Source organism: Streptomyces sp. M2CJ-2, from assembly GCF_016757295.1.
GTDB lineage: Bacteria > Actinomycetota > Actinomycetes > Streptomycetales > Streptomycetaceae > Streptomyces.
In genome coordinates this window covers 1-55160 of record NZ_JAESIF010000033.1, presented here as the reverse complement: position 1 = coordinate 55160, position 55160 = coordinate 1, and the positions used below count along the sequence as shown (strand labels likewise).

The 55160-nt window shown below is 72.3% G+C and carries 54 protein-coding genes and 4 pseudogenes (1 of these 58 running past the window's edge); 27 read left to right on the top strand and 31 right to left on the bottom strand.

Annotation, left to right across the window (positions count from 1 at the left end; all coding sequences use genetic code 11):
- Nucleotides 1-204, top strand: partial view of a hypothetical protein gene (locus JL475_RS23440; RefSeq protein WP_202279801.1) — the 3' portion only. The gene continues 45 nt to the left of window position 1, outside the view; only the last 204 of its 249 coding nucleotides appear in the window; the start codon falls outside the window, past its left edge; its stop codon occupies nucleotides 202-204.
- Between the two features lie 113 nt (nucleotides 205-317).
- Here JL475_RS23440 and JL475_RS23435 read toward each other — a convergent pair whose 3' ends face one another.
- The 7 genes from JL475_RS23435 to JL475_RS23405 form a co-directional block, all read right to left on the bottom strand.
- Nucleotides 318-2060, bottom strand: coding sequence for a VanW family protein (locus tag JL475_RS23435; protein ID WP_202279800.1), 1743 nt, complete (start codon nucleotides 2058-2060; stop codon nucleotides 318-320).
- Nucleotides 2061-2369: 309 nt separating this feature from the next.
- The gene (locus JL475_RS23430) at nucleotides 2370-2597 is read right to left on the bottom strand and encodes a hypothetical protein (protein WP_202279799.1); all 228 of its coding nucleotides are present in this window, start codon (nucleotides 2595-2597) and stop codon (nucleotides 2370-2372) included.
- Nucleotides 2598-2720: 123 nt separating this feature from the next.
- Complete coding sequence (locus JL475_RS23425; RefSeq protein ID WP_202279798.1) at nucleotides 2721-3509, bottom strand: alpha/beta fold hydrolase; 789 nt, start codon at nucleotides 3507-3509, stop codon at nucleotides 2721-2723.
- 108 nt (nucleotides 3510-3617) lie between these two features.
- Complete coding sequence (locus tag JL475_RS23420) at nucleotides 3618-5291, bottom strand: hypothetical protein (protein ID WP_202279797.1); 1674 nt, start codon at nucleotides 5289-5291, stop codon at nucleotides 3618-3620.
- A gap of 231 nt (nucleotides 5292-5522) precedes the next feature.
- On the bottom strand, nucleotides 5523-6080 hold the full coding sequence (locus tag JL475_RS23415) for a DUF305 domain-containing protein (RefSeq protein WP_237408065.1): 558 nt from the start codon (nucleotides 6078-6080) through the stop codon (nucleotides 5523-5525).
- Nucleotides 6081-6211: 131 nt separating this feature from the next.
- Nucleotides 6212-6868, bottom strand: a complete 657-nt coding sequence (locus JL475_RS23410) for a DUF3105 domain-containing protein (protein WP_202279795.1) — start codon at nucleotides 6866-6868, stop codon at nucleotides 6212-6214.
- A 106-nt stretch (nucleotides 6869-6974) separates the two neighbouring features.
- Nucleotides 6975-7418 carry a hypothetical protein gene (locus JL475_RS23405; RefSeq protein ID WP_237408045.1) on the bottom strand — a complete coding sequence of 148 codons (444 nt, stop codon included), beginning with the start codon at nucleotides 7416-7418 and terminating at the stop codon, nucleotides 6975-6977.
- Nucleotides 7419-7704: 286 nt separating this feature from the next.
- Here JL475_RS23405 and JL475_RS23400 point away from each other — a divergent pair, with 286 nt between their 5' ends.
- From JL475_RS23400 to JL475_RS23390, 3 genes are all read left to right on the top strand, one after another.
- A complete protein-coding gene (locus JL475_RS23400) occupies nucleotides 7705-9072 on the top strand; it encodes an MBL fold metallo-hydrolase (RefSeq protein ID WP_202279793.1) in 1368 nt (455 codons plus the stop codon).
- Between the two features lie 102 nt (nucleotides 9073-9174).
- Entirely contained in the window at nucleotides 9175-9339 is a 165-nt protein-coding gene (locus JL475_RS23395; RefSeq protein WP_202279792.1) for a hypothetical protein, read from the top strand.
- On the top strand, nucleotides 9336-10085 hold the full coding sequence (locus JL475_RS23390; RefSeq protein WP_202279791.1) for a sulfite exporter TauE/SafE family protein: 750 nt from the start codon (nucleotides 9336-9338) through the stop codon (nucleotides 10083-10085). Before JL475_RS23395 ends, JL475_RS23390 begins: the two co-directional genes overlap by 4 nt.
- A 31-nt stretch (nucleotides 10086-10116) precedes the next feature.
- On the opposite strand, the gene JL475_RS23385 is transcribed toward JL475_RS23390, so the two are convergent.
- Entirely contained in the window at nucleotides 10117-10404 is a 288-nt protein-coding gene (locus tag JL475_RS23385) for a metal-sensitive transcriptional regulator (protein ID WP_109378715.1), read from the bottom strand.
- 81 nt (nucleotides 10405-10485) lie between these two features.
- Here JL475_RS23385 and JL475_RS23380 point away from each other — a divergent pair, with 81 nt between their 5' ends.
- From JL475_RS23380 to JL475_RS23360, 5 genes are all read left to right on the top strand, one after another.
- Complete coding sequence (locus JL475_RS23380) at nucleotides 10486-11076, top strand: rhodanese-like domain-containing protein (RefSeq protein ID WP_202279790.1); 591 nt, start codon at nucleotides 10486-10488, stop codon at nucleotides 11074-11076.
- Between the two features lie 184 nt (nucleotides 11077-11260).
- Nucleotides 11261-12331, top strand: a complete 1071-nt coding sequence (locus tag JL475_RS23375) for a zinc-dependent alcohol dehydrogenase family protein (RefSeq protein WP_202279789.1) — start codon at nucleotides 11261-11263, stop codon at nucleotides 12329-12331.
- A gap of 122 nt (nucleotides 12332-12453) precedes the next feature.
- Nucleotides 12454-12951, top strand: coding sequence for a flavodoxin domain-containing protein (locus tag JL475_RS23370; protein WP_202279788.1), 498 nt, complete (start codon nucleotides 12454-12456; stop codon nucleotides 12949-12951).
- Nucleotides 12952-13222: 271 nt separating this feature from the next.
- On the top strand, nucleotides 13223-13672 hold the full coding sequence (locus JL475_RS23365; RefSeq protein ID WP_202279787.1) for a pyridoxamine 5'-phosphate oxidase family protein: 450 nt from the start codon (nucleotides 13223-13225) through the stop codon (nucleotides 13670-13672).
- 147 nt (nucleotides 13673-13819) lie between these two features.
- Entirely contained in the window at nucleotides 13820-14443 is a 624-nt protein-coding gene (locus JL475_RS23360; protein WP_202279786.1) for a DoxX family membrane protein, read from the top strand.
- Between the two features lie 124 nt (nucleotides 14444-14567).
- On the opposite strand, the gene JL475_RS23355 is transcribed toward JL475_RS23360, so the two are convergent.
- The 9 genes from JL475_RS23355 to JL475_RS23315 form a co-directional block, all read right to left on the bottom strand.
- Nucleotides 14568-16964 (bottom strand): glycoside hydrolase family 65 protein, encoded by a 2397-nt coding sequence (locus JL475_RS23355; protein WP_202279785.1) that lies wholly within the window; start codon nucleotides 16962-16964, stop codon nucleotides 14568-14570.
- A 61-nt stretch (nucleotides 16965-17025) separates the two neighbouring features.
- Nucleotides 17026-17901, bottom strand: a complete 876-nt coding sequence (locus JL475_RS23350; protein ID WP_202279784.1) for a universal stress protein — start codon at nucleotides 17899-17901, stop codon at nucleotides 17026-17028.
- Between the two features lie 117 nt (nucleotides 17902-18018).
- Nucleotides 18019-18942, bottom strand: coding sequence for a nitroreductase family protein (locus JL475_RS23345; protein WP_202279835.1), 924 nt, complete (start codon nucleotides 18940-18942; stop codon nucleotides 18019-18021).
- Between the two features lie 121 nt (nucleotides 18943-19063).
- Complete coding sequence (locus JL475_RS23340) at nucleotides 19064-19945, bottom strand: pyridoxamine 5'-phosphate oxidase family protein (protein ID WP_202279783.1); 882 nt, start codon at nucleotides 19943-19945, stop codon at nucleotides 19064-19066.
- A gap of 11 nt (nucleotides 19946-19956) precedes the next feature.
- Complete coding sequence (locus JL475_RS23335; RefSeq protein WP_202279782.1) at nucleotides 19957-20430, bottom strand: Hsp20/alpha crystallin family protein; 474 nt, start codon at nucleotides 20428-20430, stop codon at nucleotides 19957-19959.
- Nucleotides 20431-20560: 130 nt separating this feature from the next.
- Nucleotides 20561-20845, bottom strand: a complete 285-nt coding sequence (locus tag JL475_RS23330; RefSeq protein WP_202279781.1) for a DUF1876 domain-containing protein — start codon at nucleotides 20843-20845, stop codon at nucleotides 20561-20563.
- Nucleotides 20846-20855: 10 nt separating this feature from the next.
- Nucleotides 20856-22247, bottom strand: a complete 1392-nt coding sequence (locus JL475_RS23325; RefSeq protein WP_202279780.1) for a nicotinate phosphoribosyltransferase — start codon at nucleotides 22245-22247, stop codon at nucleotides 20856-20858.
- Nucleotides 22248-22743: 496 nt separating this feature from the next.
- Nucleotides 22744-23622, bottom strand: coding sequence for a universal stress protein (locus JL475_RS23320; RefSeq protein ID WP_202279779.1), 879 nt, complete (start codon nucleotides 23620-23622; stop codon nucleotides 22744-22746).
- 136 nt (nucleotides 23623-23758) lie between these two features.
- Nucleotides 23759-24646, bottom strand: coding sequence for a universal stress protein (locus JL475_RS23315; RefSeq protein WP_202279778.1), 888 nt, complete (start codon nucleotides 24644-24646; stop codon nucleotides 23759-23761).
- Nucleotides 24647-24885: 239 nt separating this feature from the next.
- Here JL475_RS23315 and JL475_RS23310 point away from each other — a divergent pair, with 239 nt between their 5' ends.
- Entirely contained in the window at nucleotides 24886-25347 is a 462-nt protein-coding gene (locus JL475_RS23310) for a Crp/Fnr family transcriptional regulator (RefSeq protein ID WP_202279777.1), read from the top strand.
- An 82-nt stretch (nucleotides 25348-25429) separates the two neighbouring features.
- Nucleotides 25430-26092 carry a CBS domain-containing protein gene (locus JL475_RS23305; RefSeq protein WP_202279776.1) on the top strand — a complete coding sequence of 221 codons (663 nt, stop codon included), beginning with the start codon at nucleotides 25430-25432 and terminating at the stop codon, nucleotides 26090-26092.
- 30 nt (nucleotides 26093-26122) lie between these two features.
- On the opposite strand, the gene JL475_RS23300 is transcribed toward JL475_RS23305, so the two are convergent.
- The 3 genes from JL475_RS23300 to ygiD form a co-directional block, all read right to left on the bottom strand.
- Entirely contained in the window at nucleotides 26123-27169 is a 1047-nt protein-coding gene (locus tag JL475_RS23300; RefSeq protein ID WP_202279775.1) for an alcohol dehydrogenase catalytic domain-containing protein, read from the bottom strand.
- Between the two features lie 198 nt (nucleotides 27170-27367).
- Nucleotides 27368-28243: a universal stress protein gene (locus tag JL475_RS23295; RefSeq protein WP_202279774.1), complete on the bottom strand. Its 876-nt coding sequence runs from the start codon at nucleotides 28241-28243 to the stop codon at nucleotides 27368-27370.
- 376 nt (nucleotides 28244-28619) lie between these two features.
- Nucleotides 28620-29477 carry a 4,5-DOPA dioxygenase extradiol gene (ygiD, locus tag JL475_RS23290; RefSeq protein ID WP_307825131.1) on the bottom strand — a complete coding sequence of 286 codons (858 nt, stop codon included), beginning with the start codon at nucleotides 29475-29477 and terminating at the stop codon, nucleotides 28620-28622.
- Nucleotides 29478-29632: 155 nt separating this feature from the next.
- On the opposite strand from ygiD, the gene JL475_RS23285 reads away from it, so the two are divergent.
- Complete coding sequence (locus JL475_RS23285) at nucleotides 29633-29923, top strand: hypothetical protein (RefSeq protein ID WP_202279773.1); 291 nt, start codon at nucleotides 29633-29635, stop codon at nucleotides 29921-29923.
- Nucleotides 29924-29995: 72 nt separating this feature from the next.
- Here the strand turns inward: JL475_RS23285 and JL475_RS23280 are convergent, their stop codons facing one another.
- The 3 genes from JL475_RS23280 to ppk2 all read right to left on the bottom strand — a co-directional run bounded on the left by JL475_RS23280 (nucleotide 29996) and on the right by ppk2 (nucleotide 32975).
- Nucleotides 29996-31144 (bottom strand): aromatic ring-hydroxylating dioxygenase subunit alpha, encoded by a 1149-nt coding sequence (locus tag JL475_RS23280; protein WP_202279772.1) that lies wholly within the window; start codon nucleotides 31142-31144, stop codon nucleotides 29996-29998.
- 156 nt (nucleotides 31145-31300) lie between these two features.
- On the bottom strand, nucleotides 31301-32068 hold the full coding sequence (locus tag JL475_RS23275; RefSeq protein WP_202279771.1) for a sulfite exporter TauE/SafE family protein: 768 nt from the start codon (nucleotides 32066-32068) through the stop codon (nucleotides 31301-31303).
- 103 nt (nucleotides 32069-32171) lie between these two features.
- A complete protein-coding gene (gene ppk2, locus JL475_RS23270) occupies nucleotides 32172-32975 on the bottom strand; it encodes a polyphosphate kinase 2 (RefSeq protein ID WP_202279770.1) in 804 nt (267 codons plus the stop codon).
- 199 nt (nucleotides 32976-33174) lie between these two features.
- On the opposite strand from ppk2, the pseudogene JL475_RS23265 reads away from it, so the two are divergent.
- From JL475_RS23265 to JL475_RS23240, 6 genes and pseudogenes are all read left to right on the top strand, one after another.
- Nucleotides 33175-33721: pseudogene (locus JL475_RS23265) on the top strand (RNA-guided endonuclease InsQ/TnpB family protein); the annotation flags it as partial.
- Between the two features lie 17 nt (nucleotides 33722-33738).
- Nucleotides 33739-33960: pseudogene (locus JL475_RS23260) on the top strand (nitrate reductase subunit alpha); the annotation flags it as partial.
- On the top strand, nucleotides 33896-34207 hold the full coding sequence (locus tag JL475_RS23255; RefSeq protein WP_307825133.1) for a hypothetical protein: 312 nt from the start codon (nucleotides 33896-33898) through the stop codon (nucleotides 34205-34207). The pseudogene JL475_RS23260 and the gene JL475_RS23255, both read left to right, overlap by 65 nt.
- The gene (gene narI, locus JL475_RS23250) at nucleotides 34204-34971 is read left to right on the top strand and encodes a respiratory nitrate reductase subunit gamma (RefSeq protein WP_202279831.1); all 768 of its coding nucleotides are present in this window, start codon (nucleotides 34204-34206) and stop codon (nucleotides 34969-34971) included. Before JL475_RS23255 ends, narI begins: the two co-directional genes overlap by 4 nt.
- A 95-nt stretch (nucleotides 34972-35066) precedes the next feature.
- A complete protein-coding gene (locus JL475_RS23245; RefSeq protein ID WP_202279769.1) occupies nucleotides 35067-35627 on the top strand; it encodes a DUF6629 family protein in 561 nt (186 codons plus the stop codon).
- A 67-nt stretch (nucleotides 35628-35694) separates the two neighbouring features.
- Nucleotides 35695-36672, top strand: a complete 978-nt coding sequence (locus tag JL475_RS23240) for a pyridoxal-phosphate dependent enzyme (RefSeq protein ID WP_202279768.1) — start codon at nucleotides 35695-35697, stop codon at nucleotides 36670-36672.
- Between the two features lie 31 nt (nucleotides 36673-36703).
- On the opposite strand, the gene JL475_RS23235 is transcribed toward JL475_RS23240, so the two are convergent.
- The 6 genes from JL475_RS23235 to rhaI form a co-directional block, all read right to left on the bottom strand.
- Nucleotides 36704-37342, bottom strand: coding sequence for an LUD domain-containing protein (locus JL475_RS23235; protein ID WP_202279767.1), 639 nt, complete (start codon nucleotides 37340-37342; stop codon nucleotides 36704-36706).
- Nucleotides 37339-38835 (bottom strand): LutB/LldF family L-lactate oxidation iron-sulfur protein, encoded by a 1497-nt coding sequence (locus JL475_RS23230; RefSeq protein ID WP_202279766.1) that lies wholly within the window; start codon nucleotides 38833-38835, stop codon nucleotides 37339-37341. The genes JL475_RS23235 and JL475_RS23230 overlap by 4 nt, the downstream gene beginning before the upstream one ends.
- Complete coding sequence (locus tag JL475_RS23225) at nucleotides 38832-39587, bottom strand: (Fe-S)-binding protein (RefSeq protein ID WP_202279765.1); 756 nt, start codon at nucleotides 39585-39587, stop codon at nucleotides 38832-38834. The genes JL475_RS23230 and JL475_RS23225 overlap by 4 nt, the downstream gene beginning before the upstream one ends.
- A gap of 73 nt (nucleotides 39588-39660) precedes the next feature.
- The gene (locus JL475_RS23220; protein ID WP_202279764.1) at nucleotides 39661-41112 is read right to left on the bottom strand and encodes a rhamnulokinase family protein; all 1452 of its coding nucleotides are present in this window, start codon (nucleotides 41110-41112) and stop codon (nucleotides 39661-39663) included.
- Nucleotides 41109-43148: a bifunctional aldolase/short-chain dehydrogenase gene (locus tag JL475_RS23215; RefSeq protein ID WP_202279763.1), complete on the bottom strand. Its 2040-nt coding sequence runs from the start codon at nucleotides 43146-43148 to the stop codon at nucleotides 41109-41111. The genes JL475_RS23220 and JL475_RS23215 overlap by 4 nt, the downstream gene beginning before the upstream one ends.
- A 142-nt stretch (nucleotides 43149-43290) precedes the next feature.
- Nucleotides 43291-44451: an L-rhamnose isomerase gene (gene rhaI, locus JL475_RS23210; protein ID WP_202279762.1), complete on the bottom strand. Its 1161-nt coding sequence runs from the start codon at nucleotides 44449-44451 to the stop codon at nucleotides 43291-43293.
- A gap of 439 nt (nucleotides 44452-44890) precedes the next feature.
- Here rhaI and JL475_RS23205 point away from each other — a divergent pair, with 439 nt between their 5' ends.
- From JL475_RS23205 to JL475_RS23175, 7 genes and pseudogenes are all read left to right on the top strand, one after another.
- Nucleotides 44891-46090 carry an RNA-guided endonuclease TnpB family protein gene (locus tag JL475_RS23205; RefSeq protein ID WP_202279761.1) on the top strand — a complete coding sequence of 400 codons (1200 nt, stop codon included), beginning with the start codon at nucleotides 44891-44893 and terminating at the stop codon, nucleotides 46088-46090.
- A 28-nt stretch (nucleotides 46091-46118) separates the two neighbouring features.
- Nucleotides 46119-46238: pseudogene (locus tag JL475_RS41255) on the top strand (sugar ABC transporter ATP-binding protein); the annotation flags it as partial.
- Nucleotides 46239-46432: 194 nt separating this feature from the next.
- On the top strand, nucleotides 46433-47458 hold the full coding sequence (locus JL475_RS23195) for a LacI family DNA-binding transcriptional regulator (protein WP_202279759.1): 1026 nt from the start codon (nucleotides 46433-46435) through the stop codon (nucleotides 47456-47458).
- Between the two features lie 111 nt (nucleotides 47459-47569).
- A complete protein-coding gene (locus JL475_RS23190; protein ID WP_202279758.1) occupies nucleotides 47570-48871 on the top strand; it encodes an alpha/beta fold hydrolase in 1302 nt (433 codons plus the stop codon).
- 77 nt (nucleotides 48872-48948) lie between these two features.
- The gene (locus JL475_RS23185; RefSeq protein WP_202279757.1) at nucleotides 48949-49692 is read left to right on the top strand and encodes a PIG-L deacetylase family protein; all 744 of its coding nucleotides are present in this window, start codon (nucleotides 48949-48951) and stop codon (nucleotides 49690-49692) included.
- Between the two features lie 11 nt (nucleotides 49693-49703).
- Nucleotides 49704-50669 (top strand): sigma-70 family RNA polymerase sigma factor, encoded by a 966-nt coding sequence (locus JL475_RS23180; protein ID WP_202279756.1) that lies wholly within the window; start codon nucleotides 49704-49706, stop codon nucleotides 50667-50669.
- Nucleotides 50670-50712: 43 nt separating this feature from the next.
- Nucleotides 50713-51543 carry a pentapeptide repeat-containing protein gene (locus tag JL475_RS23175; protein WP_237408040.1) on the top strand — a complete coding sequence of 277 codons (831 nt, stop codon included), beginning with the start codon at nucleotides 50713-50715 and terminating at the stop codon, nucleotides 51541-51543.
- Here the strand turns inward: JL475_RS23175 and JL475_RS23170 are convergent.
- A complete protein-coding gene (locus JL475_RS23170) occupies nucleotides 51505-53040 on the bottom strand; it encodes a cytochrome P450 (RefSeq protein ID WP_202279754.1) in 1536 nt (511 codons plus the stop codon). The two genes, JL475_RS23175 and JL475_RS23170, sit on opposite strands and share 39 nt — an antisense overlap.
- Before the next feature lie 187 nt (nucleotides 53041-53227).
- Here JL475_RS23170 and JL475_RS23165 point away from each other — a divergent pair, with 187 nt between their 5' ends.
- Entirely contained in the window at nucleotides 53228-53842 is a 615-nt protein-coding gene (locus tag JL475_RS23165; protein ID WP_202279753.1) for a TetR/AcrR family transcriptional regulator, read from the top strand.
- A 99-nt stretch (nucleotides 53843-53941) separates the two neighbouring features.
- Entirely contained in the window at nucleotides 53942-54670 is a 729-nt protein-coding gene (locus tag JL475_RS23160) for a DUF2470 domain-containing protein (protein WP_202279752.1), read from the top strand.
- Between the two features lie 27 nt (nucleotides 54671-54697).
- Here JL475_RS23160 and JL475_RS23155 read toward each other — a convergent pair.
- A pseudogene (locus JL475_RS23155) lies at nucleotides 54698-55160 on the bottom strand (hypothetical protein); the annotation flags it as partial.

Below are 55160 nucleotides of genomic sequence, written 5' to 3'. Positions count from 1 at the left end.
GTCGACCCCGACCGGTTCGCGGAGGTGGTCGCGGCCCTGCGGAGGGCCGGACTGACGGTCACGGGCGAACAGCCGATCCTCGGCACGCTCTCCGGCACCGTCCCGGAGGACCGGATCCCGGCCCTGGAGGCGGTCGACGGCGTCGACTCCCTCGACCGGGAGCGCACCATCCGGCTTCCCCCGCCCGACTCCCCGATCCAGTGAGCGTTCTCGACGTGGCCACTGAGCGGGTGACGGGGCCGGCCTCCGCGAAAGGGAGGCCGGGCGGGCGGGGCCCCGGGGCGGCGCCACGCCGGACGGGGCGACGGGGCGTCTCCTCAGGGCTGATGCTCGCTCGGCGCCTCTGCGCAGGTGACCTCGTCACGTGGGGTGTAGTGCGTGTGGAACGGTTCCCGCCCCACTTCCCGGCCGTCGTCGTGGAAGACCCGCTCCACGGTGACGTCGAAGCCCTCGAGCGGGGTCTGCGGCACGCACTTCTCAGCGGTGCTCACCTTCTTCGCCGGCTGCTGCACGTCGGTGCGCGGCCCCTTGACCGACGTGATCTCGTCGTACTTCTTCGTGCCGAGGAAGGTGACGGTCACCGAGGTGTCGGTGGACTCGGCCTGGATGTAGACGGCCTTGCCGGAGTCGTTGGCGAACCTCAGATCGAGGCTGCCCCAGGCGACCGTCGCCTCACGGCCCTCGGGGTAGCGCTCGATGTAGAAGGAGTGGGCGCCGTACTCGACGGGCTTGACCCCGGCGAAGAACATCGCGTTGAAGACGGTCGTGGCCACGGCGGAGACACCGCCGCCGGACGCCTTGACGTACTGGTCGTCGAAGATCATGATGCCGTCGACGAAACCGTTGGCCCGGGTGCGCTCGCCGACGGTCCGGTTGAAGCTCCAGGTCTCGTCCGGCATGACGACGGAGCCGTTGATGAGTTCCACGGCCCGGCCGATGTTCGTCGTGCGGTAGGCGGCCGGCTCGAAGGCGACGGTGAAGGAGGACATCTTCTCCGTCAGCCCCAGACGGGCCGCGTTCTCGCGGGTGATCTCCGGCTGGATCCGCTGTGTGGCCACCTCGCCGGTGCGGGCGGCGCCCGACTCGGTGAGCAGGGGCAGGACGGCCTTGCTCAGGGCCTTGTCGGTGACCTTCACGGCGGGTCGGGCGTCGGCGGTCACCACGACCTTCTCGCCCTCGAGTCCCAGCCGGGCGTTCCGGGGCGTGGTGGGGAGGCCGTTCAGGGCGCCGGCCACCGCGGGGGCGGCGCGCAGGCCCCTGCTGTCGAGCTTCGGTGTGAGCCTGCCGGTGTCGTCCGGCCGCATCGTCAGGTACTCGCCCAGCACGGCCGGGGTGATCGTGAACCGCTTGTCGCCCGCGGTGAGCGTGACCGGTGCCGACATCGCCGGCCGCGCGAACTCGCGCACCGCCCGCCGTACCTCTTCCGCCGTGACCTTCGGCCTGGTCTCGCGTGCGGGCAGCACCGTGACCGAGTCCGCCGCGCCGCGCAGGAAGGGGTCGCGCAGGGCACCGCTCGCGGCGTCCACGTCCAGCGCGTACCCGGTGCGCGGGGTGATCTGCTCGACACGGCCGTCGTCGAAGGAGACGGCGCCGTCACGGGCCTTCTGGTCGAGCGTCTTCGCCAGCTTCCCGAGGGTGGTACGGGCCTTGTCCTCGTCGGTCCGCACGACCGGTTCGATGTCACCGCCCGAGCGGAACAGCCCGCTGATCACGCTGACCGGGTCGGCGCCGGTGGACGCCGCCCGGTCAAGGGTTTCCCGGATGTCGAAGGTGAGCCCCGCCTGCCGCGGATCGACCGTGCCCTCGCGGTCGCCGACCTGCACTGCCAGCTTCCGCGGGCCGGCCGCCGCCAGGTGCTGCTCCAGCTTCCGGGTGGCTTCCTCGCGGGTCAGGCCCCCGATGTCCAGGCCGCGCACCGTCGTACCCGCCTCGATCTCACCGCCGGTGAGCAGCAGCCCGGCCAGATACAGGCCGCCGATCCCGACGGTCAGCGCACCGCCCGCCAGGGCGACGGGCGGGAGCGAGGCCTTTCGAGAAACGGAAGGTATTCGGGGGCGCATGGGTCTCCTGAGTGATCGATGTAGCGTACACCCAATGTTGTGGCGTTGTGTGCGAGAACAGTCGGTCAAGCTACGAACAACCGGACACCGAAGGGTATATCCCAGGTCGCATCGGGCGTCCCCGATCAGCTGTCCGAGTTTCGACGTCGACGTCGACGACTCAGCCGAGGCCGAGGTCCGGCTGCTGTCCCAGGGCGCCACCCGCCCGGAACCCCAGCCGGACCCGACCGCTTCCCGGTCCTCACGGACCCCGCGGGCCGACCCTTCCGCCCGGTTCCGCAAAGGCCGCGGACGACGGACCGAACGGCGTCAGGAGCACAGGCAGGGGTCGGTCTCGTGGCCCAGGCCGGTGACGTCGCGATCGCGCAGAGTACCCGCGAACGCCTGGATCTCGTCGACGTCGCCCTTCGGATACCCGCCCCAGCCGTCGGCTGCCGGCCTCGTGACCTGTGAGAGGACCGTCATGGGCCGGATGGCGTCGGGGTCCTGAACCCCGGCGACCACTCCGAGGGTGAAGCTGTCGCCGGTGTCCGTCACGGGGCGTCGAGGGCCGCTTCGGTCCGCTGCGTCAGTCCACCGTCGCCCACTCTTCTCCCCTCACCGCGCTGTCCAGACTCGTGCGTCGCACCGTTAGCCGCACGGGCGCAATGCCGGCGCCCGTCACTGGCGGGCGAGGAACGGGACCAGTACCGCGGCGAGTTCGGTGGGCGCCTCCAGAGCGATGAGGTGAGCGGCGGTGGGGAACTCGACCAGAGTGGCGCCGGGAATCTCTGTGGCGTACCGGCGGGCGATGTCCTGGAAGTCGGCGACGTCGAACGTGCCGATCCCGACCAGTGCGGGGACGGAGACAGCGGAGATGTCGCCGGTCGTGGCGTCCTGGGAGTGCTTTTCCCTGACGGCCTGGTTCACCAACGACGTCCTCAGCGGAACGCCGAGTTGGTCGGCCAGCCCCTCGGCAACGTCATCCCATCCGCGTGCGGGCCCGCGCAACCACATGTCCAGGTTCACGCGAATGGCGGTGTCCAGGTCGCCGGCGTCCAAGGCCGCGGTCTCGGCCTCGTCGTACGCGACCATTTCCGCGGACCAGTGGTGTCCCGGCCACGGCGGGGCGAGCAGCGCCAGGGAGTCCACCCGGCCGGGGTGGGTGAGAGCGAAGTCCACGGCCACGCGGCCGCCCCAGGACGCACCCACAAGCCGGACGCGTTCGTGGCCGAGGTGGTCCAGGAGGCGGCGCAGGTCGTCGGTCTCGCTGAACGGTCCGGTCGGGGGTGCGGACTCGCCGAAGCCGCGCAAGTCGTACCGGATGACCGTGTGCCGTTCCGCAAGGACGGGCACGACCGCGTCCCACATGCGGTGATCGGCGACGCCGGCATGCACGAGTACGACGGGCGGTCCCTCGCCGGTGACGGCGTAGGAAAGGTGGCCGAGGTCGTCGGTGAGTATGAGCATCCGCAGATGCTCGCAGGACGACAGCGCAGGGGCCACCCGATAAGGGAAGGTCCGTCAGGAACCGCGGAATTGAAGCCGGTGCGATCGGGTCATGGCGGGCCCGGCGCGTTACAGCAGACCGCCCAGCGGCAGGACCCGCTCGGTGAGCTGTCCGCGCAGCCGCCCTCCGGTGGTGTCGGCCTCGGCGAGCCAGCCGGCGGCGATCAGCAGTTCGACGTGCCCGGTGATCTCCTCGGGCGGCAGGGCGCAGAACACGGCGGCCCTGTCCAGATGCAGTCCGCCGTCCTCGGCGTGCCCGAGGCTGCCGTCGGGGCGGGTGTGGGCGGCGCTGTACAGGGCGAGGAGCCGGGTGGCGGCGCCCAGTTTCCTCTTGCGGATCTTCCGGTCGCCCACGGCTTTCTGGGCCCAACCGGAGATCTTCGAGCGGGTGGTCTTGCCGAAGACGAACGGGCGGGGCTGTTCGGGCAGCAGCGTGGGGACGGTGACCGCGGTGGGGTTCTCGGGCCGGGAGGCCAGCGCCTCGGTGACGGTACCGGGCAGACGCAGCCAGTCGGCGGCGACCAGTTGTTCCAGCACCCGCTCGGCATCGCCCTGCAACCAGGCGGTGAGGTCCTGTCCGGTGATGTTCCCGGTGCCGGCGCGCGCGGCCCGCAGGGTGAGCAGAAGCACCGCGAGGTGCACCTCGGCCTCGGGGTGCGGGGCGTGGTCCTGGACGTAGCCCAGCACGGTACGGGCGTGCACTGCCTGTTGCCGGGTCAGCAGCCGTTCCACCACCGGGCCGTCGGCGGGCCCGCCGACCCGGTTCTCGTGCATCTCGAGGGTGGTCTGCGCCGCCTTGCGAGCCCGGTGCGCCTCATGGCGCAGGGTTCCGTCGCCGGTGACATCGGCCCACAGGGCGAACGCACGGGCCTTGCGCTCGTGGAGTTCGGCAAGGACGACGAGGTCGGGCTCGGTGCGCTGCTGATAGGCGCGGAACGCATCTCCGAGCTCGATGAGTTCCACCCGCAGCACGTCGGGCTGAAGGTCGTGCGGCACGGTCCGCTGCGCGATCTTCCCGCACCGCTTCGCCCGCCGGGACGCGTCCCCCGGTGAGGCGGTGCGGGCGCCGGGCGCCACGGCGGATCCGGCGGCCGGGGAAGAAGCATCGGCAGGAGCAGGAGCAGGAGCAGGAGCAGGAGCAGGAGGGGGCAGAGGTGAGGGGGCGTGGTCGGAGAACACCGCCGCCACATTCCCGCCGGTCGGCTCCCGGACCGTCTGCGGCGTTCCCGTCGCTTCCCGTCCCGCCCCCGCCCCCGCCCCGGCCCCGGACCCGGCCCCGGCCGGACGGGGCGGCGGGGCGGTGGCCAGGACGCGGCAGTCGGGAATGGCGGCCGCGCAGCGCACGCACGTTTCCGCGATGCGCCACAGCCGCCCGGCACGGCTCGCGTGCACCATCAGGACCACCGGGCCCCCGCATCGCACCGCCCCCTCCGTCGGTCGCGCCCCGTCACGCCTGCCGGCGGGGACGTCGGAGGTGTGCCACGCGCAGTCGGCGGCGCGACAGCCGCACCATGCCCCGCCGCGCGGCCCGCCGTCCGCCCGGATGCGGGACAGATGCATGTTGACGTGTTCGACCGCGGCCTTGCGCCCCGCGGGAGTGCTGGAGAAGTGCTGATCGGCACAGGCCGGGCGGGAGCAGGAGAGCCGGACCGTGCCGGCGGAGGGGCGGCCGTAGGGGTCCAGGCGCACCGCCCACACCCTCCCCGTGACGCGCTCCTGCTGCATACCGGCTTGCACCGTCATGTGCGTACTCCCAGCGTTGCCTGATCCGTTGTCCGGGCGGTCCCCATCATCGGGGAAACCGGCCGACCAGTCGCTGCGAAACGGAAATTTCACCCCGGCGTGCCCTGGTGACGGTTCGGGTGACGATCGGGCACACCGCGTCGCCACGCCGGACTCCGGTACGGGAGCCGTCGCCGCGCGTCCGGTCGGGCGCCGCCTCTGGGGGCACCCGACCGGACGGCCGGAGCGGAATCACTTCCGGGGCGCGGCCCCGCGCTCCTTCAGCAGGGCGGTCATCAACTCCACCTCCGACTGCTGGCCCTCGACCATGCTCTGCGCCAGCTTCTGCTCGGTGTCCACCTCGCACTGCGAGACACAGGCGCGGGCCATGTCGACGCCGCTGATGTGGTGGTCGATCATGAGCTGGAGGTAGAGGATCTCCGCCTGATCGTCCTCGAGCTCACCGAGCCGGCCGAGTTCCGCGGCCGTGGCCATGCCCGGCATCAGGGACCCGCCCTTCGACCCGTGGTCCTCGTGGCCACCGTGCATCCACGTCATGTACCCGTCGGGCGAGACCTTCGGCAGCTCCCACAGATCGAGCCAGCCGAGCATCATGCCGCGCTGGTTGGCCTGAGTCTGCGCGATGTCGTACGCGAGACGCCGGATGTCCTCGTCGGCCGTGCGGTCACGGACGATGTACGACATCTCCACCGCCTGCTGGTGGTGGACGGCCATGTCACGAGCGAACCCCGCATCGGCGGAGTCCACGGCCGGAACGCCGACCGTCTGCTCGTTCTCCTTGCTCACCATGACCAGGACCGACAGGGCCACGACCACGGCGACGAGGGCCGCCGCGCCGACGGTCAGCCAGCGGGTGAGGCCGGGCCGTGGGCCGTGTTCCTCTTCCGGAGCCGTGGCTCGTTCCGTCATGACCGTGCCGGTCATGACGCCATCAAGCCGCCCGAGCAGGCGGCACCCGGCTCAGGGGTCTGGGGCCCTTGGACGTACTTGGTGAAGAACTGGTCGATCCGCGGATCCGATGCATCGTCCACGGTGAGCTGGCGCCCCCAGGCCGACAGCATGATCGCCCCGGACTGGTCCGTGACCGGGCTCATCAGGCTGTACGGGGTCCTGGAGACCTTGTCCCCGAGAGCCTTGACGTCGGCTTCGGCGGCCTTGTCGTTGTAGGTGACCCAGACCGCGCCGTGCTCGAGGGAGTGGACGGCGTTCTCGTTCGGTATCGCCTCGGTGTAGACGGTGCCCTCGCAGGTCATCCACGCCTGGCTGTGGTCGCCGCCGACCGGTGGGCTCATCGCGTACTTCACGGTGCCCTGGACGTGGTTGCGGGTGAGCTTCTTCGCCTCCCAGGTCTTCTCACCCTGTACGGGCTTCTTCGCCTCGGCCGCCTGCTGCTCGCTCTTCTCGTTGGCGCTGTTGAGGGCGTACCCGCCCCACCCGACCAGTCCCGCGACGATGACCGTGCTGAGCGTGATGGTGATGACGCGGCGACGACGCTCCCGCGCTCTCTCGACGCGACGCATCTCTTCGACGCGGGCCTTGCGGGCAGCCGCGGCTTCCTTCTTGCTGGTCTTGTTCATGGCTGAATGAGTCCTTCTCCCGCCGTTCGGCGGTGGGTGCAGGGGTGATGGACGGATACCGCTCGGTACCTGCGCGGACGTGAGCGCAGGGCGCGGCAGGGCACCGTCAGGTCCGTTGCACCTGGAGGACGTGGAGGTCGGGAGCGCTGTGCACCGGCGGAGGCTGTGCGAGGACCGCGGGGTGCCGCTCCGGACACGGGAAGCCCGGCATGCGGGTCAGGGCCAGGGGCGGAGTCTGCGTGGGCGCGCCGAGTACGGCCGGTACGTCGTGGACGGCAGGGGAGCAGCAGGGATCGCCGGGGGAACAGTCGCCCTGCCGGACGAGGGACATGACGGGATGCCCGGCCGGGGTCCCTGTCACCACTGTCCCGCCCGCGGACGGGGCGGTCGGGGGCGCGGCGTCCTTCTCGGCGCCACCGTGCCCCGCGTACCCCAGGCACACCACCAGGGCGGCGAGCAGGACGGCAAGGGCAGGGCAGAGGACCGCGGTGCGAACAGTCCACCGCGGACCGCGTCCTCTGTCTCGCGCCTGCTGCGCACGGCTCCTCATCACGAGTGATGTTAAGCGGTCCCGCGGGAGAGCCGGTGGCCGGTCCCGGACTGTCGGTGATCACGCCCGTTCATGGGGGTCGGGGCGGGCGGAGGCGCGGGACGCCCCGTGGCGCGAACGGCCGCCGCCGCGGCCGCTCCCGAGGTGTGCGGGCCGTGTGCGAGGTACTCGTGAGTGAGGCGTGTGCGCGGGGTCGCCCTCTTCCTCGGAGATACCCCCCGGGGTACCTGTGTTACTGTCGACGGTATACCCCCCGGGGTAATTCTTCACTGGAAGGAAGTGCTTCGTGTTCTTCGTCGACACGATCGAGGTGCAGGGGCTCGGCAACCGCGGTTATCTGGCGGGAGGCGAGCGGACGGCGGTGGCGGTCGACCCGCCGCGCGACATCGACCGGGTGATCGCGGCGGCCGTGCGGCGCGGGGTGCGGATCTCGCACGTCGTCGAGACGCACCTGCACAACGACTACGTCACCGGTGGTCCGGAGCTGGCCCGCATCACGGGCGCCGCCTACCTCGTGCCCGCCGGGGCCCGGGTCGCCTTCGCGCGGGTCCCGGTGCACGACGGCGACCGCGCGGACATCGACACCGCCGCCGGTCTGGCCCTGCGCGCCCTGGCCACACCCGGTCACACCCCGCACCACACCTCCTACGTGCTGGAGGAGAACGGCACGGCACGCGCGGTCTTCACCGGCGGCTCGCTGCTGATCGGCACCGTCGGGCGCCCGGACCTCGTGGAGCCGCGCCTGACCGAGCACCTGGCCCGGGCACAGCACGCCTCCGCGCGCCGACTCGCCGCCGAACTGCCCGAGGAGACGGCGGTGCTCCCCACGCACGGCTTCGGCAGCTTCTGCTCGTCCACCCAGGCCGGGGGCGACAGCACGACGATCGGCAAGGAGAAGACGTCCAACGAGGCCCTCACCCGGGACGTGGACACCTTCGTCGCCGACCTGCTGGCCGGTCTGGACGACATCCCCGCCTACTACGCGCACATGGGACCGGTCAATGCCACGGGCCCCGCGCCCGTCGACCTGACCCGGCCCGCCCTCGCCGACGCCGGGGAGATCGCCGCCCGGCTGGCGGCGGGGGAGTGGGTGGTGGACCTGCGCAACCGCGTCGCCTTCGCCGACGGACACGTCTCCGGCTCGTACAACTTCGAGGCCGAAGGGCAGCTCGCCACCTATCTGGCCTGGCTGATCCCCTGGGGCAAGCCCGTCACCCTGCTCGCCGAGTCGTCCGAGCAACTCGCCGTCGCCCAGCGCGAGCTGGTCCGCGTGGGCATCGACCGCCCGGCCGCCGCGGCCACCGGAGGGCCGGCCGACTGGGTGCGCGAGGGCGAGGAGCCGGCCTCCTTCCCGCGGGCGACCTTCGCCGACCTCGCCGGCCGGCACCCCGCGGAGGGCGTCGTCGTCCTCGATGTCCGGCGTGATGCGGAGCGGGCAGGCGGACACGTCCGGGGCTCGGTGCACATTCCGATCCACACCCTGCACAGGCGCCTCGACGAGGTCCCCGAGGGTGAGGTGTGGGTGCACTGCGCGGGCGGTGTGCGTGCCGCCGTCGCCGCCTCCCTTCTGGATGCCGCGGGGCGTGACGTCGTCGCCGTGGACGACTCCTTCGACGCGGCCGGGCGGGCCGGACTCACCGTCGGCAAGGGCTGACGGCGGCTGATGATTGCTGATGGCCGCCGGCGGCACGGACGCCGCAGCGGGCCGCGCCGGCCCTTCGCGCCGGCAGGAGAAACACAGGAGCAGGAAACCGACATGAGCATCTTCCGGCGAGGCCGCAGCGGCCCGGACCGCGTCACCGTGCGGCAGGCGGAGCACACTCCCCGAGCCGCCCACCCGCCGCTGTCCACGCCGACGGCCCGGGCCGCCGCGGGGCTGCCGGTGACGGACCCGCACGGCGCGAACGGCGCCCTCACGTGAGCGCTCTCGTCCTCGCCCTGGTGGCCGGGGCCGTGATCGGTCTGGCACTCGGTGCGCTCGGAGGCGGCGGCAGCGTGCTGGCCGTCCCGGCCCTGATCTACCTGCTCGGCTTCACTCCGCTCGAGGCCACCACCGCGAGTCTGGTCATCGTCGCGTTCACCTCGGTCGCCGCACTGCCCGCGCACGCCCGTGACGGCCGGGTGCGGTGGTGGACGGGGATGCTGTTCGCAGCGGCCGGGATCGGCCCGGCGATGCTGGGCGGCGCGCTCGCCGGACGCCTTCCGGAGACGGCGCTGACGGCGGCGTTCGCCGTGGTGGCGGCAGCGGCCGCGCTGCGCATGCTGCGGGCCCGGCCGCTCGCGGACACCGTCGTGCCGGTCCGGCCGGGCCGCGCGGCAGCGGCCGGCGCCGGGCTCGGCACCGTCACCGGCGTGCTCGGCGTCGGAGGCGGCTTCCTCGCCGTACCGGCGCTGGTGGGCGTGCTCGGCCTGCGCATGCGTGAGGCGGTGGGCACCAGCCTGCTGGTCATCACCGTCAATTCCCTGGCCGCGCTGGCGATGCGCGCCGGCACGCTCGACACGTTGGACTGGGGGGTCGTCGGACCCTTCGCCGGAGCGGCGGTCCTCGGCGCGTGGGACGGGAAGCGGCTGGCCGCGAAGGTCTCCGGAGGCACACTCCAGCGGATCTTCGCCGGGGTGCTGGCGGCCGCGGCCGCCCTCATGCTGCTCGACGCGGTGACGATGTGACGCGCCGCGGCCCGCACACCCCGGCGACCCCCTACGCCAGGGACAGGAACAGCTTCTCCAGCCGGGCGCGCATCTGCTCGGTGTCCTCCCCGTTCTTACGACCGGACTCCATGTCCACCACGCACTGCTGCAGGCCCGTCGCGATGATCGCGAAGCCGGCCCGGTCGAGCGCGCGGGAGGCCGCGGCGAGCTGCATGACTACCTCCTCGCAGTCGCGCCCCTCCTCGATCATCCGGATCACCCCGGAGATCTGGCCCTGCGCCCGGCGCAGCCGGTTCAGCACGGCCTTCAGATCCGCACCCTCGAGCTCCAGTTCCACGACCACTCCTCGAAAAATACCCCTAGGGGTACTGTACGTCCCCATTCGGGACCACGTCGACCACCAAGGATCACACCTGACATGACCAGCCCCCTCACCCCGGTCACCCTCGGCACCGACCAGGCCCGGACCCGCCTCGACGAACTCACCGTCATCGACGTGCGCACGCCCGCCGAGTACGCCTCCGGCCATCTGCCCGGCGCCCTGAACATCCCCCTGGACCACGTCCGGCGCGCCCTGCCCGAGATCCGGCACGCCGCCGAGCGGGGAGACGTGCTTCTCGTGTGCGCCTCCGGGGCCCGCTCCAAGAACGCCTGCACACTGCTGGCCGAACAGGGCGTCCCCACCGCCACACTCGCCGGAGGCACCAGCGCCTGGGCCGCCCAGGGCCACGACCTGCACCACCCCGCCGTCTGTGCCACCACTCCGGCCGGCTGGAGCATGGAGCGCCAGGTCCGTCTGACGGCCGGCACCCTGGTGCTCCTCGGCCTCCTGCTCGGCCTGCTCGTGCATCCGGCGTTCCAGCTCCTCTCGGCCGGTGTCGCGGGCGGCCTGGTTTTCTCCGCGCTCACCGACACCTGCGGCATGGCGGTCGTGCTGGCCAAGCTGCCCCACAACCGCCCCCGCGCGGCCGACCTCGACACCGCGCTCGCCGCCCTGCGCGGCCGCTGAGCCCCGCGGGGCCGACCGGGCCGGCCGTCCCCCCGAGGGCCGACCGGCCCAAGCGGATGTCCCGGTCGTCGAACAGACTGGAGGTGCGGAACCCCGGCGTTGCGCCGGTGCTCGGCGCCCACCTTGCCGACGGCGCGCCGCCGGGTTCCTCACCCCACCGGCGAGCAAGAGAGCGAGGGTCGTCATGAAGGGCTACGTCTTCCACGGTCCCGGACAGGCTTCCTGGGAGGAGGTCCCGGACCCCGGCATCAAGGAACCCACCGACGCGATCGTCCGGGTCGACGCCGTGACCATCTGCGGAACGGACCTGCACATCCTCAAGGGGGACGTGCCCGAAGTGCGGCCCGGCACCGTGCTGGGACACGAGGCGGTCGGTGAGGTCGTCGAGGCGGGAAGCGACGTACGCACGGTGCGCCCCGGGGACCGGGTACTGGTCTCCTGCATCAGCGCCTGCGGACGGTGCCGGTACTGCCGCGAGGGCATGTACGGCCAGTGCCGGGGCGGCGGGGGCTGGATCCTCGGACACCTGATCGACGGAACCCAGGCGGAGTACGTCCGTGTGCCGTACGCCGACCTGTCCGTGCACCCGCTGCCCGGAGCGCTGGCCGGTCAGGACGCCGTGCTGCTGGCCGACATCTTCCCCACCGCCTACGAAGTGGGTGTGCTCAACGGAAGGGTGAGGCCCGGGGACACCGTCGTGGTCGTCGGGGCCGGCCCCATCGGGCTGGCGGCCATTGCCACCGCCCGGCTTTTCGCACCCGAGCGGATCGTCGCGGTCGACCTGGCCGACGCCCGGCTCGAGGCCGCCAGGGGCCTCGGCGCCGACGCCGTGGCCGACGCGCGGGAAGCCCCCGAGCAACTGGTCACCGACCTCACGGACGGGCTCGGCGCGGACGTCGTCATCGAGGCGGTCGGTGTGCCGGAGACCTTCGAGATGTGCACGCGCATGGTCCGGCCCGGCGGGCACGTGGCCAATGTCGGCGTGCACGGCAAGCCCGCGGCCCTGCATCTGGAAGACCTGTGGATCAAGAACGTGACCATCACCACGGGTCTGGTCGACACCCGTTCCACACCGACGCTGCTGCGGATGGCGTCCGCCGGCAGGCTCCCGACCTCGCAACTGGTCACTCACACCTTCTCCCTGGACCAGATGGAGGAGGCCTACGACGTTTTCGGCAACGCCGCCGAGACCGGCGCCCTCAAGGTCGTACTCGGCGAGCCACGGCATGACGTCGTCGCCACGCGGACGACCTGACAGCCGGCGGGCCGACACCGGTCCGGTCATGCCCGGACCGGGCCCGTCGCCGGTGGAGCCGCAGACACGGCACGGCGTGGCCGACGACCGGCCGCGCCTGCTGTGAGAGGAGGTGCAACGCCATGACCGGCACCGTGTTGGTCACCTACGGAACCACGAACGGCTCGACGGCACGCATCGCCGAAGCCGTCGCCGACGTCCTGCGGAAGGACGGGTTGACGGTCGAGACCCTGCCCGCCCGGTCCGTCGCGAGTGTGACGTCGTACGACGCCGTGGTGGTCGGCGGTGCGCTGTACGCCGGACGCTGGCACAAGGACGCCCGTCGGTTCGTCCGCCGGTACCGCCGCGACCTGGCGGAGCGCCCGGTGTGGCTGTTCAGCAGCGGCCCGCTGGACGCCACGGCCTCGGAACGGGACATCCCGCCGGTACCCGGCGTGCAGAAGGCCGTCGTAGAACTCGACGCCAGGGAGCACGTCACCTTCGGCGGTTGTCTCGAGGAGGGCGCGAAGGGATGGGTGGCCCGGATGATCCTCCGCAGTGGAAAGGGCGGGGACTTCCGCGACTTCACGGCGATCGAGACGTGGGCGGCGCATGTCGCGGGCGATCTGACGCGCACATGAGAGCGGGCTGGAGGACTGTGCCCGACCCAGACCCCGGTGCCCGGCACCGGGGTCGCCGCGGTACCTGCGCCGACGACCTGTCGCCGCGCTGCCGCCAGGCCGTTTTCCGGTGTGAACGGGACTGTCGGCCCTCACCTTCCGGCCTCGTCCCGCTCAGGGTGGAAGGACAGGGAAAACAACGGAAGCGACGGAAGCGACGGAAGCCACGGAAGCCACGGAAAGACGTGAAAAGAAGCAGTACCCGCTGTACCAGGAGGAGGACGGGCTGACGATGTACCCCGATGACGGTTTCCGTGAACTCGGTCGGCAGGAGTGCCTGCGGCTGATGGCCGAGGTGCCCGTCGGCCGCATCGTCTTCACGCGCCTGGCCCTGCCCGCCGTGTTGCCGGTCAACTTCTGCCTGGACGCCGACGGTGCGGTCCTGCTGCGTACCGCTGCGGCCTCGGAACTGGTCCGCGCGATCGACGGCGCGGTGGTCGCCTTCGAGGCCGACGACGTCGACGCGGCCCGGCAGGCCGGCTGGAGCGTGGTCGTCACGGGCCGGGCCGCGGTGGTGACCGACCCGGCCGAGCACGCGCGTCTGTCCCGCACCGGTCCGGTCTCCTGGGTGCCCGCGACGCGGGAGGTGTTCGTCCGCATCGAGTCCGAGCTGGTCACCGGGCGTGAACTCGTCGGCGGACGCACCCTGTACGGGGTGAGCCTGGCGGCAAAGGACGGCTGACGGTCTTCAACTGGGCTCATACCGGGGGCGTTCGGCCCGCGGACCGGGACCTTCGGCCCCCTCCGGCGGATGCCGGCGGCGCGGGACATTGAAAGAGCAACGAGAGTCGTCCACATCCTGCGCCACCCTCTGGAAGGGATGAGCACCATGGCAGTTCACGACCACCCCCACCGGCGTCCGGGATTCCGCTTCCCGTCCCCGCACCGGGCCGGGACGGCTCCCGTCTCCGCCGAGCCGACGACCGCGGCGGCGACCGCGACCCATGCGTACGTGTTCGCCGGGCTCCGTCTGCTGACGGGTTTCGTCTTCCTGTGGGCGTTCCTGGACAAGACGTTCGGCCTCGGCTACGCGACCCCCTCCGGCAAGGGGTGGGTCGACGGCGGGTCGCCGACCAAGGGGTTCCTCAGCGGTGTCGCCGTCGGGCCGATGGAGTCCACCTTCCACGCCTGGGCCGGGGCCGCCTGGGCCGACTGGCTGTTCATGCTCGGTCTGCTCGGTGTCGGCCTCGCGCTGATCGCGGGCGTCGGCCTGTGGCTCGCCGCGGTCGCGGGCACCGTCATGATGGCGCTGATGTGGGTCGCGGAATGGCCGCCGGCCCAGCACCTGTCGGACGGATCGCCGAGCATGTCGACGAACCCGTTCGCCGACTACCACCTGATCTACGCCGTGGTCCTCGTCGCACTCGCCGCCGCGGGCTCCGGCGCCACCTGGGGACTGGGCAAGGTCTGGGCGCGGCTCCCCTTCGTCAGCCGCAACCGCTGGCTGCTCTGAACGGCCGCGGAAACGTCGGACCGGGGCACCTCCGCTCGTCGGCGGGGGTGCCCCCTCGTTCGTGCCCCCGCCGAGCAGGGCGGCCGGATCACTTCTCGAGGACGTTGCACGACATGCTTGACGATCAACCCCGCGGCAGCACGAGCCTGCACGTCTCTCCCGGTGCCACCGTGACGGCTCGGTCGGCGAGCACCACGCGGATCGGGGACTGCTCGGAGTCGGGCACGCCGATCCGCAACCGACCGCTCCGCAGCCGCACTTCGACGCCCCAGTGACCGCGGTAGCGCAGTGAGAAGCCGTATTCGGACAGCGCCGGAAGCGGCACCGGGTCGAGCCACAGGGCGTCCTCGCGGGTCTCCAGTCCCGTCAGTCCGCGCTGGACGAGGTCGAGGGTCCCCGCCATGGCGCCGAGGTGGATGCCTTCGCCGGTCGTGCCGCCCTGGACGTCGGCGACGTCCGACTCGAGGGCCTCATGGAGGTACTGCCATGCCTCCGCCCGTCTGACCCGGGCGAGGACCCAGCCGTGGACGAGTTCGCTGAGAGTGGAGCCGTGGCTGGTGCGCCGGAGGTAGTAGTCGACGGTCCTGCGCCAGATCGCGTCGTCCATCACGTACCCCAGACGACGGAACAACCACTGCAGTTCCGTGGGTGAGAAGAGGTAGCCGAGCATGAGGACGTCGGCCTGCTTGGAGGCCTTGTAGCGGTTGACCGAGTCGCCCTCGGCCTCGAGGATCCGGTCCAGTCTGCGGATGCTGTCGTACCGCGCGCGGTAGTTCTCCCAGTCCAGTTCGGCAAGGTCGCCGTAGCCCTCGAACTGGCTGACGACGCCCTGGTGGTACGGCACCCGCAACCGCCGGGACACCTCCTCCCACCTCGAAAGCTCGTCACGGTCCAGGCACACGTGCTCGAACAACTCCTCCCGGCGCCACGCGGGAAGCCGCCGTACGAGGTCCAGGGCGCGGGTGATGACCCAGGCGGCGGTGACATTGGTGTACGTGTTGTCGTCCAGGCCGGGCCGGGAGGCGTCCGGGTAACCGTCGTGGTACTCGTCGGGGCCGACCACCCCACGGATGCGGTAACGGTCCGACTCCGGGTCGTGGACCGCCGTGTCCGCCCAGAAGCGGGCGATCTGCAGCAGCATCTCCGCGCCCTTGGTGTGGAGGAACTCCGTGTCGCCGCTGGCCTCGCAGTACTGCCACACGTTGTACGCGATCGCCGAACCCACATGGTGCTGGAGCCGGGAGTGATCCGGCAACCAGCGCCCCGAGCGGGGGTTCAGATGCAGCTCCTGGGTCTCCTCACGGCCGTCGCTGCCGCTCTGCCACGGGTACATCGCCCCCGCCCGGCCGGCCGCGGCCGCCGCCCGGCACGCCTGTGGCAGGCGCCGGTGGCGGTAGGTCAGCAGTGCCCGGGAGACCTCCGGGAAGTGCAGGTTCAGATACGGCAGCACGAACAGCTCGTCCCAGAACACGTGCCCCCGGTAGGCCTCGCCGTGCAGCCCCCGGGCAGGCACCCCCACGTCCAGGTCCGCGGTGTGCGGCGACAGCGTCTGCAGCACGTGGAACAGGTGCAGGCGCAGGATGCGGCCCGCATCGCCGGGCACCCGGACCTCCGCGCGCCGCCACAGCTGCTCCCATGCGGCGACGTGGGATTCCAGGAGCGTGGAGAAGTCCGGGGCGCCGGCCACGCGGTCGACGGCCGCCTCGAGCGGGTCGGCGATCGCCGTGTCGCGTGAGGTGTGCAGCGCCACGGTCTTCTCCACGCCGACGTCCCGGCCCGGAACGACGGAGACCACCAGACGGTGCACGACACGCTGCCGGGCGCGCTGCAGCTCCGGAGCCGAGGGCCGCCGCCCGGTGACCACGGTCCGGGCCGCCATGGCGATCGCGATGTCGGAGGTGCTGGTGCGGCAGCGCAGCCACACCGTGCGGGGCTCCTCCGTCCCTGTCCGCACGTGCGCCAGATGACGGCGCTCGAGAGACCGGTAACGATGCACGTTGCCGTTGATCACACCGCCGTCGAGGGCGGACTCGACCTCGATCTCCCCCGACCAGTCCTCGGCCGTGAAGACCGTCCGCAACGCGGCCAGGTGAGGGTCCCTCATGTGGACGAGACGGGTCTGCTCCACACCCAGCACGCCCGCGTCGTCCCGATAACGGAACGTGCGGGTCAGCGTGGCCCGGCGCAGGTCCAGGATGTGCCGGTGGTCGAGGAAGACGCAGGTGTCCGGGGAGAACCACGGACCCCACGGTCCGCCGGCGGGGCGGCAGCGGAACCGCAGGGGCAGCCAGTTCGGCAGGTTGACCAGATCCTCGTTCACCACCTGCCGCCCCGCCACCCTCGACTCCAGACGGTTGTAGCAGCCGGCCGCGTAGGTTCCCGGGCAGTGCACCACCCCCGCCCGGCTCTCGGGCACCGCGCCGCGCGTGGCGAAGTAGCCGTTGCCCAGGGTGCACAGCGATTCCCGCAACCGCTCGGCAGCGGGGTCGTACCCCTCGTACTCCCACGTCCACTCCGGCATCCGCCGCCTCCACCCCTCTCCCTCCACGACACGTGCCCGCGTGGCGCCCGCACGACGGGGTTCAGGTTCGCCGGGGGACGACGGCGACCGGGCACGTGGAGTAGTGCAGCAGGGCGTGGGCGACGCGGCCGAGCTGCAGACCGAAGTGGCCGTGGCGCCGCAGAGCGCCGACGACGATCAGGTCGGCTTCGGCCGATGCGTGCAACAGGACCCGGTGGGCGGGGCCCTCCACCGGCCTGCGCCGCACCCGGACCTCGGGGTGCTCCCGCATCGCCTGGTCCAGCGCGTCGGTGAGGTGGGTCGCGGCGCGCTCCTCGTGGGCACCGGCGGCGTCGTCGGCGAGGAGGGGATGGTCCACGTGCTCGTGAGCCGGGCTGCGCCAGGCCCGTACGGCGTCGAGGGCGGAGCCGCGCGCCTCGGCCGCACGGAAGGCGAACCGCACGACGCCCGCGCCCGTGGCCGGGTCGCCGACCCCCACCACCACCCGCCCGAAGAGGCCCTGCCGGTTCTGTTCCGCACCACGGACCACGATCACCGGGCACACGGCACGCGCCGCCACGGCGAGGCTGACCGATCCCAGCAGCAGCCCGGCTATTCCGCCACGGCCGCGTGAGCCCGTGACCAAGGCGTATGACTCACTTCCCGCGTGCAGCAGCGTGGACACGGCATCGTCGGGCTGCACGTCGCCCGAGACCTTCACCTCGGGATTGCGGAGCCGGGCACGCTCGACGGCGGACGCGATGATGTGCTCCGCCATGATCTCTTCGGCGGGGCGATCGGTCCTGAGGGAGGGGCGGGCCGCCTCGTAGCGCTCCCACAGGGAGGCATGGATCAGGCGCACCGGCAACCCGTGGCGTGCCGCTTCGTCCACCGCCCAGTCCAGTGCCTGAAGGCTGGAGTCCGATCCGTCGACGCCCACGACCAGCGGGAGTTGCATGGGTTTCCTCACTTTCCTGCGCGGCCACTGACAGACCTCATGCCCATACCGTCGCACTGCCCGGGGCCTGCCGCGACACGCGGACCGCGCCACCGGTGCCGGTGGGGCCGCGGCGGCTCAGGGCTGGATGTCGAGTACGTCCGGCACCGGGCGTCGCGGGGCGCCGGGGCCCTTGGGGCCGTATCCCAGGCGCAGCACGATCTGTATGTGCCCGGCCCCGGACACGGGGTCGCGCAGCGGCCAGCGCAGGTCGCTCCACTCCAGGGCCTGGGTGGCGAAGGAACTGGACAGGCCCTCGAGGGTGGCCAGCAGCAGGACCCGTTCCATGGCCTGGCCGGCGCGCAGCCAGTCCTCCGGGCGGTCGTGGGAGGTGCTGAGGACGGCCAGCTGGGGGGTCCGTTCGAACTCGGCGGTGCCGCGGCCGGGCACCGGCCTGCTCCCGGCGAAGTCGCGCATGGGCGCCTTGCCGCCGTGCTTGCGCGGTCCGAAGGCGTAGTCGGGCACTCCGTCCGGGGCCGCGTTCCCCGACGGAGTATCGATACGGGTCCACTTCGCCAGGTCCTGGCCGCTGCCACGGTCCGTGAGATTGCGTGCCTCGGCCTCCTCCAGCAGTTCCAGCACCTGTTGCAGGTGCCAGGAGGACGGGAAGGTCAGCGTCGCTCCCTCACTGCGGGCGGCGTCGGCCAGGGCCGTGCGCAGCTCCTGGGGGATCTCCGTCTCCTCGAACGGGAAACGGCTGCTGTGCCGCTGGTGGATCGCCGGATACAGCGCGGAAAGAGCGCTCCGACCGCTCCCGGGAGCGGTCAGCCGGACGACGGCGAGCAGCGTCGGATCGGCCGGGTCGGGCAGCAGCCGGACCGCCGGGTGCCACCCCTCGTGGGTCAGCGCGACCCGCAGGTTCAGCAGAGCGGCGCCGTCGCCGAGGTGCAGGGCACGGTTGTCCGGGTCGGCGTGCGGCAGGACGCGGTCGAGGTCCGCGCGCACCTGGAAGGTACGGCTGCCCCGGAAGTAGCGAAAGCGCCACGGCTGTGCGTTGTGCATGGACGGAGCGGCGGCGGCGTCGTGCGTAAGAGCCGCCACCCGCTCGTCCGGCAGGGTCTGCTGGTTCACAGGGGCTCCTTTCGTGAAGCGGCGGAGCACAGTGGGCACGAGCCGTGGCAGCTCACCGACCGGCCGGAGCGATGCGGCGTCCGGTCAGGCGGGTGGGCCGGATCGACACCCACATCTCGCGCCCGGCCCCGGCCCACGGTGCGGTGTGGGCGCGTTCGGTCAGCCGCCGCACCTCGCCGGGCTCCGTGACCACCCGCGCGGGGCCGACGGCGAGCACGCTCCAGCCCCGGCTCATGGCCTCGTCCACGTGATCGACCTCGAACGCGACGTCCGATCCCACGGCCGCCGCGGGCACGGAGTCAGGAGCGGTCCGGAAAGCGATCGCGTCGTCGACGACCTCGTAGTTCACCGGGACCACCGCAGGCCCTTCGGGCGTGGTCACCGCGATGCGCCCCACACCGTGCGTGGACAGCAGGGCGCGGCAGTCCTCCGGTCCGAGGTCCCGCAGTTCGGGGTGCAGCAGCGCGGTGCCCCGGCCGGGCGGCAGATCGACGCCACTCCCGCGCAGTGCCTGGACGCTGGTGCCCAGCGCCGCGGCCAGCCGGATGAGGGTCGCCAGGCTCGGATCGGCCGGGCGTTCCTCGAGATAGGCGAGATAGGCCGGCGCCATCCTGGCGCGGCGGGCCGTCTCTTCCCGGCTCAGGCCCCGTCGGGTGCGTTCGGTGGCCACCCGCCGGCCGATGTCGCCGGGGCCGGGCGCTCCGGCGGGCGGGGGCGCTCCGGCCCCGGTACCGGTCTCGGGTTCGTGTCCGAGATGCTTGATGTGGGCGTCGGGGCCGGGGAACACGAGTGTCACCTCCTGCGTGTCCGACCAGCGCACGTCGTACGGCGGGGTGCCGTCCTCGTGGTGGAGTCCGACGATCTCGCCGTCGCGCCGGGCGGCGCCGGTCGCCGGGCCTTCGATGACGAGCTGATCGCCGAGGTGAGCTTGCATGATCGCCGTCCTCAATCCGTGATCTCGATGCGACGCGGCTTGGCCTTCCGGGTCTTGGGGACGCGCACCGTGAGGACTCCGCCGGTCAGCTCCGCGGTGATGTGCTCGGTGTCGACGTTCGGAGGCAGACTCGTGCGGTAGCCGAACCGCCCGACGTGCCGGGTCTGCCGACGGAGCACACCCGTGCGTTCCTTCTCCTTGATCTCGCCGTGGATGTCGAGCTCGCCGTCGCTGACCTCCACGCTGATCCGGTCCTTCTCCGCACCGGGAAGTTCCAGCTCCATCAGATAGGCGTCCTCGGTGTCCTCGACGTCGGCCAACGGCGCCCACGCCCCTTCTTCGGCCTCGGCCTCGGGAAAACCGCGGCCGGGGAAGGGGAAGGTGGAGTGCATGAGCTGTTCCATGCGGATGCGCAGCTCCTCGAGCTCCCGGAAGGGTTCCCATCCGGAGAGCGAGCCCCTGCCGCGGTGCGCTGGAAGCGTCATCGGTCGTCCTCCTCGACTCCTGGACCGGCGGTGCGCCCGCCGGTGGAGACGGATGTGCTGCCCTTGGGGCCGGGTTCCCCGGCAGGTGCCGGGCTCACGAGGTTGCCCCCGGCCGGGGCGCGGACCGCGGTCACGTCGGCCAGCCGACGGGCGGACGGAGACGCGGTCCGGCTGCGCCCGTGCCCTCGATGTCGCGCTCGGCGATGTCCACCAGCTGCCGGCCCAGGTCCTGCAGGGCCCGGCCCGCCGCCAGCTCGTCTCCGATCTCCGGTACCTCCGGGTCCGCCGGATTCCGGCGGGTGGCCCCGTGGCCGGTGAGCACCGTGGTCCCGGTGTCGATCACCGCGCGGGCCCTCGTCGTCCTCCCGTCCTCGAAGAGGTAGAGGCGGACCTTCCATTCCACGGTGTGCGGCATCGCTTCCTCCTCAGCTCGGTACGGACCGGTGTGCCCCGGACGCGGTTCGTCCGGACACTCCGTGCCGCGCGGCGGGTGCCGCCGTCTGCCGTGCGATACGGCGCCGGACCCGGTCGGCGAGGGCGCTCAGCCCCTCGGACGGCGCGGCCCGGGGTGCGACAGGCGCCCGGATCCGCCGGGCGGTCGGCGGCAGTGCGGCCAGGTCGGCAGCGAACCTCTTCCGGCACTCGTCGAGCGTGGACCTCTCGCCGGTGCGTTCCCCGTTCCGCATCACCGTCTCCAGCAGCGGCGTGCCGTCGAGCGGTGGCCGCTCATCGGCGAGGCCGATCACGTCGGAACAGCCGGGACGGCGGAACACCTGCTTCTGCCCGGGCGCCGTCACCTTCGCCGACGACAGCTTCATGACCGGCCGCCCCTCGTACTCCACCATTTTGTAGGCCGAGTCCAGATACGGCGCGTCGGCCGAGACCCCGATGCGCGTGCCGACCGCGTACACGTCGATCGGTGCCCCGGAGCGGACCAGATCGTCCACCGCGTACTCGTCGAGACCGCCGCTGACGGTGATCCGTACGTCCGCGAGGCCCGCTTCGTCGAGGACGGACCGGGCCCGCACCGCCAGGGCTCCCAGATCGCCGCTGTCCAGGCGCACGGCCGAGCCGGGCCCGCGGGTCAGGTTCCGCAGCACGTGCGCCGCGACGCGGACGCCCTCCTCGGTGTCGTAGGTGTCCACGAGGAAGGTGACGGGCCCGGGGTGGGCCCGGGCGAAGGCGCGGAACGCGTCTTCCTCGGTCGGGAAGGCCTCCACATAGGAGTGGGCCATCGTGCCGACCGCGGGTACGTCCAGGGCCGTGGCCGCGGCCACGTTGCTGGTCCCCGCGAAACCGACCATGGAGCCGAGCCGGGCGGCCTGGAAACCGGCCTGCGGGCCGTGGGTCCGCCGCAGGGAGAAGTCCACGACCGGGCGTCCGGCCGCCGCGAGCACACAGCGTGCGGCCTTCGAGGCGATCATCGTCTGATGGCTGAGCAGGTTGAGCACGTACGTCTCGGCCAACTGGGCCTGCGGCAGCGGCGCGGTCACCTCCAGCAGGGGCTCTCCCGCAAGGGCGATCCGTCCCTCCGGTACCGCCCGCACGCCGCCGGTGAACCGCAGGCCGAGCAGGGGCTCCAGATCCCGCGGCGGACGGTGCAGCGCGGCGGCGAAGGCACGGACGTCCTCCGGGCCGACTCGCAGGCCGGACAGGTGGTCCAGGGCCGACTCCAGCCCCGCCGCGACCAGGAAGCCCCGCTCAGCGGGCAGATCGCGGACGAACAGGCTGAACGTCGCCGGGCCGGTCATCCCCTCCCGCAGATAGGACATGGCCATCGTCACTTCGTACAGGTCGGTGGTCGTCGCATCGGACATCAGCGCCACCTTCTCGGTCCCGTCCGGTTCTCCTTCGCGTCACCGGCGGAGTCGGCCGGACCACACGGGTTCCACCGGGTTCCCCTCGGCGCCGGCTCCCCGCGCGGTGGCAGCGGACCGGACGCGCGGTGAACTGCGTGGACCCGTCGCCGGCCCCCAGCGGATCGCCGGTCGCTTCGCCTCCCACCATCGAACGGCGGCAGGCATCGGGCACAGGGCCGAAGGTCCCTGATGAGCGGTCCTTCAGGCAGGGGGCCGGCCGCCGGAGCTGATCACCATTTCCCGGCCGTGCGGAACGGCGGTGAGCGGCAGCCCGCGGCCGGCGTCCGCGGGCATCCGGATGCCACTGTCCGCCACCGGGACGAAAGGCCGGGGCTGAGAGCCGTGGACCTGAGACCAGGACGATCGCCCGCCCCGGTCCGAGGCCACCCGCAGGACGGCCGGCGCCGGTACTCGTCCTCGTCGATCTCCCCGCGGGCGAACCGCGAACGCGCCGTCAGTCGTGCGGCACGATCACGACCGGGCAGCCGACGCGGTGGATCATGGCGTGGGTGACCGGGCCGGTGCGCGGTATCCCCCGGCGGTCGGTGAGCCGGTCTCCGACGACCAGCAGTTCCGCTCCGGACGCCGCCTTCAGCAGGGCGCCTGCGGGCTTGCCCTCGACCACGGTCTGAAGGACCTCGACGTCGGGGTACTTCTCGCGCCACACCTGGAGCACGGCGGAAAGGAAGCCCAGCCATTCCTCGGCCCGCTGCGGGTCGCCCACCAGGCCGACTTCGCCGGGGCCCAGGGTGAGCCGGTCGGGCGCGCGCCAGGCGTGCAGAATCCTCAGCCGCGCGTGCCGCAGGCGGGCCGCCTCGAAGGCGAACGCGATCACCTCGTCGCACGGTTCCGTGACGTCGACACCGAGGACCACGTCCCGCCGGTCGGTGCCGGCCGCTTCCTCTCCCTCCCCGGCCGTGTCGGCCCGCACGAGGACGACGGGCCGCGTGGCCTTCGCCACGACGCCGAGCGCGACCGAACCCATGAGCAGCCCGTTGATGCGGCCCAGCCCGCGCGAGCCCAGCACCAGCAGGTCGGCGTCGTCCGCCGCCTTCACCAGGGCGGCGGTCGCCGGTCCCTCGACCTGGTCGTCGTCCACCCGCACCTCGGGGCACGCGGCGCGAACGCGTTCCTCCGCCTCCCGCAGGACGCGCCGCGCCAGGTGCCGCTCGCTCGCGTACGCGATCTCCGCTCGCTCCTGGCGCGGGTGCCAGTTGCGCGCGTGCAGCAGCCGCAGGGCTCGCCCACGACGCATGGCCTCGTGGGCCGCCCACTCGGCGGCTGCCAGGCTTTCGGCGGAACCGTCGACGCCGACGACAACAGGCGACAACATGACATGCACCTCCAGGACAAGGCCTTCTCCCCGCTACCAGCGTCGCCCCGGCGGCGGCGCGTGCGCAGGGGCCCCAGGTCCTCACCTGGGGGCCATCAGGCCCTGTCCGGGAACGGCGGACGGGACGGTTGCTCCGTCACACCCGCTGCGGCACGACCGCGACCGGGCACTGGGCGTGGTGCAGCAGCGTGTGGCTCACCCGGCCGAGCTGGAGACCGAAGGGTCCCTGACGGCGTCGGGCACCGACGATCACCAGGTCGGCGGCCGCCGACCGGAGCACGAGGACCTTGGGGGCGGGTCCTTCGACCGTCGCCCGGCGCACCCGGACACCCGGATGGTCGGCCATCGCGTCGCGCAGCAGCTCGTCGAGCAGGGCGGAGGCCTGCTCCTCGTGGTGACACGCCGGTTCCCCGGAGCGTGCCGGGTGGTGGGCGGTCTCGTGGGCGGGGCAGCGCCAGGCGCGTACGACGTCCAGGAAGCACCCGCGTACCCCGGCCTCACGGAAGGCGAACCGCACGGCCTCACCGCTCGCGCCGGGGTTCCCCGCCCCGAGAAGGATCCGCTCGTGGGTGCCGGCCAGCCCGGCCGCATCGCCCCGGACCACGACCACCGGACAGCGCGCACGCGCCGCCACGGCCAGGCCGACCGAGCCGAGGAGCAGTCCCTTCAGCTCCCCCCGGCCGCGTGACCCGGTCACCAGGAACGAGGCGTTGTCACCCTCGCGCACAAGGGCGTGCGCCGCCTCCTCGGGGAAGATCGCCGTGGAGACCCTGACCTCGGGGTCGCGCCGGCGGGCGCGTTCGGCGGCGGATGCGATGACGTGCTCCGCCATCACCTGTGCCGAGGGGCGCTGCGGACCGGACGACGGGCGGGTGCCTTCGTAGTGCTCCCAGAGGGAGGCGTGCACCAGCCGCAGCGGCAGTCCGTGCCGGCCTGCTTCGTCCACGGCCCAGTCGACGGCCCGCAGACCGGGATCCGATCCGTCGACCCCCGCGATCAGGGGAAGTTCCCTCACGGTGCCCACTGCCTTTCGGCCGCCACGTGCTGCGGGTACGACTCGGCCTCCACCGTCTCACGCGCCCGGGTGGCCGGTGTCTCCACCCGGTGGGGCCGAAAGGCCCTCGGATGGGGCCCGGCCGGCCCGTGGCGTCCCGCGCCGGTCGGGCACACGCTGTCGTTACGGCCGACAGAGGCCGCCGTTCGACTGCGGCGGCAGGCGCGAAGGGAGACGAAACCATGACAAATGCAGCAAACATGTCAAATATGTCAAGCGTGACGGCGATCCCTCTGGCCGCCGGTCTCCCGGCCGAATACCGCGAGCGGTTGATGCGGCACGCCCGCGAGGTCTCCTTCGACATCGGAGCCCGCCTGTTCGAGGAGGGGCGGCAGGCCGACCGGTTCTGGATCATCCGGACCGGTACCGTCGCCCTCGATCTGCAGGTCCCCGGTCGCCGCGCGGCCGTGATCGATTCGCTGGGCCATGGCGAACTGGTCGGCTGCTCCTGGCACTTCCCGCCCCACCTGTGGCTCCTGGGCGCCGAGACCACCAGCCCGGTGCGGGCCTGGGAGTTCGACGCGGAGGCCGTGCGGGCACTGTGCGCCGAGGACCCCGAGTTCGGCCGCGCGATCGCCGTGTGGGTCGGCCGGGTGGTCGCCCGGCGACTGCACGCGACCCGCGTCCGGCTGCTCGACCTGTACGCCCCGCACGGCAGCGGGAGCGGATGACGACCGAGCTCACCGTGCCGTGCGCCCCGGCCCCAGCGGCCACGAGCCGACCCGCGCATCTGACAACCCGAGGGGGAAACCCATGAACGGCAGCCCGCACACCGTGAGCGACGTGATGTCGCACACCGTCGTGGCCGTCGGTCGCGACGCCCCGTTCAAGGAGATCGTCCGGCTCATCGAGCAGTGGAAGGTGAGCGCCCTGCCGGTGCTGGAGGGCGAGGGCCGGGTCGTCGGCGTCGTCTCCGAGGCCGATCTGCTGCCCAAGGAGGAGTTCCGCGACAGCGACCCCGACCGGTTCGTGCAGCGGCGCCGCCTGCCCGACCTGGCCAAGGCGGGGGCACTGACCGCCGGAGAGCTGATGAGCACCCCGGCCGTCACCGTCCACGCCGACGCCCCCGTCGCACAGGCGGCCCGCATCATGGCTCAGCGCAAGGTCAAGCGGCTGCCCGTCGTGAGCCGCGAAGGGCTGCTCGAGGGCATCGTCAGCCGGGTCGACCTGCTGAAGGTCTTTCTGCGGACGGACGAGGAACTCGCCCAGGAGGTCCGCAGGGAAGTCGTCGCCCCCCTCTTCCCGGCCCCGCTCGAGCCCGTAGAGGTGGAGGTCTCCGACGGTGTCGTCACCCTCACCGGCCGCATACGGGACACCTCGCTGGTGCCCGTCGTCGCCCGCGCGGTACGCGCCGTCGAGGGGGTCGTCGACGTCACGTTCCATCTGGCGAACGGATCGTCGGGCGAGCCGCGGTGAGGGAGGGCGTACGGGACCGCCGGCCCCGCACTACCGGGGTGGTTCCGGCGCCTCGCGGTACAGCACGACCTTGAGGGCGCCGGTGTCCGGGCCGTGCGCGAAGACCTCGTAGGCGTCCTCCATGCGGTCGAGGCGGAACCGGTGGGTGACCAGGGGGGAGACCGTCAGGCGTCCGAAGACCAGCAGGTCGAGCAGCCAGGGCGTGGAGGAGGTGTCGACCTGGCCGGTGCTGATCGTCACGTTCTTGCGCCACAGGGCCTCGAGATGCAGGGTGGCCGGTTTGCCGGGCATGCCGATGTTGGCGATGTGTCCTCCCGCGCGCACCACGCGGGTCGCCAGGACGAAGCCGTCCGGGTCGCCCGCGGCCTCGATGACGACGTCGGCTCCGGGCCCCTCGGACAGCTCGGCGACCATCCGCCCGGGCAGTTCGGCGGCATCGGCTCCCATCCGGGTGGCGGCGGCCAGCCGGGAGTGGGACAGATCCACCGCGACGATCCGGCGCGGTGAGTAGAGACGGGCGACGGTGGCGGCGGCCAGCCCCACGGGACCCGCGCCCACCACGACGACGGTGTCTCCCGGGCCCACGTGTCCGTTGCGCACCCCGACCTCGTAGGCGGTGGGAAGGAGCTCGGCGAGCAGGACCGCCTCGTCGAGCGGGAGGTTCGGGGGCCGTCGGTGCGTGGAGTGGTCGGCGAAGGGGACGCGGACGAACTCGGCCTGCGTCCCGTGGATCGTGTTGCCCAGGATCCACCCGCCGCCCCCGCGGCACTGTCCGTACAGGGTGTCGCGGCAGGGCGGGCAGTGTCCGCAGGCCGAGACGGACGACACGACCACCTGTTGTCCGGGGCGCCGGGTGTGCACCCCGCTGCCGACCTCCACCACTTCGCCCACGGCCTCATGACCGAGGACCGTCCCCGGCTTCACCTCGGGAAGGTCGCCCCGCCGGATGTGCAGGTCACTTCCGCAGACGGTGGTCGCGTCGACGCGTACGATCGCGTCCGTCTCGGCCTCGATCACGGGGTCCGGCACCGTGTCCCAGGAAGTCCGTTCAGGACCGTGGTAGACGAGTCCGCGCATGCTCGCTCCCTGCCTCGCCGTCTCCTGTCCACCGTCACCCCCGGCGGGCTCCCCGGCAACACGGGATGCCCGCACCGCCCCGGGCCCGTCAGCCGGACCGCGCGTGGGAACGTCGTGCCGCCGGGGTCGGAGCCCGACCGGAGCGCGGACGTGTCGGCCTGACGTGCGGCTGTCGTCGCTTCTCTCGGACCGTCCGGCTCAGTCGTGGGGGACGACGGCGACAGGGCAGCGTGCGTGATGGATGGCCGCATGGGCGACGGGGCCCAGACGAGGTGCCGGAACGCGGTGGTGCCGGCGCCGGCCGACGACCAGCAGGCCGGCGCTCCCTGCGGCCCGCAGGACCGCCCTGGCGGGACTTTCCAGCCCGATGCTGTCGGCCACCTCCACCCGCGGGTACTTCTCCCGCCATGGGTGGAGGACCTGGTCCAGTTGCTTCCTCGCGTCCTGCGCGATGCCTTCGGCGACGTCGTGGTCCACCCCCCAGGGAACGTAGGCGTGCACGGGCAGGGCCTGGCCGTTCACGGCCCGCAAGGGCGCGCCGCGCGCGGCGGCGGTGGCGAAGGCGAACCGGAGCAGGTTGTCGCAGGGGCCGTGCAGCTTCAGCGCGACCACGACATCGCCTGTCCCACCCGGTGCGGTCGGCTGCGCTTCTGCGGTGGTTCCGGCGCGGACCAGAACCACCGGTCCCTCGGCCCGTGCCGCGACGGGCATGCTGATGTCCCCGAGGAAGTAGCTCTCGACGAGCTCCAGCCCCCGCGAACCGAGCACGGTCATCTCGGACTCCGACGCCGCGTGCAACAGCGCGTCCTGGGCCTCGTCGGCAACCAGGTTGCCCACGATGGCGAGACCGGGATGGCGCTTTTGGAGTTCCGCCTGTGCGTTGTGCACCAGCCGCTTCGCCCAGTAGTTCTGGTCGATCTCGGAGGGCACCTTGGTGGGTTCCGGTGCGAGCATGGGCCACGCGTGCAGCAGGCGCAGCGTCAGTTTGCGGTGCTCGGCCTCGTCCGCGGCCCAACGGGCGGCGGCAAGGCTCTCGGGTGAGCCGTCGAGACCGACGGTGATCACAGGCTCCATGGTGCCTGCCTCCGTCTCGTGTGAAGCTGGACATGACGGTGCCCGGGGCCGCCCCTCCAGAAGCGCCGGTACACCGCGCGGCCTTCCGTACACTCGATGAGTACCGCGAACCGTGCCGCGGCGCACGCGGACCGACGGCGGTCGGGACCGTCGACGAGGCGGCCCGGCGTACGGTGCCGTCACGGAACGCCCTTCCCGCCACGACGGCGTGGGAGCCGGGGGGGGAGCGCGGCGACGGACGACGGGCACGACCACCGGTTGCACTTCGCCCGGACGGTGCGGCTCGTCCTCAGGCGTTCCGCAGCGCACACATCTGCCGTCACCGGCCGGGCCCGCTGCCCGTGAGCGTGGTGACCTGTCCCGGTGCCGTGGCCGCTCAGAGGTTGGAGTCGAGCGCCGGGAAGCCGTCCGGGAGGTCGGCGGCAGGCTCGTCGCTCAGCGTGCCCGACAGGTCGCAGTCCAGCCCCAGGGTGTACGCCGCCATGGAGATCGAGCCGGCCGCATGGCCGTCGACCAGCAGGTCGAGCGGCTGGGTGTCGGCCAGGCCGGCGATGTACAGGAGCGGCAAGTAGTGGTCCGGCGTCGGCACCGCGTGGCCGAAGTCGGCGTGGGCGTCGAGCGCCGCGACCCCGGTCGGGTCCGTCCGGAGGGTCTCCCGCGCCGCGTCGTCGAAGCGGAGGGCCCAGTCGTACCCACGGTCCGGTTGCCGGAAGTCGACCGCCCGGAGGTTGTGCACGACGTTCCCGCTCCCGATGATCAGCACACCCTCCTCCCGCAGCGGGGCGAGCCCGCGGCCCAGCCGCATGTGGTGGTCGAAGTCCTTGAAGGCGTTCAGGGACAACTGGACCACCGGGATCGACGCGTCGGGAAAGGCGTGCGTCAGCACCGACCACGTGCCGTGGTCGATCCCCCAGCTGTCGATGTCCTGCCCCACCCAGGTCGGCTTCACCACGTCGGCCACCAGCTCCGCGACGTCGGGCGCGCCCGGCGCCGGGTACTGCACGTCGAACAGTTCCTGCGGGAACCCGTAGAAGTCGTGGATCGTGCGGGGCCGCGGCATCGCGGTGACCGCGGTCGCGTTGGTGTACCAGTGCGCGGAGATCACCAGGATCGCCCGGGGCCGGGGCACGGACGCACCGAACAGCCGCCACGCCTCGGTGTAGCGGTTGCGCTCGAGCGCGTTCATCGGGTTGCCGTGTCCGAGGAACGCGGCCGGCATCGTCCTGCTGCTCACGGAGACTTCCCTTCGACGAAGCGGTGACGAACGACCTCAGCCTCGCACCCTCATGGGGCAGGGCGCCCGATCGATGACCGGAGGAGCCTGCCGCGTGTTCCCGCCGGGCCTTCGGGCCCCCGGCCCGAGAACCGGGACGAATGAGGAGAGAGAGCATGCAGTTGTCATTCCTGGGACTGCTTTTCGACCGCCCCGGCCCCTGGGCCACGGTGTACTTCGATGCCGCTCAGAACGACGAAGCGGGGGCGAAGCGGCGTGAGCTGTCCGTACGGGAAGCCTGCCGGACCCTGGAGGAGGAGGGCGCCGACGACGCGCTGCTGCGGTCGGCCGCCGTCACGGCCGCCGACGTACTGATCGTCCCGCCCCCGGACGAGGACGGCCCCGACGTACCGGCAGGCGGCCTCGGCGCCCTGCTGCGCTGGACGTACGAGCCGACCCCGGCCTGACGAGGACCGGGGCGACCCGGATGCGTCCTGCGGGGCCGCCGCCGGTGTCCGCCCTTCCGGTCCCGGCCGGGTTCACCCGCCCGGGGCCGGGCCGTCGTCGGGGCGGAGCCCGCATGCGGCGGGCCGGGGCCGGACGGGGACGCCGTTGGCGCGCAGCACCTCGCGGACGTCCAGGATCAGGGGGAAGACCTCGTGGTTGCGGTCCTCGCCCTGTTCGTCCCACGCCCGCTGCTCGGCTTCGACGGCCATGCGGTCCTCGGCGAAGACGCGCTCGGTGAAGCGTCTGATGAACGGCCAGGCCAGGTGGAGCGCGCCGGGGATCCCGGGCTTCTCGATCATGAGCAGGCCGTAGGCGTGACACGTGCGCTGCGCGGCGTCCTCGGGCACGTACGCGGCCCAGAGGCGGAAGGACGGCCGCTCGGCGCCCTCCGGGACCAGGTCGAGCGTCTGGTACGGGTACTCGGTGCGGATGGTCATGAGGTCGCAGGAGTCGCGGCCCGTGAGACCCTCGGCGGCCAGCAGGTTGGCACCCCGGTTCCGCTTTCCCCCGGCGTGGCTGAACAGGTACCTGGCCTCCACCGAGCGCGCGTCGCTCCGGTGGTCCAGCAGCTCGGGCCGGAGCCTGCCGACGACTCCGCGGTGGAGGAACTGGTGGTTCATGTCGAGCAGATTCTCGTGCATGAACGAGTAGTGGCAGCGCACGGTCCGGGAGAAGGTCATGGTCCGGTACCGCGATGAGCCGAAGGCCGGCAGCTCGGGCACCGGAGTGGCCGCCGCTTTCTCCGGGCTGCCCGGGAAGACGAACACCAGGCCGTACGCCTCGCGGACGGGGTAGCCGCGCACGCCGCGCGGCGGCCGGCCGTCCCCCTTCGACAGGTACGGGATCTGCGAGATGCGGCCGTCGCCACGATAGGCCCACGCGTGGTAGCAGCAGCGGAGTGTCTCGCCCTCCACGACACCCATGCTCAGCGGCACCTGCCGGTGGGCGCACCGGTCCTCCAACGCGTAGACGGCACCGCTTCGTCCGCGGTAGAGCGCGATGCGCTCACCGGCGAACGAGGTCGCGGACACCCGTCCGGCGCGCACCTTCCTGGAGAGCGCGACGGGATACCAGAAATCAGGGTTCGCCCCGACCCGCCGGAGGTCGTTCGTGCCGGAACGTGGATCGCGGTGCCCCGCGGACCGGTCGCTCCCAGCCCTGTCGAAGCCGGTGTCGGTCATACCTCTCCCTCGCACGTGGGCCATGCCATGGGGCAGCACCCCCATCCTGGCGGCGGGCCCGCCCCCGAGCCCCGCCCGGCGCGTCCGGACGGGTGAGGAGGCCGACGGCCCCGGGAGAGGCGCGGGAGGCCGGCGAAGGGGCCGGCGGTGGAGGGCTCAGCGCAGGAGCAGTTGGGCGATGGCGAAGGTGCCGACGACGACGATGAAGACCCGCAGGGCGGGTGCGGGGAGCCGGCGCCCGACCTTCGCCCCGATCTGCCCGCCGATCGCCGAGCCCACGGCGATGAGGAGGACGGCCGTCCAGTCGTAGTCGGCGACGAAGAGGAAGAACAGGGCCGCGATGCCGTTGACGACGGCGGCGAGGACGTTCTTGACGGCGTTCAGACGCTGGAGGGTGTCATCGAGCAGCATGCCCATCAGGGAGAGGTAGATGATCCCCTGAGCCGCCGTGAAGTAGCCGCCGTAGACACTGGCGAGGAGGATTCCGCCGAAGAGGACGGGACCGCCGTCGGTCTTGGTGATCGTGCCCGTGCGCGCCCGGCGCCGTTGGACGACGGCGGATATGCGGGGTTGCAGCACCACGAGGACCAGCGCCAGCGCGACGAGAACGGGGACGATCGTCTCGAAGGCGGTCGAGGGGAGGGACAGCAGCAACACCGCTCCGGTGAAACCGCCGACCGACGCGGCGACGCCCAGCCTCAGCACGAGGCGGCGCTGGCCCTTGAGCTCCCTCCGGTAGCCTATGGCGCCGCTGATGGACCCGGGTATCAGCCCGAGGGCGTTGGACACGGTGGCGGTCACCGGTGGCAGCCCGGTGGCGAGCAGGACCGGGAACGTGATCAACGTTCCCGAGCCGACGATCGTGTTGATGGTGCCGGCGCCGATCCCGGCGACGAAGACCGCCAGTGCCTCCCAGATGGACAAGGCCGTCTCCTTCACGATCGGTGAGCCGCCTCCCCGCCCGGAAGGTCGAGGGGCCACACCGATCATGCACGAAGGGCACTCGCCCCCGGCCGACGGGGGCGGATCAAAGGCCCGCCGCGTGGTCGGGGACGTAGGTCTGGAGGTCACGTGGCGGCCGTTGGTATCCGGTGGACGACGGGCGCTCCGGCAGCTCGATGACCGGGGGCGTCACCTCCTGGTAGGGCAGGGTGCTCAGCAGATGGGCGATCATGTTCAGCCGCGCGCTGCGCTTGTCGTCGCTCTCCACGACGTACCACGGCGCCTCGGCGATGTCGGTGTGCACCAGCATCGTGTCCTTGGCGCGGGAATAGGCCTCCCAGCGGGTGAGCGACTCCAGGTCCATGGGAGACAGCTTCCAGCGCCGCAGCGGATCCTCCAGCCGCTTGCGGAAGCGGGCCTGCTGCTCGGCGTCGCTCACCGAGAACCAGTACTTGCGCAGCAGGATCCCGTCCTCCACCAGCATCCGCTCGAAGATCGGGCACTGACGGAGGAAGAGCCGGTACTCCTGCTCCGTGCAGAAGCCCATGACGTGCTCGACGCCGGCGCGGTTGTACCAGGACCGGTCGAACAGGACGATCTCGCCGGCGGCCGGCAGATGTTCGACGTAGCGCTGGAAGTACCACTGGCCGCGCTGGCGTTCGGTCGGTTTGGGCAGGGCCGCGATCCGTGCCACGCGCGGGTTGAGGTGATCCGCTATTCGTTTGATGGTGCCGCCCTTGCCCGCCGCGTCCCGCCCTTCGAAGACGACGACCAGCCGGGCGCCTTCCGCCCGCACCCACTCCTGGAGTTTGATCAGCTCCGTCTGCAGCCGCAGCAGCTCGCTCTCGTACACCGCACGGGACAGCTTCACCGTCTTCTTGTCGGCCATGCCGCCTCCACCGCTCGGTGCCCCGTACCGTCGCAGGTCGGGTCACCTCGTCCAGGTCGAGCACCGGAAAACCAGAACCCCAGAGCGCCACCGTACTGACCGGCGACGGAGCGTGCATCCGGCAGGCCGGCCCGCGGGACTCGGAGCAGAGTGCGCCAGTACGGCCGGAAGCGGGTGAGGACGAGCACGGAGATCACGCCGTACCAGCCGTCGGCTGCACCGCACTTACGACCGGATCGCGGGACTGGGCGCAAAAGCCAAGCGCCGGGCCCTGAACTGGCAGCACAAGACGACCACCGTCATCGCCCGCACCTACGGCACGGTCGTGGTCGAAGCACTCACCATCACGAACATGGTCAAGTCGGCCAGGGGGGACCATCGAGGCACCAGGGAAGAACGTCGCCCAGAAGTCCGGGCTGAACCGCTCCATCAGCGGTGAGGCATGGGGTCGGACGGTCACCATGCTGACCTACAAGACCGACCGGTACGGCGGCACCCTGTACAAGGTCCCCGCCCCCCACACCTCCCGACGCTGCTCCGCCTGTGGCGTCACCACGCCGGGCAGCCGGGAGCCCCAGGCGGTGTTCGTGTGCAAGAACCCGGACTGCGGATGGTCGGGCAACGCCGACCACAACGCGGCCCGGAACGTCCTGCACCTGTACCGGACGGGCCACGCGCTCGTCCCGGCTGCCGGGAGGGCAGTCGTCAGGCGTCCCCGTGGCGTCAAGCCCGCCACCGCGAGGTAGGCAGGAATCTCCCGGCTCCAGCCGGGAGAGCACTTCAAATGCACCACGTCCAGGGTCGGCTCATCGACGTGCCCCGCACCAAGACCACCGGTCGGCGCGGCGGCATCTACAACGCCCTGACCCGGCTGCTGATCAAGCCCAGCCATCTCATCGGCGGCTACGCCTAGCTGTCGTATGCCTTCAACTACCTCTGTCCCAAAGGCAATCCGCGCGACGAGGTCACCGTCGTTCGCCGCCGCGGGAGCCCGCCTGCTCACCGAACACCGGGCCGGCCTCGAACTGCTGCGGCTGGCCCTGGACGACGACGGCTCGCCCTGGGCGCACGTCCTGGACTCCGTCTCCGCCACCCTGCCCGCCCTCGCCGGCGACGACCGCGAAGCCGTCCTGCGACTCGCCGCCCAGGGCCCGCCCGAGGAACAGGTCGGACTCGATCCGTACGCGTCCCCCGTGTTCCTGCCCGACCCCGTCGTAGGAGGCCCCCGATGACCGCGCCCGCGCAGCCCGTCACCCTGGCGGCGGAGGCAGGCACCGGAGGCGTCCTGCTCTGGGTCGCCCTGCCCTACGTCTGCCTCGCGGTGTTCGTCCTCGGCCACATCTGGCGCTACCGCTACGACAAGTTCGGCTGGACCACCCGCTCCTCCCAGCTGTACGAGCGGCGGCTGCTGCGCATCGGCAGCCCCCTGTTCCACTTCGGCATCCTCGTCGTGCTGATCGGCCACATCGTCGGCCTGCTCGTCCCCAAGGGCTGGCCCGAGGCCGTAGGGGTGAGCGAGAACACCTACCACATCGGCGCGGTCGTCCTCGGCACCGTCGCCGGCGTCGCCACCCTCGGCGGGATCGCCGTCCTGATCTACCGGCGGCGCACCGTCGGCCCGGTCTTCTCCGCCACCACCCGCAACGACAAGGCCATGTACGTCTCCCTCACGGCGACCATCGTGCTGGGCCTGGCCGCCACCGTGGCCGCGAACATCGCCGGCGGCGGCTACGACTACCGCGAGACCATCTCCCCCTGGTTCCGCTCCCTCTTCTACCTCCAGCCTGATCCGGCCCTGATGACCGGCGCCCCGGTGCTGTTCCAGCTCCACGCCCTCAGCGCCCTGCTGCTCTTCGCGGCCTGGCCCTTCACCCGCCTCGTCCACATGCTCACCGCCCCCCTCGGCTACCTGACCCGCCCCTACATCGTCTACCGCAGCCGCGACGCCGCCCTCGGCACCCGCACACCACGCCGGGGCTGGGAGCGCACCGGGTAGACACGGGGGAGCGCGCACCGTGCCGTGTCGTCGCCCTCCGGTCGTTCCGGGCCCGCGAAGATGGGTTCTCCGGCGGGTGACGCGAGGGCGGAGCGATGTGCTGGAGTGCGGAGGCCGACCTCGTGGCGGGCGTCGGTGTCGCGGCGGTCGGTGCGGCCTGTGTGGCGCGGGCGGACCGCGGCCGTGACCTTCCGCTGGCCGCGCTGCTCTGGGCCGTCGTCGCCCTGCCGCTCCTGGCGCTCTGGGTACCGGTGGGCGTGTGGTGCGCCGCCCCGCGTCCCGCGCGGCGCGCACTGATCGTGCCGCTGGCCGCCGGTGCCGTGACGGCGCCGGCCTTCGGGTACGTACTCGCCACGCGCCCGGTGCGGGCGGAGATCCGCGGGCACACCATCGGATACGTCCTGGACCTGCCGCACGCTCCACCGGCGGCCGTGGGCTACCTGGTGGCCACGGTCGGCGCGCTGCTGCTGTCCGGCGACCGCGGCCTGCGGATGCTGGGCGCCCTGGCCGCCGCGGGCGCGCTCGTCTGCTGGACCCTGTGGCGGCTGGAGTTCGTCTCGACCTGGTGCGCGTTCGCCGCCCTGTGCTCGCTGGCCCTCTTCGGCTGGGTACGCGGACGCCGCCCGGCACGGGACGGCCCGGGTGGGACCCGGTGAAGCCCACCGCGCTCCGCCCCCTGCCCGCCCCCTACCGGTCGACGGCGACGGGACCTAGGGTCACTCAATGACGACCACCACCCCGCCGGTGACCCTCGACGACGTCCGTGCCGCCGCCGAGCGGCTCGAAGGTGTCGCCCACCGCACGCCGGTCCTGCGCTCCCGCACCCTGGACGCGCTCGTCGGTGCCGAGGTCCATCTGAAGTGCGAGAACTTCCAGCGGGTGGGCGCCTTCAAGTTCCGCGGCGCCTACAACGCGGCCTCCCGCCTCACCCCCGAGCAGCTGTCCCGGGGCATCGCCGCCTACTCCTCGGGCAACCACGCCCAGGCCGTGGCCCTGGCCGCCCGGGAACTCGGCACCACCGCCGTCATCGTCATGCCCGAGGACGCCCCGCCCTCGAAGAGGGCGGCCACCGAGGCGTACGGTGCTCGGATCGTCACGTACGACCGGTACACCGGCGACCGTGTCGCCGTCGCCGAGGCCCTGGCCGCGGAACGCGGCCTGGCGATCGTCCCGCCCTACGACCATCCGCACGTCATCGCGGGACAGGGCACGGCTGCGCTCGAACTCCTCGAAGAAGTGGGGGAGTTGGATGTGCTGCTCGCGCCGGTCGGTGGTGGCGGGCTGATCGCCGGAAGCGCCACCGCGGTCAAGGGCCTGTACCCCGGGGCGCGGGTGATCGGCGTGGAGCCGGAGGCGGGGGACGACACCAAGCGATCCCTGGAGGCGGGACACCGCGTGAGCGTCCCGGTACCGCGCACCATCGCCGACGGCCAGGCGCTGCGCACACCGGGTGAACTGACGTTCTCCGTCAACCGGCGGCTCCTCGACGGAATCGTCCTGGTCGGCGACGACGAGATCAGGGACGCCATGCGGTTCGCCTTCGAGCGGCTGAAGATCGTCCTCGAGCCGAGCGGCGCCACCCCGCTGGCCGCCCTGCTCACCGGCCGCGCGGGCCCCCTCCCGCACCGGGTCGGCCTGATCCTCTCCGGCGGCAACGTCGACACCGCACGCTTCGCCCGGCTCTGCGGCCCTCACGACTGACCCCGGTCGCCCGCGGCGTGCCGCACCGGCCTCACTCGACCAGGACGACCTCCAGGGTGCGCGGGCCGTGGACGCCCTCCACCCGGTCGAGTTCGATGTCGCTGGTCGCCGACGGGCCGGAGATCCAGGTGAGCGGGCGGGCCGGGTCGAGGCGTTCGAGGGCGTACGGGACGGAGGGGACGACCTGGGCGGCGCGGACGACGCAGACGTGGTGGTCGGGGACGAGGGTGATACGGCGGCGGCCCTGGTCGGGCGAGCCGTCCAGCACGATCGTGCCGGTCTCGGCGACGGCGACGGCGCAGGCGGTGACCACGCTGTCGACCCGGTCCAGTTCGTGCGGGGTGCTCTCCGCCCGGTCCACGACCCGCGTCACGCCGGTCCGCGCGAGCCAGGCCTCGTCCAGCCCCGGCGGGACGAGTACCGACGACGCGCCGCGCGCGGACAGGAGTCCGGCGACGACCCCGGCCAGACCAGCGGCGTCGGTGCGGTGCACGATCGCCCGGTAGTCGGCCAGGTTCTCGGCGAGGAGGTCCATCGTCTCCGCGACGGTCCGCCGCCCGTGCTCGCGCAGATACTCCCGGGCGACCGCCTGCTCGTACGGGGTGTCGTCCTTCGGTACGGCCGCGAGGGCGCGTCGCACCCGGCCCAGGATGCGTTCCCTGCTGCTCATTCGGCGGCTCCCTTCACGTCGTTCCCGCCCCGCGTGCGCTGCCACCAGTCCCGGAACGGCTCGGCGGGGACCGGTGGAAGGTCCCGTGTCCCGCTCCACGCCCGGCCGGGGCCCGGCAGAGTGCGCGGGTGGAGACGGCGGGTGCGGGAGGCGAAACGCTGGCCGGTGCGCAGCACACCCGGATACGTGAACGCCCAGCGCGCCGCGCGCATCGCCGCACGCTCGGCGGCGTGCCCCTTCGCGGGCCTGAGCACCACCTTGTTGCCGCCCCGGGTGACCTCGCCGCCCTCCACGACCCGTTCCCGCAGATGCACCAGCACCTCGGGGATGTCGATGGCGACCGGGCACACCTCGTAGCAGGCCCCGCACAGCGACGAGGCGTACGGCAGGGACGCGTCGATCTCGCTCGCCGTGCCCCGCAGTTGAGGGCTGAGGATGGCGCCGATCGGGCCCGGATAGACGGAGCCGTAGGCGTGGCCGCCGGCCCGCTCGTAGACCGGGCAGACGTTGAGGCAGGCCGAGCAGCGGATGCAGCGCAGGGCCTGGCGGCCGACCTCGTCGGCGAGGGTGTCGGTGCGGCCGTTGTCCAGCAGCACGAGGTGGAAGGCGCGCGGACCGTCCGTGTCGGTGGTGCCGGTCCACATGGACGTGTACGGGTTCATCCGCTCGGCGGTGGAGGAGCGGGGCAGGGTCTGCAGGAACACCTCCAGGTCCCGCCAGGTCGGCACGACCTTCTCGATGCCGACGACCGAGATCAGCGTCTCGGGCAGGGTCAGGCACATCCGTCCGTTGCCCTCGGACTCCACCACCACCAGCGTGCCGGTCTCGGCGACCATGAAGTTGGCGCCGGAGACGCCGACCTTGGCGCGCAGGAACTTCTCCCGCAGGTGCAGCCGCGCGGCTTCGGCGAGTTCGGCGGGCGTGTCGGTGAGGCCCTCGGGCGCCGGGCGGCCCCAGCCGCCCATCTCACGGGCGAAGACGTCCCGGATCTCACCGCGGTTGCGGTGGATCGCCGGGACGAGGATGTGCGAGGGCCGGTCCCTGCCCAACTGCACGATCAGCTCGGCCAGATCGGTCTCGTAGGCGCGGATGCCCGCGGCCTCGAGGGCCTCGTTGAGCTCGATCTCCTGCGTGGCCATCGACTTGACCTTGACGACCTCCGACTCGCCCGTCTCCTTGACGAGTCCGGTCACGATCCGGTTGGCCTCCTCCGCGTCGGAAGCCCAGTGGACGGTGCCGCCCGCGGCGGTCACCGACTCCTCCAACCGCACCAGGTAGTGGTCGAGGTGACGGAGCGTACGATCCTTGATCCGCTTGCCGGCCTCCCGCAGCTCCGCCCAGTCGGACACCTCCGCGACGGCCTTGGCCCGCTTGGCGCGGATGGTGTGCGTGGCGTGCCGGAGATTGCCGCGCAGGGTGGTGTCGCGCACGGCCTCCCGGGCGGCGCTCGGAAACGCGGGAAATGCAGGCATCCCGACGAACGTTCCACTCATACGGCCGGTTCCTCCTCCGTGCTCGCCAGGATCTCCGCGAGGTGCACCGGCCGCACACCGGTGCGCAGTCTGGTCATCGTCCCCCCGATGTGCATCAGGCAGGAGTTGTCCGCGGCGCACAGCACCTCGGCGCCCGTCGACTCGGCGTTGCGCACCTTGTCGGCGCCCATCGCCGCGGAGACGTCGGGGTTCTTCAGCGCGAACGTGCCGCCGAAGCCGCAGCACTCCTCCGCTCCCGGCAGCTCGACCAGCTCCAGCCCCCGCACGGCCTCCAGGAGGCGCCGGGGCCGCTCGCCGAGCCCCAGGGAGCGCAGCCCGTGGCAGGTGGGGTGATAGGTCACCGTGTGCGGGTAGTACGCGCCGACATCCGTCACACCCAGCACGTCCACCAGGAACTCAGTGAGTTCGTACGTCTTCGGCACCACGGGCGCCAGCGCGGCCGCGAGGGCGTCCCCGCGCCCCTGGGCGCGGGCCCGCTCACCCATCCGCGGATACAGCTCCCGCACCATCGCCCCGCACGACCCGGACGGCGTCACGATCGCCTCGTAGTCCCGGAAGACGTCGGCGAAGTGCTCGGCGAGGGGTTCCGCCTCGTGCCGGTACCCGGTGTTGTAGTGCGCCTGCCCGCAGCAGGTCTGCGCCAGCGGGAAGTCGACCTCGACGCCCAGCCCGGTCAGCAGTTTCACGACGGCGCGCCCGGTGTCCGGATACAGCGTGTCGTTGACGCAGGTCAGGAACAGGGCGACACGCATCGCGGCTCCTTGTGGATCGATCATCGGGTGGATGCAGGGTAGTGCGCGGGCGCCGCGCGGGGGAGACCCCCGGTCAGCCCCGGGCGAGCCGGGCGCGAGCGGCCTCCCACCGCCGCGTTCCGCCGCGCGGTTCGTACCGCGTCAGCAACTGGGTCCGGGTGAGCAGGCGCCGCATCCCGGCCAGGTCGCCGGCCGGTCCGCGCACACCGGCCTGGACGAGGACGTTGCCCAGCGCGGCCGCCTCGGTCGGGCCGGCCACCACCGGCAGCCCGCAGGCGTCGGCGGTCAGCTGGCACAGCAGGGCGTTGCGGGTCCCGCCGCCCACGATGTGCACGACGTCGACCGACCGCCCGGCGAGCCGCTGGGCGTCCTCGACCGCGCCGCGGTGCGCGAGGGCGAGCGAGTCGAGGATGCACCGGGTGATCTCCGCGGGGGAGCCGGGCACCGGCTGCCCCGAGACACGGCACGCCTCGGCGATCCGCTCCGGCATCCGTCCCGGCGCCAGGAACGCCGCGTCCCCCGCGTCCACCACGGACCGCAGCGCCGGCACCTTCGCCGCCTCCAGGAGCAGCGCCCCCAGGTCCGGATCGCCCCAGGCCCGTACGCACTCCTGGAGCAGCCACAGGCCCATGATGTTGCGCAGGTACCGGACGGTGCCGTCCAGCCCCAGCTCGTTGGTGAAGTTGGCGGCGCGGCTCTCCTCGGTCAGGACCGGGGCGTCCAGTTCGAGACCGGCCAGCGACCAGGTACCCGTGCAGATGTAGGCGAACCGCTCACCGGCGGCGGGCACGGCGGCCACCGCGGAGGCGGTGTCGTGCGAGCCGACCGCCGTCACCGGGACGGGGCCGGCCAGCCCGGTCTCCTCCAGTACCTCGGGCTGCAACTCTCCTGCGGGATCACCGGGTCGACGCAGCGGCGCGAACAGGGAGAGATCGATGCCCAGCCGCTCCGCGAGCGCGTGGGACCAGTCGCGGGTGCGCGAGTCGATCAGCTGCGTGGTCGAGGCATTGGTCAGCTCCGTGCCCTGCTCACCGGTGAGCCAGTACGTCAGCAGGTCCGGGATCAGCAACAGCCGTCCGGCCTGTGCCAGTTGGGCCGTGCCGCGGGCCGCCGTCAGCTGGTACAGGGTGTTGAACGGCGCGTACTGCAGACCGGTCGCCGCGTACAGCTCCTCGGCGGGCACGCTCGCCCACACCTTCTCCGCGACTCCCTCCGTACGGCGGTCGCGGTAGTGCACCGGGTTGCCCAGCAGCGCCCCGTCCGCGTCGAGCAGGCCGTAGTCCACGGCCCAGCCGTCGATGCCGACGGACACCGGCCCGTCGCCCGCCGCCCGCAGCCCGTCCAGCACTCCGGCGTACAGCCCGAGGATGTCCCAGCGCAGCCCCTCGGGCACGCGCACGGGCCGGTTGGGGAAGCGGTGGACCTCGGTCAGCTCCAGGCTGTCGGGGCCGACGCGGCCGACCATGACACGCCCGCTGGACGCGCCGAGGTCGACCGCCGCGTACGGCCGCACGGCGGCGCTCACCGCAGGAACGCGGCGGCGACGCCGGCGTCGACCGGGACGTGCAGGCCCGTGGTGTGCGTGAGGTCCCCGCCGGTCAACGCGAAGACGGCGGCCGCGACATGCTCGGGCAGCACCTCCCGCTTCAGCAGCGTGCGCTGTGCGTAGAACTCGCCCAACTTCTCCTCGGGCACCCCGTACACGGCCGCCCGCCGCGCGCCCCAGCCACCGGCGAAGATGCCCGAGCCGCGCACCACACCGTCCGGGTTGACCCCGTTGACGCGGATGCCGTGCTCGCCCAACTCGGCCGCGAGGAGCCGCACCTGATGGGCCTGGTCGGCCTTGGTCGCCGAATAGGCGATGTTGTCCGGACCGGCGAACACGGCGTTCTTGGACACGATGTAGACGATGTCACCGCCCTGCCCCTGCGCGATCATCACCCGGGCCGCCTCACGGGAGACGAGGAAGGAACCGCGGGCCATGATGTCGTGCTGGAGGTCCCAGTCCTTCGCGGACGTCTCCAGCAGCGGCTTGGAGAGGGAGATCCCGGCGTTGTTCACCACCAGGTCGACTCCGCCGAAGACGAGCACCGCCGTCCGGAAGGCCTCGGCGATCTGCTCCTCCGACGTGACATCGACGGTCACGGCGACGGCCTTGTCGGATCCGCCCAACTCCTCAGCCACCGCAGCCGCGTTGTCCCCGTTCAGGTCCGCCACGACGACACAGGCGCCCTCGGCCGCCAGCCGCCGCGCGATCGCCTTCCCGATGCCGCTGCCGGCGCCGGTCACCAGCGCCACTCGGGCGGCGAGCGGCTTCGGCTTCAGCAACCGCCGCAACTTGGCCTCCTCCAGGGCCCAGTACTCGATGCGGAACTTCTCCGACTCCTCGATCGGCGCGTAGGCGGAGACCGCCTCGGCGCCGCGCATCACGTTGATCGCGTTGACGTAGAACTCGCCGGCCACGCGCGCGGTCTGCTTGTCCTTGCCGAAGCTGAACATGCCCACGCCGGGGACCAGCACGATCGCCGGGTCGGCCCCGCGCATGGCGGGGGAGTCGGGCAGGGCGTGGCGCTCGTAGTAGGCGGCGTACTCATCGCGGTAGGCGGCGTGCAGTTCCGCCAGCCGGGCCACGGCCTCGTCCAGGGGGGCCGCCGGGGGCAGATCGAGGACGAGCGGCCGGACCTTGGTGCGCAGGAAGTGGTCGGGACAGGAGGTGCCCAGCGCGGCCAGCCGCGGGTGCTCGGCACGGGCCAGGAAGTCCAGTACGGTCCCGGAGTCGTCGAAGTGCCCGACCTGCGGCCGGTCCTGCGAGGCGACGGCACGGACGTACGGCGCGAGGGCGGCGGCCCGCTCCCGCCGCTCACCCTCGGGCAGGGCCTCGTACCCTTCGAGCACCGGCCCGAACGGCTCCGGCCGGCCGCGCTCGGCGAGGAACTTCTCGGCGGTGCGGATGATGTGCAGCGAGTTCCGCTCGCACTCCTCGGAGGAGTCGCCCCACGCGGTGATGCCATGGCCCCCGAGCACACACCCGAAGGCCTGCGGGTTGGCCTCCTTCACGGCGGCGATGTCCAGCCCGAGCTGGAAACCGGGCCGCCGCCACGGCACCCATACGACGGTGTCGCCGAAGCACTCGGCGGTCAGCTTCTCCCCGTCGGCGGCGCAGGCGAGCGCGATCCCGGAGTCGGGATGCAGATGGTCCACGTGCGGGGCCCTCACCAGTCCGTGCATCGCGGTGTCGATGGAGGGAGCCGCACCGCCCTTGCCGTGCAGGCAGTAGTCGAACGCGGCGACCATCTCGTCCTCGCGTTCGACCCCGGGGTAGACGTCGGTGAGCGCCCGCAGCCGGTCCAGCCGCAGCACGGCCAGCCCTTCCGCGGTCAGCGTCCCGAGATCCCCGCCGGACCCCTTGACCCACATCAGCTCCACCTCACCCCCGGTGACGGGATCGGTCCCCGTGCCCTTGGCGGAGGTGTTCCCGCCGGCGTAGTTGGTGTTCCGCGGATCGGCACCGAGCCGATGCGAACGGGCGAGGAGGGCGACGGCTTCGGGACGGTTTGCCATATCTGTTCCAGTTCTCATGTCAAGAGGGTGAGGGAAAGCGCCCCTTCAGGGGCGCGGGGCTGTGTCGATGTGCGGCTGTCGCCGCGTGGGCGCGACCAGCCACACGGCCCGCAGCCCGCAATGCACAGAACCAGGCAGACGCCTACGCCCCCCACCCCGCCTGCTCCCCACCGACCCGCTCGGCGACGATCCTCTCGGCCCACCCGGACCGGCGATAGGCGGAAACAGGATCGGGGTCCAACCCCATCTCCTCCCGCACCTCACGAAGCAGCGGCCGCACATCCGTGTTGTACGCGTCCATCAACACGGCGTTGGCGCCGAGCACATCGCCGGATGCCTGCGCATCGGCCAACGCCGACCGGTCGACGAGGAGAGCCTTCGCCGTGGCCTCCTGGACGTTCATGACGGAACGGATGATCGCCGGGATCTTCGCCTCGATGTTGTGGCACTGGTCGAGCATGAACGCGGTCCCGGGCGTGAACCCGCCCCCGCGCACGACCTCGTACATGATCCGGAACAGCTGGAAGGGGTCGGCGGCGCCCGCCATCAGGTCGTCGTCGGCGTAGAAGCGCGAGTTGAAGTCGAATCCGCCGAGCTTCCGCTCCCGCAGCAGCGTCGCGACGATGAACTCGATGTTGGTCCCGGGCGCGTGGTGCCCCGTGTCCACCACGACCTGTGCCTTCGGCCCGAGCTTCAGGCAGTGCGCGTACGCGGTGCCCCAGTCCGGGACGTCCGTGGTGTAGAACGCCGGCTCGAAGAACTTGTACTCCAGCAGCATCCGCTGGCCCTCGCCGAGCCGCTCGTAGACCTCCGCGAGTCCCTCGGCGAGCCGGTCCTGCCGGGCCCGGATGTCGTCCTGGCCCGGGTAGTTCGTACCGTCGGCGAACCACAGCTTCAGGTCCTTCGACCCGGTCGCGTCCATGATGTCGACGCACTCCAGCAGATGGTCCACGGCCTTGCGGCGCACCGACGCCCGCGGATGGCAGATGCTGCCGAGCCGGTAGTCGTCGTCCTGGAAGGTGTTGGAGTTGATCGTGCCGAGCCGCACACCGCGGTCCTCGGCGTGCTCGGCCAGTGCGGTGTAGTCGTCGGCCCTGTCCCACGGGATGTGCAGCGCCACCAAGGGCGCGACCCCCGTGAACTCGTGCACTTTGGCCGCGTCGTCCAGCTTCTCCTGCGGGGTGCGGGGCACGCCCTGCTGCGCGAACACCTTGAAGCGGGTTCCCGAGTTGCCGTACGCCCACGACGGCGTCTCGACGGCCTGTGTCTTGAGAGCGGCCTTCGCCGCGGCGAGCTCGGTCACGTCAGGGCTCCTGTGACATCGGGTCGTATCGACCACTGAGTGAAACGATTCAGGACGGGAAGCTATGGCGCCCCCGAAGGGGTGTCAACCTCTTCGGGCAAGGCCGTGATCCGTGACCAGGGCGTGACTTGAAGCTGTCGAAACTTTTTCGACCGGGACCCATTGACGTGACATGCGCCGCGCGCCTAACGTCCCGGCAACCCGGTTGAAACATTTCACGACGTCGCCAGGGCCGTCCCGACGACGTCGTCGAGGAGCCCTCATCGGGTTCCTCCATGGGTACTGCGCCCTTCAGGGCGGAGTGAGGGTGCTCCCTCTTGCGGGGGAGAAACGGATCCCCGCGGAGCAGGGCAAGGAGCCGGGATCCACCCCCAGGGCGGATGCCGGTCCTCTGATCCGCGGGTTTGGCCTTGAACCGCAGTGACGCTAGTTTGTGAGCATGACCACGAAGTGCGTGAAGCGGGCCTTCAAGTACCGCTTCCATCCGACCGACGCGCAGGCAGCCGAGCTGTCGCGCACGTTCGGATGCGTGCGCAAGGTCTACAACCTCGCCCTCGCCGCCCGTACCGAGGCGTGGGCGCGGCAGGAGCGGATCAACTACAACGCCACCTCGGCGATGCTGACCGCGTGGAAGAAGACCGAGGAACTCGCCTACCTCAACGACGTGTCCTCCGTGCCGCTGCAGCAGAGCCTGCGCCACCTGCAGGCGGCGTTCACCCATTTCTTCGGCAAGCGGGCGAAGTACCCGCGGTTCAAGTCGCGGAAGAATTCGCGGAAGTCGGCGGAGTACACCACCAGTGGTTTCCGCTTCCGTGACGGGGAGTTGACGCTGGCGAAAATGACCGGGTCGCTGGACATCGTGTGGTCGCGCCCGCTCCCCGAGGGGGCGACGCCGTCCACGGTGACCGTGTCGCAGGACGCGGCCGGGCGCTGGTTCGTGTCGCTGCTGTGTGAGGACCCGGAAGTGAAACCGCTGCCAGCCACGGATGCGGCGGTCGGCATCGACGTGGGCCTCGACCACCTGCTGACCCTGTCCACCGGCGAGAAGATCGCCAACCCGAGGCACGAGCGCCGCGACCGTACCCGGCTCGCCCGTGCCCAGCGGAACCTCGCGAAAAAGGCCGAGGGCGACGGAGCCAACCGGCGCAAGGCCCGGATCAAGGTCGCGAAGATCTACGTCCGGATCACCGACCGCAGGCGGGACAACCTGCACAAGCTGACCACTCGACTCGTTCGTGAAAACCAAACGATCGTGATCGAGGACCTGACCGTGCGTAACATGATCAGGAATCACACGCTCGCCCGAGCCATCTCGGACGCGAGCTGGAGCGAGTTCCGCTCCATGCTGGAGTACAAGGCGGCCTGGTACGGGCGGGAAGTGATCGCGGTCGACCGCTTCTTCCCCTCCTCCAAGCTGTGCTCCGCCTGCGGCGCCCTCGCGGAGAGGATGCCGCTGCACGTCCGCACCTGGACGTGCGACGGCTGCGGCACGGTCCACGACCGGGACGTGAACGCGGCGGAGAACCTTCTGGCGGCCGGGCTGGCCGTGTCGGTCTGTGGAGCCGGTGTAAGACCTCAACGGAGTTTTCCGGGCGGGCGGTCGGCGGTGAAGCAGAAAACCCCACGGCGCGAGCCGTGAGAATCCCCCTCGTTCACGAGGGGGAGAAGTCAACAAGACGCTCGTCGGAGTGCACCGGCCGGACGCCGGCCAGGTGCTGCTCGACGGCGAGCCTGTCGTCTACCCCGGTCCGGGCGACGCCCGCGACGCCGGAATCGCCGTGATCTACGTACCAGGAGAAGTCCAGAGGCAGGACACCCTCGGCTCTGCACGTCGCCGACTTCCGGCTGCCCGCCTGACCTCCTCCTGATCCCCGCCCGCCCGCAACCGCTCCCGGGGCGGCCGTGCCGGTAATGTGAAGTCCCACCCGCCGCCCTGTGAAGTCCCACCCGCCGCCCACGTTTCCTCGGAGGTTTCCGCCCGATGGCCCAGTCGGTGGGTATCAAGGACGTCGCCCGAGTCGCCGGAGTCTCCGTCGGCACGGTCTCCAACGTGATCAACCGCCCGGACACGGTCGCCGTCGAGACCCGGGCACGGGTGCTGTCCGCCATAGACCGGCTGGGCTACGTCCGCAGCGAGTCGGCGCGGCAACTGCGTGCGGGCCGCAGCCGGATCATGGGCCTGCTCGTCCTCGACATGGGCAACCCCTTCTTCGTCGACGTGGCGCGCGGCGCCGAGCGCGCCGCGCGTGCGGCCGGACTCGGCGTGATGGTCTGCAACAGCGACCAGAACGCGAGCGAGGAGGCCGAGTACCTCTCCCTGTTCGCCGAGCAGCGGGTGCGGGGCGTGCTGCTCACCCCGGCCGACGCCACCGGCCGCAACATCGAGGCCTTCCGCCGGCACGGCATCCCCTTCGTGCTGGTCGACCGGGTCGCCGAGGGCACCACCGAGTGCTCCGTCTCCGTGGACGACGTGGCGGGCGGCGCGCTGGCCGTGCGCCACCTCGTCGACGCGGGACACCGGTCCCTCGCCTACGTCAGCGGGCCGCCCGGCCTGAACCAGGTCCGGGACCGGCGCACCGGCGCCCTGAACGCCCTCGCCGAGGCCGGACTCGGCCCGGAGAGACTGCGCGAGCTGCCCACCGACCGCCTCGACGTCGCCGCCGGACGGGACGCGGGCGCCCGGCTGCTCGGCCTCGCCGACCGCCCCACCGCCGTGTTCTGCGCCAACGACCTGCTCGCCCTCGGCGTGCTCCAGGCCATGTACGCGGCCGGCGTCGGCGTCCCGGACGACCTGGCGATCGTGGGCTACGACGACATCGAGTTCGCCGCCGCCGCGGCCGTCCCCCTCACCTCGGTACGGCAGCCCGCCGCCACCATGGGCGCCCTGGCGGCGCAGCTGCTGCTGGAGGAGACGGAGACCGGGACCTCGGCCGCACCCCACGAGCACCGGAGGGTCGTCCTGCGCCCGGAACTCGTGGTCCGGCGGTCCAGCCTGTCGGCGCGTTGACCGCTGCACGGAAAGACGCGAAAAGGATCGAGTGATCCCGGGTTCGAAGGCCGGACGAACATGTGTTGAACTGGGTCGCGATCCGACAATTCGTTCGTCCCGGGAGTCCCGTTGACCGTCAGCTACCGCCAGCCCGGCGTCGTCCTCACCGACCGCCGCTTCACCGTGCCCCTCGATCACGACGCCCCCTCCGGGGAGACGATCGAGCTGTACGCGCGTGAGGCCGTCGCCGCGGACAAGGCGGGCCGGGACCTGCCGTGGCTGATCTACCTCCAGGGCGGCCCCGGCTTCGGGGCGAACCGTTTCATCGGGCAGCAGGCCTGGCTCGGCCGGGCCCTGAAGGACTACCGCGTCCTGCTGCTCGACCAGCGCGGCACCGGCCGCTCGACCCCCGCCAACCGGCAGACGCTCCCGCTGCGCGGCGGCCCCGCCGAGCAGGCCGACTACCTGGCCCGTTTCCGCGCCGACTCCATCGTCCGCGACTGCGAGGCGATCCGCCCCGAGGTCACCGGCGGCGCCCCCTGGACCGTCCTCGGCCAGAGCTTCGGCGGCTTCTGCACGGTCGCCTACCTGTCCACCGCCCCCGAGGGCCTCGCCACCGCCGTGATCACCGGCGGCCTGCCCTCCCTGGACGCCCGCCCCGAGGACGTCTACCGGGCCGCCTACCCGCGCATCGAGCGCAAGGTCGCCGGCCATTACGCCCGCTACCCGCAGGACGTCGAGCGCGCCCGCCGGATCGCCGACCACCTCCTCACCCACGAGGTCGTCCTCCCCAACGGCTACCGGCTCACCGTCGAGGCCTTCCAGTCCCTCGGCATCCTCCTCGGCAGCGGCGACGGCAGCCACCGGCTGCACTACCTCCTGGAGGACGCCTTCGTCCGCACCCCGGCGGGCCCCGCGCTCTCCGACGCGTTCCAGGAGCAGGTGCAGGGCCTGCTGTCGTACGCGGGGCACCCGCTGTACGCGCTCGTCCACGAGTCGATCTACGGCCAGGACGGCCGGGCCACCGCCTGGTCGGCCGAGCGGGTGCGGACCGAGTTCCCGCAGTTCGACGCGGCGAAGGCGCTCGCGGGCGACGGGCCGCTGCTGTTCACCGGCGAGACCGTCCACCCCTGGGTGTTCGACTGCGACCCCGCGCTGCGCCCGCTGCGCGAGACCGCCGAACTGCTCGCCGCCCGCACCGGCTGGACGCCGCTGTACGACCCGGCCCGCCTCGCCGTCAACGAGGTCCCGGTCGCGGCGGCCGTCTATCACGACGACATGTACGTCGACACGGACCATTCCCTGCGCACCGCGCGGGCGATCCGCGGCCTGCGCACCTGGGTCACCGACGAGTTCGAGCACGACGGCGTGCGCGCGGGCGGCCCCCGCGTACTGGACCGGCTGCTGGCGCTGGCCCGGGGCGAGGTGTGAGCGCGGGGTGAGGCGCGCCCCCGGTGCTCCGCGCGGGCCCCGGGGGTGAGGTCAGTGGTACGGGTTAGTCTGCGGGCATGACCGAGGTGACGTTCACTCAACTCGAGCCCATGCCCGACGACTGGCAGCGCGCGCTGGCCGTGGTCGCCCACCCCGACGACCTCGAGTACGGCTGCGCCGCCGCGATCGCGACCTGGACCGACGCCGGCCGTGAGGTCGCCTATGTGCTGGCGACCCGCGGCGAGGCGGGCATCGACACCCTGGAGCCCGCCGAGGCCGGCCCGATCCGGGAGCGGGAGCAGCGGGCGAGCGCGGCCGTGGTCGGAGTGTCGACCGTGGAGTTCCTGGACCACCGGGACGGCGTCATCGAGTACGGCACCGCCCTGCGCCGGGACGTCGCCGCCGCCATTCGCCGCCACCGCCCCGAACTGGTGATCACCCTGAACCACCGGGAGACCTGGGGCGAGACGTTCTGGAACACCCCGGACCACGTGGCGGTCGGTCGTGCGGTGCTCGACGCGGCCGGAGACGCCGGCAACCGGTGGATCTTCCCGGAACTGACCGAGCAGGGCCTCGAACCCTGGAACGGTGTCCGCTGGGTCGCCGTGGCAGGCTCCAGCATGCCCACCCACGCCGTGGACGCGGCCGCCGGCCGGGAGCGGGCGGTGCGTTCCCTGCTCGAACACCGCACCTACCTCGAGGAGTTGACCGACGAGGATCCCGAGGCGTATGTACGCGGCTTCCTGACGGGGGACGCCCGGGAGTCGGGCAAGCGGTTCGGGGGCCGGCCGGCGGTCACCTTCGAACTGTTCCCCCGGTGACGGGTGGCGGCATGGACGACGGAGACGCCGGGAGCGGGACGGCCGAGACGGGCGAGACGGACGGGAAGGACGGGAAGGGCACGTCGGCCCCGGACGCGCTGGCCGGGCGCTTCGAGGCGCACCGCGGACACCTCAAGGCGGTCGCCTACCGGATGCTCGGCTCGCAGACCGAGGCGGACGACGCGGTCCAGGAGACCTGGCTGAGGCTGAGCCGGACGGAGGACGCCGCCGCCATCGGCAACCTCGGCGGCTGGCTGACCACCGTGACCGGCCGGATCTGCCTGGACCTGCTGCGGTCCCGCACCGCCCGCCGCGAGCAGCCCATCGACGAGACATTCGTCCCGGACCCGGTGGTCAGGCCCTTCGCACCGACCGACCCGGAACAGGAGGTACTGCGGGCCGACTCCGTCGGTGTGGCCCTGCTGGTGGTGCTCGAGTACCTGGAACCCGACGAACGCCTCGCGTTCGTGCTGCACGACATGTTCGCCGTGCCCTTCGACGACATCGCCCCGGTGGTGGAGCGCAGTCCGGCCGCCACCCGGCAGCTCGCCAGCCGCGCCCGCCGCCGGGTGCGGGACGCCGCCCCGTCGTCCGAGCCCGACCTCGGGCGGCAGAAGCAGGTGCTCGACGCCTTCATGGCTGCGGCGCGCGGCGGTGACTTCGAGGAGCTCGTCGCCGTCCTGCACCCGGAGGTGACCCTCAGGGCGGACGCGGGCACCCTGGTCCGCGGCGCCGCGGGGTCGAAGGCCCTCCGGGGCGCGCGGACGGTGGCCGAGTCGGCGCTGATGTTCGCCCGGCACACCGCGGCGGCGCGTCAGGTCATGGTCAACGACTCGCTGGGCCTCATCAGCGTCGTCGACGGCATACCCCGGTCGGTCATGGCCGTCACCATCACCGACGGTCGCATCACCGGCATGTACATCCTGGCCGACCCGGAGCGGCTCGACCGACTGGAGGTGCCCGGTCTCGGAGGGTGAGCGCCGCACCGGCGCCGGTCTCCCGTTCCGTATGCTGAACGGCATGCCAGAGGAGAAGACCGGCCTGCCGGACCTGCGCGGCGACTGCGGGGAGTGTTTCGGGCTGTGCTGTGTCGCTCTGCCGTTCACCGCGTCCGCCGACTTCGCGGTGGACAAGCAGGCCGGCAGGCCCTGCCGGAACCTGCGGGCGGACCACCGCTGCGGCATCCACGCGCGGCTGCGGCAGGAGGGGTTCAGCGGCTGCACGGTCTACGACTGCTTCGGCGCCGGGCAGAAGGTCTCGCAGACCACCTTCGGCGGACAGGACTGGCGCACCGGGCCGCCGGAGCGGGCCCGCCGCATGTTCGACGTGTTCCCGGTCGTCCGGCAGCTGCACGAGCTGCTCTGGTACCTGACCGAGGCGCTCACCCTGCCCGCGGCGCGTCCGGTCCACGCCGAGCTGCGCCGGGCGCTGGAGAAGACCGAGCGGCTCACCCGCGGGACCCCTGACGAGCTGGGCGCGCTGGACGTGGGCGCCCACCGGCAGGACGTCAACGTGCTGCTGCTGAGGGCGAGCGAACTGGCGCGGGCCGGGGCGCGCGGGCGAAGGAAGGACCGCCGGGGCGCGGATCTGATGGGTGCCCGTCTCCAGGGGGCCGATCTGCGCGGGGTCAGTCTGCGGGGCGCCTACCTCATCGCCGCCGACCTCACCGGCGCCGACCTGCGGGGCGCGGACCTGATCGGCGCCGACCTGCGCGACACCGACCTCACGGACGCCGATCTGACCGGGGCGTTCTTCCTCACCCAGCCCCAGCTGAACGCGGCCCGGGGGAGCGCCGGCACCAGACTGCCCGGGTCACTCACCCGTCCCGCGCACTGGACGGCGGTGCGCTGACGGCGCGTCGGCGGGTCCGGGCGTCCCGGACGCGCCGGCCGCTCCGGCCGGCCGCGTCGTCCGCCGCTCCGGGCGCAGCCGCAGTCCCTCCGGCATCAGCGTGAGCCGCTCGGTCACGCGCAGCCGGTAGTCCGGATCGGGCCGCAGCTCGTAGCGGCGCAGCAGCAGTCCGAGCACCAGCGTCGCCTCGTGCAGCGCGAACTGCCGCCCGATGCAGGCCCGCGCCCCCGTGCCGAACGGCTTGAAGGTGTGCGGGGGCCGGGACCGTACGGCCGGTGCGTCGAACCGGTCCGGGTCGAACCGCTCGGCGTCGGGTCCCCACACCCCGGGGTCCCGGTGCAGCATCGGGGTCAGCACCAGCGTCCACGCTCCCTGCCGCATCGGGTGCTCCCCGGCCAGCACCGTGTCCGCGCGGGCCTCCCGGGCGAAGGCGGGCGCGGTGGGCCACAGCCGCAGCGACTCGTCGAGCACCCGGCGGACGTACCGCAGTCTGGCCACCTGCTCGTAGCCCGGCGCGGCCGCGGAGTCCCAGACACGGTCCACCTCGGCGCGGGCACGGGCCGCGACGTCGGGGTGCCGGGAGAGATGGTGCAGGGCGAAGGAGAGGGCGCCCGAGGTGGTCTCGTGACCGGCGATCAGGAAGGTGATGACCTGACGGCGGACGTTCTCGGGCGACAGCCGCTCGCCGGACTCGGGGTGCGCGGTGTCCAGCATCAGGTCGAGCAGGTCGCCCTCCCCGCCGCCGTCGGCGCGCCGGGTCCGCACCACGTCGTCGACGATGCGGTGGAGGCGGGCGATGTCGGCGGCGTTGCGCCGGTTCGCGCTCCGCAGCAGCAGCGGGGCCAGCGGGGTGGGCACGGAGTTCCGCCGCTGCGCGTAGGCGAGCGTGCCGACCATCGAGGTGACGAAGGGGTGCGGACGGGACCGTTCGAACGAACCGAAGTCGTGTCCGAACCCGGTGCGTGCGATCGTCTCCAGCGTCAACTTGGTCATGTCGCCGGGCACGTCCACGGTCCGGCCCGCACCGGCGGCGCGGTCCCAGTGGTCGGTCAGCCGCTCCGCCACGGCCAGCATCATCGTGTGATAGCGCGCCATGGCCTCGCGGTTGAACCCGGGAGCGAGGACGTCATGGGCGAGCTGCCAGTTGGGTTCGTGGTTGTACGCGGTGAACAGGCCGTCGCCCGCGACCGGCCGCAGATTGGCCACGCCCAGCCCCACGTGCTTGGCGAAGCGCGTCTCGTCGGCCAGATCGGCCACCAGGTCCGCGCCCCACACGAACACGAACTCCTTGCCGAAGGCGTTCCGCCGGAAGATCGGTCCCAGTCGGCGGGCGTGGCGCATCGAGTCCTGCACAGGAGTGCGCCGGTTCGAGCCGAGGACGTCCCCGAGGAGGGGGACCCGGTGGGGAGGGCGGGGGATGCGGTGCAGTTCGGGCCAGCCCCGCTCGGCGCTGCGAAACCCCTTCGGCAGTCCGGTCGGTGTCGTCGTTTCCGCCATGCGGTCTCCTTCGATCCGGCGAGCGCCTGCGGCGTGGCGCGACGCGACGCGTCGCTTCGTCCGGGGGACGGTGCGGTGCGCCGGGAAGTGCGTGAAATGCGGGAAGTGCGAGACGTGTTGTACGCGGATTCAATAGGGCGTCCCAGTCTGGTCCGGCGGTTGAACCGGCGTCAAGTAAGGTGCGGGGATGGCCGCGAACGAGGGCGAGGGCGGGCGCACGCGCCGCCGGCTCAGTACCGAGGAGCGTCGTGAGCAGCTTCTGTCGGTCGGGGCGCGGCTGTTCTCGGAGAGTCCGTACGACGACGTGTGGATCGAGCAGGTGGCCGAGATCGCCGGGGTCTCGCGCGGGCTGCTGTACCACTACTTCCCCACCAAGCGGGACTTCTTCGCGGCGGTCGTCGAGCGCGAGAGCGAGCGGATGCTGCGCATGACGGCGGCGGTGCCCGGCGCCCCGGTGCGCGGGCAGCTCGCCTCGGGACTCGACGCGTACCTGGAGTACGTCCAGGAGCACGCGCACGGCTACCGGGCCTTCCACCGTGCCGACGCGGCGGGGGACCGGACGGTGCGTCGGGTCTACCGCCGCGCTCTGGCCGCGCAGGAGCGGCAGATCCTTCAGGCGCTGGCGGGGGACCCCGAGTTCGGTCCGCTGCTGAGAGGGCGGCCGGACACGCGTCTGGCCGTGCGCGGCTGGCTGGCCTTCACCACGGCGGTGTGCCTGGAGTGGCTGCGCGGCTCCGAGCTGAGCCGCGAGGAGGTGCGCGATCTGTGTGCCCGCGCGCTGCTCGGTGTCCTCACGTTCTGAGAAGGTGCTGAAGGAGCTCGCACAGGTCACGCCGCCCGGTTGGCGTGCGCCTCGATCTTCGCTAGGTTAGGCAAGGCTTACCTAATAGGAGGTTCGAGGATGGGTGACGACACGCACGTCTGGACGGCCGAGCCCGGCGCGGCGGAACGGGCCCGCTCCGTGCTCGCCGCCGCATGGTCCTGCGCGGTGACCGCGGGGGGCTTCCGGGAGGAGTTCGTCGGTGCGCACGGGGTGGGCGACGACGGCCGAGTCCTGCTGGAGGTTCCCGAGGAGAGCGCGCTGCTCACCGCCGCGATCTGCGCGCCCCGCGGCGAACCGTCCGCCGTGCTGGAGTTCGCCGACGTCGCGCCCGTCCCGGTGCGGAAGAGGATCCGTGCCAGGCTGTGGCTCGCGGGCCGGTTCACCGCCGAGGACGGCCGGATCGCCTTCCGGGCCACGCGTGTGGTGCTGCGGCAGGCGTCCGGAGCCGTCGTCGTCGACCCGGACGAGTTCGCCGCGGCACGCCCCGACCCGCTCGCCACCGCCGAGGCCCGGCTGCTGACCCACCTCGCCGACTGCCACGGCGACGCGGTCGCACGGCTCACCCGTCTGGTCGACCCGGGCAGCCTGCACGGCGCGGTCCGCGTGCAGCCGCTCGCCGTCGACCGGCACGGACTCACGCTGCGCGTCGAACGCGTCCGCACCGGCGGCGACGTACGGCTGCCGTTCCACCGGCCCGCCGACGACCTCGGCCAGCTCACCGAGCGTATGCGGGTACTCCTCTCTCAGGCGAGCGCGGTGTCCTGCCCCCGTCCGCTGCAACGACAGCGCCCCGACGGGGACGGCTGAGGAGGGTCCCCGGCCCGGCGCCCGCGCCTACCAGTCGCCGTCCTCGACCGGCTTGCCCTGCGCGTCGCCGAGCGGTTTCACCTGATGCGGCGACGGGGGCTGCCAGGGCTCGTGGTCGTCCCCGAGCCAGTCGCCGACCGGTTTCACGGACTGGAGCGCCTCGGTCGGCTCGAGGTCCCGCGCGTCCTGGTCGTAGTAGTCGAACCAGGGCAGCCCCGCCCGGGTGTAGGCGGCCCGGTCCACCGGGGACGGCGGCGGCGCCTCACCCGTGATGCTCCGCCACTGAGGAGGCGTCACCAGATGGACGAACACCCGGCCCGCGGGCCGCTCGGACCAGTCCGTCAGCGGCCGGTCGTCCCGGTAGACCTCCTGCCGCATCGAACCGCCGACACCGAGCCCCATGGCCGCGGCGGCCCGGGGCGCGCCGCCGAACGCCGCGGGTGCCGCGCCCGGCGCGGGCGGCGCCCGGTCCCACCGCCACCGGATCACC

Bases quoted from the DNA above. Each gene is read 5' to 3' on its own strand.
- JL475_RS23280 (WP_202279772.1), bottom strand. From the start codon at position 31,144: ATGACCGACACCGGCTTCGACAGGGCTGGGAGCGACCGGTCCGCGGGG.
- JL475_RS23310 (WP_202279777.1), top strand. From the start codon at position 24,886: ATGTCAAGCGTGACGGCGATCCCTCTGGCCGCCGGTCTCCCGGCCGAA.
- JL475_RS23245 (WP_202279769.1), top strand. From the start codon at position 35,067: ATGTGCTGGAGTGCGGAGGCCGACCTCGTGGCGGGCGTCGGTGTCGCG.
- JL475_RS23165 (WP_202279753.1), top strand. From the start codon at position 53,228: ATGGCCGCGAACGAGGGCGAGGGCGGGCGCACGCGCCGCCGGCTCAGT.
- JL475_RS23230 (WP_202279766.1), bottom strand. From the start codon at position 38,835: ATGAGTGGAACGTTCGTCGGGATGCCTGCATTTCCCGCGTTTCCGAGC.
- JL475_RS23180 (WP_202279756.1), top strand. From the start codon at position 49,704: ATGGACGACGGAGACGCCGGGAGCGGGACGGCCGAGACGGGCGAGACG.
- JL475_RS23215 (WP_202279763.1), bottom strand. From the start codon at position 43,148: ATGGCAAACCGTCCCGAAGCCGTCGCCCTCCTCGCCCGTTCGCATCGG.
- JL475_RS23395 (WP_202279792.1), top strand. From the start codon at position 9,175: ATGAGCATCTTCCGGCGAGGCCGCAGCGGCCCGGACCGCGTCACCGTG.
- JL475_RS23235 (WP_202279767.1), bottom strand. From the start codon at position 37,342: ATGAGCAGCAGGGAACGCATCCTGGGCCGGGTGCGACGCGCCCTCGCG.
- JL475_RS23285 (WP_202279773.1), top strand. From the start codon at position 29,633: ATGCAGTTGTCATTCCTGGGACTGCTTTTCGACCGCCCCGGCCCCTGG.
- JL475_RS23205 (WP_202279761.1), top strand. From the start codon at position 44,891: ATGACCACGAAGTGCGTGAAGCGGGCCTTCAAGTACCGCTTCCATCCG.
- JL475_RS23425 (WP_202279798.1), bottom strand. From the start codon at position 3,509: ATGCTCATACTCACCGACGACCTCGGCCACCTTTCCTACGCCGTCACC.
- JL475_RS23355 (WP_202279785.1), bottom strand. From the start codon at position 16,964: ATGCCGGAGTGGACGTGGGAGTACGAGGGGTACGACCCCGCTGCCGAG.
- JL475_RS23335 (WP_202279782.1), bottom strand. From the start codon at position 20,430: ATGACGCTTCCAGCGCACCGCGGCAGGGGCTCGCTCTCCGGATGGGAA.
- JL475_RS23255 (WP_307825133.1), top strand. From the start codon at position 33,896: ATGCCTTCAACTACCTCTGTCCCAAAGGCAATCCGCGCGACGAGGTCA.
- JL475_RS23365 (WP_202279787.1), top strand. From the start codon at position 13,223: ATGTACCCCGATGACGGTTTCCGTGAACTCGGTCGGCAGGAGTGCCTG.
- JL475_RS23370 (WP_202279788.1), top strand. From the start codon at position 12,454: ATGACCGGCACCGTGTTGGTCACCTACGGAACCACGAACGGCTCGACG.
- JL475_RS23415 (WP_237408065.1), bottom strand. From the start codon at position 6,080: ATGGTGAGCAAGGAGAACGAGCAGACGGTCGGCGTTCCGGCCGTGGAC.
- ppk2 (WP_202279770.1), bottom strand. From the start codon at position 32,975: ATGGCCGACAAGAAGACGGTGAAGCTGTCCCGTGCGGTGTACGAGAGC.
- JL475_RS23380 (WP_202279790.1), top strand. From the start codon at position 10,486: ATGACCAGCCCCCTCACCCCGGTCACCCTCGGCACCGACCAGGCCCGG.
- JL475_RS23435 (WP_202279800.1), bottom strand. From the start codon at position 2,060: ATGCGCCCCCGAATACCTTCCGTTTCTCGAAAGGCCTCGCTCCCGCCC.
- JL475_RS23185 (WP_202279757.1), top strand. From the start codon at position 48,949: ATGACCGAGGTGACGTTCACTCAACTCGAGCCCATGCCCGACGACTGG.
- JL475_RS23295 (WP_202279774.1), bottom strand. From the start codon at position 28,243: ATGGAGCCTGTGATCACCGTCGGTCTCGACGGCTCACCCGAGAGCCTT.
- JL475_RS23320 (WP_202279779.1), bottom strand. From the start codon at position 23,622: ATGTTGTCGCCTGTTGTCGTCGGCGTCGACGGTTCCGCCGAAAGCCTG.
- narI (WP_202279831.1), top strand. From the start codon at position 34,204: ATGACCGCGCCCGCGCAGCCCGTCACCCTGGCGGCGGAGGCAGGCACC.
- JL475_RS23300 (WP_202279775.1), bottom strand. From the start codon at position 27,169: ATGCGCGGACTCGTCTACCACGGTCCTGAACGGACTTCCTGGGACACG.
- JL475_RS23405 (WP_237408045.1), bottom strand. From the start codon at position 7,418: ATGAGGAGCCGTGCGCAGCAGGCGCGAGACAGAGGACGCGGTCCGCGG.
- JL475_RS23375 (WP_202279789.1), top strand. From the start codon at position 11,261: ATGAAGGGCTACGTCTTCCACGGTCCCGGACAGGCTTCCTGGGAGGAG.
- JL475_RS23325 (WP_202279780.1), bottom strand. From the start codon at position 22,247: ATGTCCGATGCGACGACCACCGACCTGTACGAAGTGACGATGGCCATG.
- JL475_RS23305 (WP_202279776.1), top strand. From the start codon at position 25,430: ATGAACGGCAGCCCGCACACCGTGAGCGACGTGATGTCGCACACCGTC.
- JL475_RS23410 (WP_202279795.1), bottom strand. From the start codon at position 6,868: ATGAACAAGACCAGCAAGAAGGAAGCCGCGGCTGCCCGCAAGGCCCGC.
- JL475_RS23225 (WP_202279765.1), bottom strand. From the start codon at position 39,587: ATGCGTGTCGCCCTGTTCCTGACCTGCGTCAACGACACGCTGTATCCG.
- JL475_RS23350 (WP_202279784.1), bottom strand. From the start codon at position 17,901: ATGCAACTCCCGCTGGTCGTGGGCGTCGACGGATCGGACTCCAGCCTT.
- JL475_RS23175 (WP_237408040.1), top strand. From the start codon at position 50,713: ATGCCAGAGGAGAAGACCGGCCTGCCGGACCTGCGCGGCGACTGCGGG.
- JL475_RS23160 (WP_202279752.1), top strand. From the start codon at position 53,942: ATGGGTGACGACACGCACGTCTGGACGGCCGAGCCCGGCGCGGCGGAA.
- JL475_RS23330 (WP_202279781.1), bottom strand. From the start codon at position 20,845: ATGCCGCACACCGTGGAATGGAAGGTCCGCCTCTACCTCTTCGAGGAC.
- JL475_RS23240 (WP_202279768.1), top strand. From the start codon at position 35,695: ATGACGACCACCACCCCGCCGGTGACCCTCGACGACGTCCGTGCCGCC.
- JL475_RS23195 (WP_202279759.1), top strand. From the start codon at position 46,433: ATGGCCCAGTCGGTGGGTATCAAGGACGTCGCCCGAGTCGCCGGAGTC.
- JL475_RS23170 (WP_202279754.1), bottom strand. From the start codon at position 53,040: ATGGCGGAAACGACGACACCGACCGGACTGCCGAAGGGGTTTCGCAGC.
- JL475_RS23420 (WP_202279797.1), bottom strand. From the start codon at position 5,291: ATGACGGTGCAAGCCGGTATGCAGCAGGAGCGCGTCACGGGGAGGGTG.
- JL475_RS23340 (WP_202279783.1), bottom strand. From the start codon at position 19,945: ATGCAAGCTCACCTCGGCGATCAGCTCGTCATCGAAGGCCCGGCGACC.
- JL475_RS23345 (WP_202279835.1), bottom strand. From the start codon at position 18,942: ATGCACAACGCACAGCCGTGGCGCTTTCGCTACTTCCGGGGCAGCCGT.
- JL475_RS23360 (WP_202279786.1), top strand. From the start codon at position 13,820: ATGGCAGTTCACGACCACCCCCACCGGCGTCCGGGATTCCGCTTCCCG.